This is a genomic window from Sphingomonas sp. NCPPB 2930, assembly GCF_042867205.1.
In the GTDB taxonomy this organism is placed as follows: Bacteria; Pseudomonadota; Alphaproteobacteria; order Sphingomonadales; family Sphingomonadaceae; genus Sphingomonas.
The window spans coordinates 54694-109334 of record NZ_JBHZQU010000008.1; the positions used below are offsets into that span (position 1 = coordinate 54694).

The 54641-nt window shown below is 68.6% G+C and carries 58 protein-coding genes (2 of these 58 only partly in view); 31 read left to right on the forward strand and 27 right to left on the reverse strand.

What is annotated here, in order from left to right:
- Both thrC and ACFX59_RS10950 read left to right on the forward strand, forming a co-directional pair.
- Positions 1-1014 carry the 3' portion of a threonine synthase gene (thrC, locus tag ACFX59_RS10945; protein WP_387432282.1) on the forward strand. The gene continues 375 nt to the left of window position 1, outside the view, so 1014 of the gene's 1389 nt are visible here — the last part of the coding sequence; its start codon lies beyond the left edge, outside the window; it ends in the stop codon at positions 1012-1014.
- Positions 1015-1024: 10 nt separating this feature from the next.
- Entirely contained in the window at positions 1025-1894 is an 870-nt protein-coding gene (locus ACFX59_RS10950; RefSeq protein WP_387432284.1) for a class I SAM-dependent methyltransferase, read from the forward strand.
- 79 nt (positions 1895-1973) lie between these two features.
- Here ACFX59_RS10950 and ACFX59_RS10955 read toward each other — a convergent pair whose 3' ends face one another.
- From ACFX59_RS10955 to ACFX59_RS10970, 4 genes are read right to left on the reverse strand one after another with little or no spacing between them, the layout of a single operon-like run.
- A complete protein-coding gene (locus ACFX59_RS10955) occupies positions 1974-2711 on the reverse strand; it encodes a methyltransferase (RefSeq protein ID WP_387432286.1) in 738 nt (245 codons plus the stop codon).
- A 4-nt stretch (positions 2712-2715) separates the two neighbouring features.
- On the reverse strand, positions 2716-3354 hold the full coding sequence (locus tag ACFX59_RS10960; protein WP_387432288.1) for a heme exporter protein CcmB: 639 nt from the start codon (positions 3352-3354) through the stop codon (positions 2716-2718).
- A complete protein-coding gene (ccmA, locus tag ACFX59_RS10965) occupies positions 3351-3941 on the reverse strand; it encodes a heme ABC exporter ATP-binding protein CcmA (RefSeq protein ID WP_387432290.1) in 591 nt (196 codons plus the stop codon). The genes ACFX59_RS10960 and ccmA overlap by 4 nt, the downstream gene beginning before the upstream one ends.
- The gene (locus ACFX59_RS10970) at positions 3938-4357 is read right to left on the reverse strand and encodes a metallopeptidase family protein (RefSeq protein WP_307101537.1); all 420 of its coding nucleotides are present in this window, start codon (positions 4355-4357) and stop codon (positions 3938-3940) included. The genes ccmA and ACFX59_RS10970 overlap by 4 nt, the downstream gene beginning before the upstream one ends.
- On the opposite strand from ACFX59_RS10970, the gene ACFX59_RS10975 reads away from it, so the two are divergent.
- Positions 4327-4704: a 4a-hydroxytetrahydrobiopterin dehydratase gene (locus ACFX59_RS10975; RefSeq protein ID WP_307101539.1), complete on the forward strand. Its 378-nt coding sequence runs from the start codon at positions 4327-4329 to the stop codon at positions 4702-4704. The genes ACFX59_RS10970 and ACFX59_RS10975 overlap by 31 nt on opposite strands.
- 121 nt (positions 4705-4825) lie before the next feature.
- On the opposite strand, the gene ACFX59_RS10980 is transcribed toward ACFX59_RS10975, so the two are convergent.
- Complete coding sequence (locus tag ACFX59_RS10980; protein ID WP_387432293.1) at positions 4826-5827, reverse strand: fumarylacetoacetate hydrolase family protein; 1002 nt, start codon at positions 5825-5827, stop codon at positions 4826-4828.
- A 278-nt stretch (positions 5828-6105) separates the two neighbouring features.
- Here ACFX59_RS10980 and ACFX59_RS10985 point away from each other — a divergent pair, with 278 nt between their 5' ends.
- Entirely contained in the window at positions 6106-7491 is a 1386-nt protein-coding gene (locus tag ACFX59_RS10985) for a DEAD/DEAH box helicase (RefSeq protein WP_387432294.1), read from the forward strand.
- 206 nt (positions 7492-7697) lie between these two features.
- Entirely contained in the window at positions 7698-7964 is a 267-nt protein-coding gene (locus ACFX59_RS10990) for a hypothetical protein (protein WP_387432295.1), read from the forward strand.
- Positions 7965-8004: 40 nt separating this feature from the next.
- On the opposite strand, the gene ACFX59_RS10995 is transcribed toward ACFX59_RS10990, so the two are convergent.
- The gene (locus tag ACFX59_RS10995) at positions 8005-9963 is read right to left on the reverse strand and encodes a potassium transporter Kup (RefSeq protein WP_387432394.1); all 1959 of its coding nucleotides are present in this window, start codon (positions 9961-9963) and stop codon (positions 8005-8007) included.
- A gap of 146 nt (positions 9964-10109) precedes the next feature.
- Here ACFX59_RS10995 and pdeM point away from each other — a divergent pair, with 146 nt between their 5' ends.
- The gene (pdeM, locus tag ACFX59_RS11000; RefSeq protein WP_309690988.1) at positions 10110-10772 is read left to right on the forward strand and encodes a ligase-associated DNA damage response endonuclease PdeM; all 663 of its coding nucleotides are present in this window, start codon (positions 10110-10112) and stop codon (positions 10770-10772) included.
- Positions 10773-10775: 3 nt separating this feature from the next.
- Here the strand turns inward: pdeM and msrA are convergent, their stop codons facing one another.
- The 4 genes from msrA to pabB all read right to left on the reverse strand — a co-directional run bounded on the left by msrA (position 10776) and on the right by pabB (position 14972).
- Positions 10776-11441, reverse strand: coding sequence for a peptide-methionine (S)-S-oxide reductase MsrA (gene msrA, locus ACFX59_RS11005; RefSeq protein WP_307101549.1), 666 nt, complete (start codon positions 11439-11441; stop codon positions 10776-10778).
- A 146-nt stretch (positions 11442-11587) separates the two neighbouring features.
- Complete coding sequence (locus ACFX59_RS11010; protein WP_307101551.1) at positions 11588-11725, reverse strand: hypothetical protein; 138 nt, start codon at positions 11723-11725, stop codon at positions 11588-11590.
- Between the two features lie 244 nt (positions 11726-11969).
- Complete coding sequence (locus ACFX59_RS11015) at positions 11970-13169, reverse strand: pyridoxal phosphate-dependent aminotransferase (RefSeq protein ID WP_307101553.1); 1200 nt, start codon at positions 13167-13169, stop codon at positions 11970-11972.
- A 54-nt stretch (positions 13170-13223) separates the two neighbouring features.
- On the reverse strand, positions 13224-14972 hold the full coding sequence (gene pabB, locus ACFX59_RS11020; protein ID WP_387432298.1) for an aminodeoxychorismate synthase component I: 1749 nt from the start codon (positions 14970-14972) through the stop codon (positions 13224-13226).
- Between the two features lie 81 nt (positions 14973-15053).
- On the opposite strand from pabB, the gene ACFX59_RS11025 reads away from it, so the two are divergent.
- Positions 15054-15725: an MBL fold metallo-hydrolase gene (locus tag ACFX59_RS11025; protein WP_307101557.1), complete on the forward strand. Its 672-nt coding sequence runs from the start codon at positions 15054-15056 to the stop codon at positions 15723-15725.
- Between the two features lie 223 nt (positions 15726-15948).
- Here ACFX59_RS11025 and ACFX59_RS11030 read toward each other — a convergent pair whose 3' ends face one another.
- Both ACFX59_RS11030 and ACFX59_RS11035 read right to left on the reverse strand, forming a co-directional pair.
- On the reverse strand, positions 15949-17580 hold the full coding sequence (locus ACFX59_RS11030) for a M28 family metallopeptidase (protein ID WP_387432300.1): 1632 nt from the start codon (positions 17578-17580) through the stop codon (positions 15949-15951).
- Positions 17577-18011: an MAPEG family protein gene (locus tag ACFX59_RS11035; protein WP_307104673.1), complete on the reverse strand. Its 435-nt coding sequence runs from the start codon at positions 18009-18011 to the stop codon at positions 17577-17579. The genes ACFX59_RS11030 and ACFX59_RS11035 overlap by 4 nt, the downstream gene beginning before the upstream one ends.
- Positions 18012-18216: 205 nt before the next feature.
- Between ACFX59_RS11035 and rpmF the strand changes: the two genes are divergently transcribed.
- The 5 genes from rpmF (at position 18217) to ACFX59_RS11060 (ending at position 21167) form a co-directional block, all read left to right on the forward strand.
- Positions 18217-18396 (forward strand): 50S ribosomal protein L32, encoded by a 180-nt coding sequence (gene rpmF, locus ACFX59_RS11040; RefSeq protein ID WP_230482852.1) that lies wholly within the window; start codon positions 18217-18219, stop codon positions 18394-18396.
- Positions 18397-18434: 38 nt separating this feature from the next.
- Positions 18435-19463: a phosphate acyltransferase PlsX gene (gene plsX / locus ACFX59_RS11045; RefSeq protein ID WP_387432302.1), complete on the forward strand. Its 1029-nt coding sequence runs from the start codon at positions 18435-18437 to the stop codon at positions 19461-19463.
- Positions 19460-20428 carry a beta-ketoacyl-ACP synthase III gene (locus ACFX59_RS11050; RefSeq protein WP_309691029.1) on the forward strand — a complete coding sequence of 323 codons (969 nt, stop codon included), beginning with the start codon at positions 19460-19462 and terminating at the stop codon, positions 20426-20428. Before plsX ends, ACFX59_RS11050 begins: the two co-directional genes overlap by 4 nt.
- Positions 20429-20518: 90 nt before the next feature.
- A complete protein-coding gene (locus ACFX59_RS11055) occupies positions 20519-20818 on the forward strand; it encodes an integration host factor subunit alpha (RefSeq protein WP_307101566.1) in 300 nt (99 codons plus the stop codon).
- Positions 20802-21167, forward strand: a complete 366-nt coding sequence (locus tag ACFX59_RS11060; protein WP_307101568.1) for a MerR family transcriptional regulator — start codon at positions 20802-20804, stop codon at positions 21165-21167. The genes ACFX59_RS11055 and ACFX59_RS11060 overlap by 17 nt, the downstream gene beginning before the upstream one ends.
- A 107-nt stretch (positions 21168-21274) precedes the next feature.
- Here ACFX59_RS11060 and ACFX59_RS11065 read toward each other — a convergent pair whose 3' ends face one another.
- The 5 genes from ACFX59_RS11065 to pheS form a co-directional block, all read right to left on the reverse strand.
- Positions 21275-21796 (reverse strand): hypothetical protein, encoded by a 522-nt coding sequence (locus tag ACFX59_RS11065; protein WP_387432305.1) that lies wholly within the window; start codon positions 21794-21796, stop codon positions 21275-21277.
- Positions 21797-21853: 57 nt separating this feature from the next.
- The gene (locus ACFX59_RS11070; protein ID WP_387432306.1) at positions 21854-23380 is read right to left on the reverse strand and encodes a peptide chain release factor 3; all 1527 of its coding nucleotides are present in this window, start codon (positions 23378-23380) and stop codon (positions 21854-21856) included.
- A 258-nt stretch (positions 23381-23638) separates the two neighbouring features.
- A complete protein-coding gene (locus tag ACFX59_RS11075; RefSeq protein WP_387432307.1) occupies positions 23639-24520 on the reverse strand; it encodes an aldose 1-epimerase family protein in 882 nt (293 codons plus the stop codon).
- Positions 24513-26876, reverse strand: a complete 2364-nt coding sequence (gene pheT, locus ACFX59_RS11080; RefSeq protein WP_387432309.1) for a phenylalanine--tRNA ligase subunit beta — start codon at positions 26874-26876, stop codon at positions 24513-24515. The genes ACFX59_RS11075 and pheT overlap by 8 nt, the downstream gene beginning before the upstream one ends.
- Positions 26873-27949: a phenylalanine--tRNA ligase subunit alpha gene (gene pheS / locus ACFX59_RS11085; RefSeq protein ID WP_387432311.1), complete on the reverse strand. Its 1077-nt coding sequence runs from the start codon at positions 27947-27949 to the stop codon at positions 26873-26875. Before pheS ends, pheT begins: the two co-directional genes overlap by 4 nt.
- Positions 27950-28226: 277 nt before the next feature.
- Between pheS and ACFX59_RS11090 the strand changes: the two genes are divergently transcribed.
- A complete protein-coding gene (locus tag ACFX59_RS11090) occupies positions 28227-29399 on the forward strand; it encodes a GGDEF domain-containing protein (RefSeq protein ID WP_387432313.1) in 1173 nt (390 codons plus the stop codon).
- A 21-nt stretch (positions 29400-29420) separates the two neighbouring features.
- On the opposite strand, the gene ACFX59_RS11095 is transcribed toward ACFX59_RS11090, so the two are convergent.
- Positions 29421-30632: an LL-diaminopimelate aminotransferase gene (locus ACFX59_RS11095; RefSeq protein ID WP_307101582.1), complete on the reverse strand. Its 1212-nt coding sequence runs from the start codon at positions 30630-30632 to the stop codon at positions 29421-29423.
- A 120-nt stretch (positions 30633-30752) separates the two neighbouring features.
- Between ACFX59_RS11095 and ACFX59_RS11100 the strand changes: the two genes are divergently transcribed.
- The 9 genes from ACFX59_RS11100 (at position 30753) to ACFX59_RS11140 (ending at position 38079) form a co-directional block, all read left to right on the forward strand.
- The gene (locus ACFX59_RS11100) at positions 30753-32468 is read left to right on the forward strand and encodes a PHA/PHB synthase family protein (protein WP_387432315.1); all 1716 of its coding nucleotides are present in this window, start codon (positions 30753-30755) and stop codon (positions 32466-32468) included.
- Positions 32469-32549: 81 nt separating this feature from the next.
- Positions 32550-33365: a phasin family protein gene (locus tag ACFX59_RS11105; RefSeq protein WP_387432317.1), complete on the forward strand. Its 816-nt coding sequence runs from the start codon at positions 32550-32552 to the stop codon at positions 33363-33365.
- Between the two features lie 279 nt (positions 33366-33644).
- A complete protein-coding gene (locus ACFX59_RS11110) occupies positions 33645-33992 on the forward strand; it encodes a hypothetical protein (RefSeq protein ID WP_307101588.1) in 348 nt (115 codons plus the stop codon).
- 14 nt (positions 33993-34006) lie between these two features.
- A complete protein-coding gene (gene ribD, locus ACFX59_RS11115) occupies positions 34007-34948 on the forward strand; it encodes a bifunctional diaminohydroxyphosphoribosylaminopyrimidine deaminase/5-amino-6-(5-phosphoribosylamino)uracil reductase RibD (RefSeq protein ID WP_387432396.1) in 942 nt (313 codons plus the stop codon).
- Between the two features lies 1 nt (position 34949).
- Positions 34950-35552, forward strand: a complete 603-nt coding sequence (locus ACFX59_RS11120; RefSeq protein ID WP_387432318.1) for a riboflavin synthase — start codon at positions 34950-34952, stop codon at positions 35550-35552.
- On the forward strand, positions 35542-36693 hold the full coding sequence (gene ribB / locus ACFX59_RS11125; RefSeq protein WP_309691063.1) for a 3,4-dihydroxy-2-butanone-4-phosphate synthase: 1152 nt from the start codon (positions 35542-35544) through the stop codon (positions 36691-36693). Before ACFX59_RS11120 ends, ribB begins: the two co-directional genes overlap by 11 nt.
- On the forward strand, positions 36693-37112 hold the full coding sequence (gene ribH / locus ACFX59_RS11130) for a 6,7-dimethyl-8-ribityllumazine synthase (RefSeq protein ID WP_387432321.1): 420 nt from the start codon (positions 36693-36695) through the stop codon (positions 37110-37112). Before ribB ends, ribH begins: the two co-directional genes overlap by 1 nt.
- Complete coding sequence (locus ACFX59_RS11135) at positions 37109-37657, forward strand: GNAT family N-acetyltransferase (RefSeq protein ID WP_387432322.1); 549 nt, start codon at positions 37109-37111, stop codon at positions 37655-37657. The genes ribH and ACFX59_RS11135 overlap by 4 nt, the downstream gene beginning before the upstream one ends.
- Positions 37654-38079: a hypothetical protein gene (locus ACFX59_RS11140; protein WP_387432324.1), complete on the forward strand. Its 426-nt coding sequence runs from the start codon at positions 37654-37656 to the stop codon at positions 38077-38079. The genes ACFX59_RS11135 and ACFX59_RS11140 overlap by 4 nt, the downstream gene beginning before the upstream one ends.
- 157 nt (positions 38080-38236) lie before the next feature.
- Here the strand turns inward: ACFX59_RS11140 and ACFX59_RS11145 are convergent, their stop codons facing one another.
- The gene (locus ACFX59_RS11145) at positions 38237-39331 is read right to left on the reverse strand and encodes an alkene reductase (RefSeq protein WP_387432325.1); all 1095 of its coding nucleotides are present in this window, start codon (positions 39329-39331) and stop codon (positions 38237-38239) included.
- Between the two features lie 65 nt (positions 39332-39396).
- On the opposite strand from ACFX59_RS11145, the gene ACFX59_RS11150 reads away from it, so the two are divergent.
- The 6 genes from ACFX59_RS11150 (at position 39397) to ACFX59_RS11175 (ending at position 45624) form a co-directional block, all read left to right on the forward strand.
- Positions 39397-40377: a DMT family transporter gene (locus tag ACFX59_RS11150; RefSeq protein ID WP_387432326.1), complete on the forward strand. Its 981-nt coding sequence runs from the start codon at positions 39397-39399 to the stop codon at positions 40375-40377.
- A complete protein-coding gene (locus ACFX59_RS11155) occupies positions 40374-41048 on the forward strand; it encodes a COQ9 family protein (protein WP_387432327.1) in 675 nt (224 codons plus the stop codon). The genes ACFX59_RS11150 and ACFX59_RS11155 overlap by 4 nt, the downstream gene beginning before the upstream one ends.
- Positions 41049-41257: 209 nt before the next feature.
- Complete coding sequence (locus tag ACFX59_RS11160) at positions 41258-41509, forward strand: ferrous iron transport protein A (protein WP_373424655.1); 252 nt, start codon at positions 41258-41260, stop codon at positions 41507-41509.
- 22 nt (positions 41510-41531) lie between these two features.
- Positions 41532-43391 carry a ferrous iron transporter B gene (locus ACFX59_RS11165; protein ID WP_387432329.1) on the forward strand — a complete coding sequence of 620 codons (1860 nt, stop codon included), beginning with the start codon at positions 41532-41534 and terminating at the stop codon, positions 43389-43391.
- 21 nt (positions 43392-43412) lie between these two features.
- A complete protein-coding gene (gene ssb / locus ACFX59_RS11170) occupies positions 43413-44009 on the forward strand; it encodes a single-stranded DNA-binding protein (RefSeq protein ID WP_387432330.1) in 597 nt (198 codons plus the stop codon).
- Between the two features lie 91 nt (positions 44010-44100).
- Positions 44101-45624: a sensor histidine kinase gene (locus tag ACFX59_RS11175; RefSeq protein WP_387432332.1), complete on the forward strand. Its 1524-nt coding sequence runs from the start codon at positions 44101-44103 to the stop codon at positions 45622-45624.
- Between the two features lie 80 nt (positions 45625-45704).
- Here the strand turns inward: ACFX59_RS11175 and ACFX59_RS11180 are convergent, their stop codons facing one another.
- The 3 genes from ACFX59_RS11180 to ACFX59_RS11190 all read right to left on the reverse strand — a co-directional run bounded on the left by ACFX59_RS11180 (position 45705) and on the right by ACFX59_RS11190 (position 47924).
- Positions 45705-46097: a response regulator gene (locus ACFX59_RS11180; protein WP_309691094.1), complete on the reverse strand. Its 393-nt coding sequence runs from the start codon at positions 46095-46097 to the stop codon at positions 45705-45707.
- A 73-nt stretch (positions 46098-46170) separates the two neighbouring features.
- A complete protein-coding gene (gene metW, locus ACFX59_RS11185) occupies positions 46171-46767 on the reverse strand; it encodes a methionine biosynthesis protein MetW (protein WP_387432333.1) in 597 nt (198 codons plus the stop codon).
- A complete protein-coding gene (locus ACFX59_RS11190) occupies positions 46764-47924 on the reverse strand; it encodes a homoserine O-acetyltransferase (RefSeq protein ID WP_307101615.1) in 1161 nt (386 codons plus the stop codon). The genes metW and ACFX59_RS11190 overlap by 4 nt, the downstream gene beginning before the upstream one ends.
- Positions 47925-47988: 64 nt before the next feature.
- Between ACFX59_RS11190 and hisC the strand changes: the two genes are divergently transcribed.
- Entirely contained in the window at positions 47989-49107 is a 1119-nt protein-coding gene (gene hisC, locus ACFX59_RS11195; RefSeq protein WP_387432335.1) for a histidinol-phosphate transaminase, read from the forward strand.
- On the forward strand, positions 49107-50018 hold the full coding sequence (locus tag ACFX59_RS11200) for a prephenate/arogenate dehydrogenase family protein (protein ID WP_307101619.1): 912 nt from the start codon (positions 49107-49109) through the stop codon (positions 50016-50018). Before hisC ends, ACFX59_RS11200 begins: the two co-directional genes overlap by 1 nt.
- 100 nt (positions 50019-50118) lie before the next feature.
- Here the strand turns inward: ACFX59_RS11200 and ACFX59_RS11205 are convergent, their stop codons facing one another.
- From ACFX59_RS11205 to ftsE, 4 genes are read right to left on the reverse strand one after another with little or no spacing between them, the layout of a single operon-like run.
- The gene (locus tag ACFX59_RS11205; RefSeq protein WP_387432337.1) at positions 50119-50829 is read right to left on the reverse strand and encodes a lysophospholipid acyltransferase family protein; all 711 of its coding nucleotides are present in this window, start codon (positions 50827-50829) and stop codon (positions 50119-50121) included.
- Complete coding sequence (locus tag ACFX59_RS11210) at positions 50826-51362, reverse strand: YdcF family protein (RefSeq protein ID WP_307101622.1); 537 nt, start codon at positions 51360-51362, stop codon at positions 50826-50828. The genes ACFX59_RS11205 and ACFX59_RS11210 overlap by 4 nt, the downstream gene beginning before the upstream one ends.
- The gene (locus ACFX59_RS11215) at positions 51359-52252 is read right to left on the reverse strand and encodes an FtsX-like permease family protein (protein WP_354295696.1); all 894 of its coding nucleotides are present in this window, start codon (positions 52250-52252) and stop codon (positions 51359-51361) included. Before ACFX59_RS11215 ends, ACFX59_RS11210 begins: the two co-directional genes overlap by 4 nt.
- Entirely contained in the window at positions 52249-52986 is a 738-nt protein-coding gene (gene ftsE, locus ACFX59_RS11220) for a cell division ATP-binding protein FtsE (protein ID WP_387432339.1), read from the reverse strand. The genes ACFX59_RS11215 and ftsE overlap by 4 nt, the downstream gene beginning before the upstream one ends.
- A 155-nt stretch (positions 52987-53141) precedes the next feature.
- Here ftsE and ACFX59_RS11225 point away from each other — a divergent pair, with 155 nt between their 5' ends.
- Positions 53142-53876: an MJ0042-type zinc finger domain-containing protein gene (locus ACFX59_RS11225; RefSeq protein ID WP_307101628.1), complete on the forward strand. Its 735-nt coding sequence runs from the start codon at positions 53142-53144 to the stop codon at positions 53874-53876.
- Positions 53877-53914: 38 nt separating this feature from the next.
- Here ACFX59_RS11225 and ACFX59_RS11230 read toward each other — a convergent pair whose 3' ends face one another.
- Positions 53915-54641: the 3' portion of an MATE family efflux transporter gene (locus ACFX59_RS11230; RefSeq protein WP_387432341.1), read on the reverse strand. 668 nt of this gene lie beyond the right edge of the window; the window shows 727 of its 1395 coding nt (coding positions 669-1395); the start codon falls outside the window, past its right edge; its stop codon occupies positions 53915-53917.

Below are 54641 nucleotides of genomic sequence, written 5' to 3' on the forward strand. Positions count from 1 at the left end.
TTCCTGCGCGGCACCGAGACGCGGCTGACCATCGTCGGCGCGACCAGCGGCGATACCGGGTCGGCGGCGATCGACGCGGTGGCGGGGCGCGCCAATATCGACATCTTCATGCTGCATCCGGCGGGGCGCGTGACCGAGATCCAGCGGCGCCAGATGACCACGGTGCTGGCCCCCAATGTCCACAATATCGCGATCGAGGGGAATTTCGACGACGCGCAGGCGCTGGTGAAGGCGATGTTCAACGACCGCGCCTTTGCCGATCGGCATACCCTGTCGGCGGTCAACTCGATCAACTGGGCGCGGTTGATGGCGCAGGTCGTCTATTATTTCTACGCCGCCGTCCGACTGGGCGCGCCAGGCAAGGCCGTCGCCTTTTCGGTGCCGACGGGCAATTTCGGCGACGTGTTCGCAGGCTATGTCGCGGCGCGCATGGGCCTGCCGGTCGAGCGGCTGATCGTCGCGACCAACGTCAACGACATCCTCCACCGCGCGCTGTCCTCGGGCGACTATTCCAAGGGGCAGGTGCAGGCGACCGCGACGCCGTCGATGGACATCCAGGTCAGCTCCAATTTCGAACGGCTGCTGTTCGATGCGAACGGCCGCGACGGCGCCGCGCTGGCGGCGCAGATGAAGGGCTTCGAATCGTCGGGCGCGATGCGGCTGACCAATGCGCAGAGCCAGAATATCGCCCCGCTCTTCACCAGCGCGCGGATCGATGCCGACGATATGAGCCGCGCGATGCGCTGGGCCGCCGAGTCGACCGGACAGATCCTCGACCCGCACACCGCCATCGCGCTGTCCGCCGCACGGGCCAGCGACGTCGCGGTGCCCGTGGTGACGCTGGCCACCGCGCATCCGGCCAAGTTCACCGACGCGGTCGAGCGCGCGACCGGGGTGCGGCCCCCGCTGCCCCCCCGCGTCGGCGACCTGTTCGAGCGCGAGGAACGCTTCACCACCCTGCCCGCCACCTTCGACGCGGTGACGGCCTTTATCGACGGGCATGGTTTGCGCTAACGCAGCGCGCATGAAACTCGAAACGATGATCGGCGAGCCCTGGGCGGATTACGGGCTGGTCGACTCCGGCCATGGTCGCAAGCTGGAACGCTATGGCCGGTTCCGCTTCATCCGCCCCGAACCCCAGGCGATGTGGGCCCCGGCGACCAGCGACTGGCGCGCGGCGGCCGAGTTCGTGCCCGGCTCGGACGAGGATGGCGGCGGCCGCTGGAACTTCAACGAGCCGGTCCCGCGCGAGGGATGGCCGCTGAAGTGGAACGAGGTGCGCTTCACCGCGCAGAACACGCCGTTCCGCCATCTGGGCTTCTTCCCCGACATGGCGCCCGTCTGGAGCTGGATGCGCGAGCAGGTCGATGGCCTGGCCGAACCCGAGTGCATGAACCTGTTCGGCTATACGGGCGTCGGCACGCTGGCGATGGCGAGCGCGGGCGCCAAGATGGTCCATGTCGATGCGTCGAAGAAATCGGTCGAGGCGGCGCGGAGCAATGCGATGCTGTCGGGCCTGGGCGATGCGCCGGTCCGCTGGATCATCGACGACGCCGCCAAGTTCGTCGCGCGCGAGGTGCGGCGTGGACGGCGCTATGACGGCATATTGCTCGACCCGCCCAAATATGGACGCGGGCCGGAGGGCGAGGTGTGGCGGCTGGAGGAAGACCTGCCCGGCCTGATCGCCAATTGCCGCCAGCTGCTCGATAGTGATTCGCGCTTCCTGTTCCTGACGGTGTACGCGGTGCGCATGTCGGCGATGGCGATCGGCGAGATGATGCGCCAGGTGATGGCCGACCTGCCCGGCAAGGTGGAGTGCGGCGAACTCGGCGTGCGCGAGGAAGCACGCGGGCTGACCCTGCCCACCGCCATCTGGGCGCGGTGGAGCCGGTAAAGACACACCCTCCGTTCAGCCTGAGCGAAGTCGAAGGCCACGCACGGTCATAGCGGCGGGGCGTGTGCTTCGACTTCGCTCAGCACGAACGGGAGTTGGGAATTTCGATCAACGCGACCTCATAGGTCGCCACCGCACCCCCAGCCTCGAACCGCTTCGCGATCCGCCGCATCGCGCCCGGCGGGATCGGTCGGTGCCCTTCGCGCGGCGTTCCCGCACCGATCGCCCGGAGCGCGCGCATGAACGCGGCCGCCGAGCCGTGCCGCTGCTCGAACCGCCGGGTCTCGACCGGCCAACCCAGCGACTCGACCGGCGGATAGACCGGACTCCCCGCCGCGAATCCCTCCGCCTGGTGCGCCTCGTGCCAGGCCGCGAACGTCCCCTCGACCAGCGTCGTCACCAGCATCCGCCCGCCCGGCGCCAGCAACGCCGCCAGCCGCTGCAACCCGCTGGCCAGATCGGCGAACCACTGCACCGCCAGGCTGCTGACGATCAGGTCGAACGGCGCTTCGTCGGGCAGGTCGGGATGCTCGCCGTCCATCACCCGCCCCCGCGCGCCCGGCTGCCCCGCCAGTCCGCGCGCCAGCATGGCGGGGGCGATGTCGGTCATCAGCCAGTCGGCCCCCTCCAGCCGGGGCCGCACCGCGCCGGTCAGGAAGCCGGTACCGCATCCCACCTCCAGCACGCGGGGACCGGACGGCGCGACCGTGACGATCCGCTCGGCCAGCCAGTCGGCGACCTGCCGCTGCACCACCGCATGCGCGTCATAGGCCGCCGCCGCGTCGAAGGCCCGCGCGATCACCTGGGCGTCTGCCATGATGTCAGTCCCGCACCGACCGGACCGCCGCCGCCGCCAGCCAGGGCGCTCCCGCCACCAGCAGCAGCGAACAGGCCGCCAAAAGCTTCATCGCCCCCATATCGCCGCCGCCCGCGCCGAAGATCAACAGCGGCAGCGCCAGCGGCAACAGCAGCAGCCCCGCCACGCCGCCCGCGCCGCGCAGCCCGGCGGTCAGCGCTCCCGTCGCCACCGCAAGCGCGGCCAGCCCCGGCGTGCCGAGCAGCAGCCCCGCCTCGACCCGGACCAGCGCCGCGCCGTCCAGCCCGAACAGCCCGACCGCGAGCAGCGCCGCGAGCATCAGCGGCGGCGCAAAGGCCAGCCAGTGCCCCATGATCCGCACCCCCATGACGAGCGGCAGCGACAGGCCGCGCACCGCGACCTGATCGAACCAACCCGATTCGCAATCGGGCGCGACCAGCCGCTCGACCGGCAACAGCGCCGCGAGCAGCGCCGCCACCCAGATCGCGCCCGCACCGATCCGCGCCAGCATCGCCCGGTCGGGTCCGATGGCGAAGGGAAAGAGGATGACCGCCAACAGGAAGAAGCCGCTGACCAGCCCCGCCCCGCCCCCGGCATAGCCGCGCCGCACATCGCGCGCGATCAGCGTGCCGATGATCGTCATGTCGGAACCCTCTCGGCCAGCAGGACCGGCTCGGCATCGGGCAGGGCGAGCGTCTGATGCGTGGCGAGCAGCACCGCCCCGCCCCCGGCGCGGTGGCGGGCGATGGCCTGTTCGAGCATCGCGACCCCGGCGGCATCCAGCCCGTTGCCCGGCTCGTCCAGCAGCCAGAGCGGCGCATCGGCCGCCAGCACCCGCGCCAGCGCCGCGCGCCGCCGCTGCCCGGTGGACAGCAGCCGCACCGGCACCTCGGCCAGTGTCGCCAGCCCGACCTCGGCCAGCGCCGCGGCCACCCGCGCGGATGCCTGGTCGCCGCCATCCAGCTTCGCCCAGAAGGACAGCGCATCGACGAGGCGCCTGTCCAGGTCGAGCGCCAGATCCTCGGCCATCAGCGCCACCCGCCCGCTTCGCACGACATGTCCCTCGAACGGGGCGATCAGCCCGGCGGCGAGGCGCAGCAGGCTGGACTTGCCGATGCCGTTGGGACCGGTGACGAGCGCCGCCCCGCCGGGGCCCAGCGCCAGCGACAGCCCGGCGAACAACAGCCGCCCGCCGCGCGCGCAGGCGACCTGGGACAGCTGCAATATCACGCGGCCGGACCGTCCATCGCCTCTTCGAGCGCGTGCATATCCTCGTCCGACAGGCCGAAATGATGGCCGATCTCATGGATCGTCACATGCACGACCAGATCGTCCAGCCGCACCCCGGTCTCGACCCATTCGTCCAGGATCGCGCGGCGATAGAGATGGATGCGGTCGGGCAGCGCGCCCGAATCCATGCTGCTCTTCTCGCCCACCGGCCGCCCGTGATACAGGCCGGTCAGGTCGAGCGGATGGTCGAGCCCCAGCGCGGCCAGCGTCTCGTCATCGGCGAATTCCTCGACGATCAGCACCACATCGCCCAGATGCGCCGCGAACGCCGCGGGAAGGCGCGCGATGGCGTCGCGCGCGATCGCCTCGATCACATCGGCCCCCGGTGCCGCGCCGATCCCGTCTTGCCCGCTCATGCGCGTCGTCATACCGCTGTGCCGGTCAAAAGAACAAGAGAAGCAAGGGGACGGCAATGGTGGAGCGGCTGAGCGAGCTGGACCGGGACGAGGCGCTGGACGGCCTGCCCGACTGGGACTGGGACGAGGGACGCGACGCGATCAGCCGCCGTTTCGTCTTCGCCGATTTCAACGAGGCGTTCGGCTTCATGACCCGCGTGGCGCTGCTGGCGGAGAAGGCGGACCATCATCCCGAATGGTCGAACGTGTGGAACCGGGTCGACATCGTGCTGACCACCCATGACGCGGGCGGCCTGTCGGCGCGCGACATCGACATGGCCGAGGCGATCGACGCGCTGGTGGAGTGACCCCGGTCCTCCCCATCTCCGATGGGGAGGGGGACCGCCGGGCGATAGCCCGGTGGTGGAGGGGCAATGCCGGACGGTTGCGGTCTGCCCCTCCCCAAGCAAGGCCTGGGGAGGTATGGGATCAGCCCACCGTCTGCTCGATCGCGCCGAAGATCGGATGGTGGCGGTCGTCCTCCATCCAGATGCGGACGGTATCGCCCTTCTTCAGAAACGGCGTGACGGGCTCGCCGCCCCGGATCGTCTCGATCATGCGCAGCTCGGCCAGGCAGCTATAGCCGACGCCGCCCTCGGCGACGGGCTTGCCCGGCCCGCCATCGGCGTCGCGGTTGGACACGGTGCCCGAACCGATGATCGTCCCCGCCCCCAGCGCGCGCGTCTTGGCGGCATGGGCGACCAGCGTGCCGAAGTCGAAGGTCATGTCCTGCCCCGCATCCGCACGGCCGAAGGGCTGGCCGTTGAGATCGACCTTCAGCACCCGGTGCAGCTTGCCGTCGCGCCACCAGTCACCCAGCGACTCGGGCGTCACGAAGACCGGCGAGAAGGCCGAGGCGGGCTTGGACTGGAAAAACCCGAACCCCTTGGCCAGTTCGCCGGGGATCAGCCCGCGCAGCGACACGTCGTTGGTCAGCCCGACCAGCCGGATCGCCGCCAATGCCTCCTCACGGCTCGCCCCCATGGGCACGTCGCCGGTGACGACGACGACCTCGCCCTCCAGGTCGCAGCCCCAGCTTTCGTCGGCCAGCGGAATCGCGTCGCGCGGGGCCAGGAATCCGTCCGACCCGCCCTGATACATCAGCGGATCGTGCCAGAAGCTGTCGGGCAGTTCCGCCCCGCGCGCCTGGCGGACGAGCGCGACGTGATTCACATAGGCCGATCCGTCCGCCCATTGATAGGCGCGCGGCAGGGGCGAGGCGGCGTCATGCTCGTGGAATCGCTCGCGCGGGATCACCTCATGGTCGAGGTCGGTCGCCAGATTGGCCAGCGCGGGGGCGACGGCATTCCAGTCGTCGAGGGCGGCCTGCAAGGTCGGGGCGATATGGCCCGCATCGGCATACCAGGCGAGATCGCTCGACACGACGACCAGCTTGCCGTCGCGACCACCCTTGAGACTGGCGAGTTTCATGCAGGACTCCTCTTCGCTAACTGGTATCGGATGTAACCATCCGCCCGCGGTTGTCACGCACCGCGACAATGATCCTGCCCGAAACTTGACTTTTCGCAAGGCGGGGCGCACATGCCCACCCGTCGAAGGCGTCCACTTGCAGCGTGAACGGACTCTCCAGTCCCGGCTCCGCCCCGACCCTGTCTCCAGGCTTCCCTTGTCACGCGGGGTGTCATCAACCCCGGCGCCGCCTCTCGCGGCCCTTCGTGACTCGCGCGCCCATGTCAGAAAGTCATTTCATGTCGTTTTCCGAACTCGGCCTTGCCGAGCCGCTCGTCCGCGCGCTCGAGGCCAAGGGCTATTCCGAACCCACCCCGATCCAGCGCGACTCGATCCCGACGCTGCTGGAAGGCCGCGACCTGCTGGGCATCGCACAGACCGGCACCGGCAAGACCGCCGCGTTCGTGCTGCCGTCGATCCAGCGCCTGGTCGAGGCGAACAAGCGCGTCCTGCCGACCCATTGCCGGATGCTGGTCCTGGCCCCCACCCGCGAACTGGCCAGCCAGATCGCCGAGAATGCGAAGGGCTATGCCAAGTTTTCCAAGCTGGCGGTCGCGACCGTCTTCGGCGGCACCAGCCTGAACAAGAACCGTCAGGACCTGTCGCGCGGCGTCGACATCCTGGTCGCGACGCCGGGCCGCCTGATCGATCTCGTCGAGCAGGGCTTCCTGAACCTGTCGATGATCGAGATCCTGGTGCTGGACGAGGCCGACCAGATGCTCGACCTGGGCTTCATCCACGCGCTGCGCCGCATCGTGAAGATGATCCCGCGCAAGCGCCAGACGCTGTTCTTCTCGGCCACCATGCCCGCCGCGATCCGTGACCTGGCCGACAAGTTCCTCGACAATCCCGCGACCGTTACCGTGACCCCGGTGTCGACCACCGCCGAGCGTGTCGACCAGTCGGTGACGTTCGTGACGCAGCAGGAAAAGCAGGCGCTGCTGACCATCCTGCTCGCCGATCCCGCGATCGAGCTGGCGCTGGTCTTCACCCGCACCAAGCATGGCGCCGACCGCGTCGTGAAGCTGCTGGCGGGCAACGGCATCGCCGCCAACGCGATCCATGGCAACAAGAGCCAGGGCCAGCGCGAGCGCGCGCTGGGCGAGTTCCGCTCGGGCCAGACCCGCGTGCTGGTGGCGACCGACATCGCGGCGCGCGGCATCGACATTCCGGGCGTCAGCCACGTCTTCAACTTCGAGCTGCCCAATGTCGCCGAGCAATATGTCCACCGCATCGGCCGCACCGCGCGCGCCGGCCGTTCGGGCATGGCCATCGCCTTCTGCGCCGAGGATGAGCGTCCGTATCTGAAGGACATCGAGAAGCTGACGCGGCAGAAGATCACCGTCGTCCCGCTGCCCGCCGACTTCGTGAAGCGCGCCGAGACGATCAAGTCGCAGCGGGTCAAGGCGATCGGCGCCGATCCCGCGCCGCGCGTCGACCGCCCGCGTGATCCGGCGCGGCCGCGCGCCACGCATTCCCCGCGCGCGACCGACTCGCGCGCGCCCCAGGGTCGCCAGCCGCGCCGTCGTGGCGGCGGTGGCGGAGCTGGTGGTCCGGGCGGCGGCGGTGGCCGCGGTCGTGGCGGCCGCTCCGGCGGCGGTGCGGGGCGCGGCGCCCAGGGCTGAAAATAGAGGCCTGCCCTCTCCAACAGCACGCCCCTCCCGCAAGCGGGAGGGGATAGGGGAGGGCGGGGTCTCACGGAGACCATCCCCTGGGTCTCTTTCCCCTCCCCAACCCCTCCCCCTGCCGGGAGAGGGGCTATGCAAGGGCACCATTCCCACCTCTCCCGCGTTGATCGCGTAACGATTTCCACGCGTCAGGAGAGATTGCCATGGATATTGCCCACACCCCCGCCGCCGAACGCATCGCACGCGTGCTGTGCGGCCAGCGGCTCAGCGCCAATGCGGGGGGCGATGCCGAGTCCGCCGGGCGTCTCGTCGACGATCACTGGCGCGAGCATATGACCGATGCGCTGGCGGTGCTGCGCACGCTGCGCGAACCCGATCAGGCGATGGCCGATGCAGGCGATCCCGCCATCTGGGAAAAGATGATCCTCGTGGCGGTCGAGGCCGCCAAGCCGCCCAAGGTCACGCTGTAACCGCTGTTTCTCCCCAGGCGAGTCTGGGGAGGGCCAGTCCCTAGACCGTGACCTGCTCGCCTAGTTCGAGGACCTTGCCCGGCGGAATCCGCAGGAAGTCGGTCGGGTCGCTGGCGTTGCGCTGCAGGAACATGAACACCCGGTCCTGCCAGGGCGGCATGCCCTTTTCCGCTTCGGGCTTGAGCGTGTTGCGGCCGATGAAATAGCTGGTCTTCATCGGGTCCAGCCCCGAATGCCGGGTCTCGACGCCCAGGTCCTTCAGGTCGCGCGGCACGTCGGGCGTTTCCATGAAGCCATAGGTCAGCGTGACGGTCGCGAAATTATCGTCCAGCCGCTCGACATGCGCGCGCCGCTCGGGCGGGACCACCGGACGGTCGGCGGTGCGGATGGTCACCACCAGATTCTGCGCGTGCAGGATCTTGTTGTGCTTCAGATTGTGGAGCAGCGCGCCGGGGGCCGAGGCGGGGTTGGCGGTCAGGAATACGGCGGTCCCCGCCACCCGCTCGGGCGGCCGCTTGGCGAGCGCGGCGGCAAGGTCGGCGAGCGGGATCGCCTGCCGCTTCTCGAAGGCCGAGACGATGCCCCGCCCGCGCACCCAGGTATGGATGATCAGGCCGACGCCCGCACCGACCAACAGCGGCACCCAGCCCCCCTCGATCACCCGCAGGATGTTCGCGCCGAAGAAGACGAGGTCGAGCGCCAGGAAGGGCAGCAGCGCCGCCACCGCAACGCCGCGCGACCAGCCCCAGCGATGCCGCACCACCAGATAGGCCAGGCAGGTGGTCACGACCATCGTGCCCGTCACCGCGATGCCATAGGCCGCCGCCATCGCCGAGGAGGTCTTGAACTGGATCACCAGCACCAGCACCCCGAACAACAGCATCCAGTTGATCGCGGGCAGATAGATCTGCCCCCGGAAATCGGCCGAGGTCTGGCGGACGCGCAGGCGCGGCAACAGCCCCAGCTGGATCGCCTGCTGGGTCAGCGAGAAGGCACCGGTGATCACCGCCTGCGCCGCGATCACGGTGGCAAGGCCCGCCAGCACGATCAGCGCGGGGCGCAACGGCTCGGGCGCCATCAGGAAGAACCAGTCTTGGTTGGCGAAGGGCTGGCCGCTCGCCACCGCCTGTTCCAGCGTCGACAGCGCGAACGCCCCCTGCCCCAGATAGTTGAGCGCCAGCGCGGGCAGGACGAGCGAGAACCAGCCGATGCGGATGGGCAGCCGCCCGAAATGGCCCATATCGGCGGTCAGCGCCTCGGCCCCGGTCACGGTCAGGAACACCGCGCCCAGCACGAACAGCCCGACCAGCCCGTGGCTCGCCAGGAAGCTGACGCCATAGCCCGGCCAGACGACCCGTGCGATCGAGGGTTCGTCGGCGATATGCCAGACGCCCAGCCCGCCGATGACCAGGAACCACAGGATACAGATCGGGCCGAACAGCTTCGACACCTGCGCGGTCCCGCGCGACTGGATACAGAAGAGCACGACCAGGATGACGATGGTGCACAGCCGGATGATATTCTCGTCGAAGATCGTCGCGGCGGCGGGAATGGTGCGCAACCCCTCCATCGCCGACAGCACCGACAGCGCGGGCGTGATGATCGCATCGCCATAAAAGAGCGAGGCGCCCGCCGCGCCCAGCACCAGCGCGACGCGCGACCGCACGCCGGTCGCCCGCCGGGCGAGCGCGGCCAGCGCCAGCACCCCGCCCTCGCCCTGATTGTCGGCGCGCATCAGGAAGACGACATATTTGATCGTCACGACCAGGATCAGCGACCAGAGCGCCAGGCTGAGCACGCCCAGAATCTCGCTGGGGTCGATGCCGTCCCCCGCCGACTGGCCCAGCGCCTCGCGAAAGGCGTAGAGCGGGCTGGTGCCGATATCGCCGAAGACGACGCCGATCGCGCCGATGGTCAGCGCGACCAGCGCGGGGTGGGGCGCATGCGACGATGCGCCGCTCTCCGCCGACTCCACGGATGCGGTCTGGATGCCCGTCATATCGGTCGCCGTCCCCGTCATGTCCGCCGGAACCCCCTGTGCCAAAAGGACGGCGCGCTTTACGCTTCTGCGCGCCTGACGCAAGGGCTTTCCCATAGCCTCTGCAATCGCTTGATCTTGCCAGGCGTCAAGCGCATGGACAGGAAATGGTTCCCTTTTCGTTCGGCGGCCAGGCGTTCAAGGCCCTGGCCGATGGCGCGCTGTTCTGGCCCGCGCGGGGCGCGCTGCTGGTCGCCGATCTCCATCTGGAGAAGGCGAGCTGGTATGCCGGGGGCGGGCAGATGCTGCCGCCCTATGATTCGCTCGCCACGCTGACCGAGCTGACCGCGCTGGTCCGCCAGACCGGCGCGCGCGAGGTCTGGTGCCTGGGCGACAGCTTTCACGATGCGGAGGGGTGCGACCGCCTGCTGCCCGAGGCGCGCGCGATGCTGCTGGCGCTGACCGGCGCGACGCGGTGGATGTGGATCACCGGCAATCACGATCCCGTCCTGCGCGATCGCTGCGGCGGCGCGGTGATGGACGAAGCGGCGGTCGACGGGCTGATCCTGCGCCACGAGGCCGATCCCGCCGAGACGCGGCCCGAATTGTCGGGCCATTTCCATCCCAAGCTGCGCCTGCGCGTCCGGGGCAAGATGGTCGCGCGCCGCTGTTTCGTGGGCACCGCGCGCAAGCTGGTCCTGCCCGCCTTCGGGGCGCTGACCGGGGGGCTGGACGTCGACCATCCCGCGCTGGTTCAGGCGGTCGGTCGCCCGGCCGAGGCGCTGGTGCCCGTGCGCGACCGGATGCTGCGCTTTCCGGTCGCGGCCTGAAGCCTATCCCGCGCGCGCCAAATCGGGGAAGCCCGCGCGGAAGCCCGCCACCTTGGGCTTGTCCCAGCGGACGATATAGGGATGGCCGGGATTGCGGTCGTAGAAATTCTGGTGATCCGCCTCGGCGGGGAAGAAACGCCCCTGCTCGATCCGCGTGGTGATCGGCCGGGCAAAGGCATGGGCCTGGCTCAGCTGCGCGATATAGGCGCGTGCCACCCGCGCCTGTTCGGGCGACTGGGCGAAGATCGCCGAGCGATAGCTGGGACCGCGATCGGGCCCCTGTCCGCCGACCTGGGTCGGGTCGTGCGCGATCGAGAAATAGACGCGCAGCAGCGTGGCATAGGAGACCTGCGCGGGGTCGTAGGTGATCCGGATCGCCTCGGCATGGCGGGTCCGCTCGGTCGAGACGGCGGCATAATTGGCATCGGCCGCCCCGCCCCCGGCATAGCCCGCGGTGACGCCGCGCACGCCCTTCACCCGCTCGAACACCGCCTCCATGCCCCAGAAACAGCCGCCCGCCAGGACCGCCACCTGCGGACGCCGTGCGGCGGGCAGGTCGAGCGTCGCCTTGGGCAACGGCACGGCACGCTCGGCGTGCGCGGGAAGCGAGGACAAGGCGACCGCTCCGAATGCGGTCGCGGCCAGGGCGATGCAGAGGCTATTGCGCATCGCCGGGATATGGGGTGTTTTTGGGGTTCGGCCAGGGGCTGGCGTTGTAGCGTGGGCTTTGACTTCGCTCAGCCTGAACGGCTGATTGCGTCATGCTTTCCCGGCCTCCGTTCCGCCTGCGCGAAGTCGAAGGCCAGGCCCGTCGCTTAGCGAACCGCCTCGACCGGGGCCGAACCGTAACGGCTGGGCGCCTCGGCGGGGTGAAGCACGATGAGGCCCAGAGCACCCAGCGCAAATCCGCCGGCGAACTGCCACACGAAGCTGGACTTGAGGAGGGCACGCATTCGTCTTCACCTGTCTAAAACGGGTCGCCCCCGAATGGGCGGCGATCTTCCGGGCGCCATCTGGTCGATCCGCGTCCTTCCGACAATGGCATTTATAGAAACACAGCATTAACGGCACGTGGACGTGTCGTTCATGCCACAGTTAGGCCTTATTGCTGCGGCGCACATGGGGATAGGAAAAAGCCCGCAGGTACAGCCTTTTGGTCATACCCACGGGCTTTCGCACCGCCGCAAGGGCGGGAAATTATTTCAGCGCGGCGCAGGCCGTCTGGATGCGGGTGCACGCTTCCTTGAGCAGTGCGTCCGAGGTCGCATAGCTGATTCGCATCGCGGGCGAGAGGCCGAACGCCGCGCCCTGCACCGCCGCGACCTTCGCATCGTCGAGCAGATAGCCGACAAACGCCTCGTCGCTGTCGATCAACCGGCCCGAGGGCGTGGTCTTGCCGATCAGCGGCGCGAAGGACGGATAGACGTAGAAGGCCCCCTCAGGCGTTGGGCAGGTCATGCCGTCGATTGCGTTGAGCATCGACACGACCATGTCGCGCCGCGCCTGGAACGCCAGATTGCGCTCGGCCAGGAAGCTCTGGTCGCCGGTCAGCGCCGCCGTCGCCGCCGCCTGCGCGATCGAGCAGGGGTTGGAGGTCGACTGCGACTGGAGCTTGGCGATGGCCTTGATCAGCCAGGGCGCGCCGCCCGCATAGCCGATTCGCCAGCCGGTCATCGCATAGGCCTTGGAACAGCCGTTGACGGTCAGCGTGCGCTCGTACAGCTCGGGGCAGACCTGCGCGATGGTGGCGAAGCGGAAGCCGTCATAGACGATATGCTCGTACATATCGTCGGCGAAGACCCAGACATGCGGATGGCGCAGGATCACCTCGCCCAGCGCCTTCAGCTCGTCGGCGGTATAGCCCGCGCCCGTTGGATTGGACGGCGAGTTGAGGATGACCCACTTGGTCCTGGGCGTGATCGCGGCGTCGAGCGCCTCGGGGGTCAGCTTGTAACCCTGCTCCGGCCCCGCCTTCACGATCACCGGCACGCCGCCTGCGAACTGGACGACGTCCGGATAGCTGACCCAATAGGGCGCAGGGATCACCACCTCGTCGCCCGCATCGATCGTCGCGACCATCGCGTTGAACAGCGTGTGCTTGCCGCCGACATTCACGCTGATCTGGTCGGCCTTGTAGGTCAGGCCGTTGTCGCGCGCGAACTTCTGCGCGATCGCGGCCTTCAGCTCGGGCGTGCCGTCGACGTTGGTATATTTGGTCTTGCCGTCGCGAATCGCCTGGATCGCGGCTTCTTTCACGAAGTCGGGCGTGTCGAAATCGGGCTCGCCCGCGCCCAGCCCGATCACGTCGACGCCGGCGCGCTTCAGCTCCATCACGCGGCTGGTGATGGCGAGCGTGGGGGACGGGCTGATACGGCCGAGCGCGGCGGAGGGCTGCATGGAACGGAACCTTTGCGACAGGAGAGTGCGGGCGCGCTTTAGCGCCCTCCTGCCTCAATCCGCAACCATCTGTGCACGAAACAATCCGCGAAGCGCGTTGCCAAGCAAGAATCCGTCTTGCAGATCGGCACGGGTCAACGGCCCCTCGACCGCGCGACCGCTCTCGATCAAATGGCCGCGCAGCACGCCGGGCAGCAGCCCCTGCGCCAGCGGCGGCGTCACCAGCTTGTCGCCGCGCGCGACGAACAGCGAGGTATAGCTGCCCTCGGTCAGATAGCCGTCGGGCGTCTCGAACACGACCTCGGCCGTGCCCGCCGCCACCCGCGCCGAGTCGTAGAAGCCGCGCGCGCTGGTCTTGTGGCGCAGCCGCAGGTCGGACGCGGCGACGGGCAGCGGCACGATCCGCACCGGCACCACCCCGTCGAACGGCGCCGGACGCGGCGCGACCTCGACCACCACCGCGCCGCTACGCGCCAGCAACAGCCGGATGCGCCGGGTATCGCGCAGGCGGAAGGTCGCCGCCTGCAACTCGTTGCGTGCGTCATGCCGGTCGAAGGTGAAGCCCAGCGCCGCCGCGCTCGCCTTCATCCGGGCGAGATGCTCCTCCAGATGCTGGATGCCGTCGACGGGATCGAAGGCCATGGTCTCGATCAGATCGACATCGCTGCGCCCGCCGTCCAGGAAGGCGGCCTTGGCGAGGCATTCGTCCCACTCGTCCGCCGCCACCGAGTCGGCGACCACCCCCGATCCCAGCCCCAGCGTCGCATGGTCGGCGCCGTGCGGCCAGGTCAGGGTGCGGATCGCAACGTTGAACATCGCATCGCCATCCGCATCGAGTCGCCCGATCGCGCCGGTATAGAGGCCGCGGGGCGAATCCTCGATCTCCGCGATCGCCTGCATCGCGCGGATCTTGGGCGCGCCGGTGATCGAACCGCAGGGGAAAAGCGCGGACAGCACGTCCAGCGCGTCCTGCCCTTCGGCCAGATCGGCGGTGACAGTCGACACCATCTGGTGGACGGTCGGATAGGGTTCGACCGCAAAAAGCGCGGGCACCGCGACGCTGCCCGGCCGCGCGACTCGCGACAGGTCGTTACGCATCAGGTCGACGATCATCAGATTCTCGGCGCGCTGCTTGGGGTCGTCGCGCAGTTCCTGCGCCGCGCGCGCATCGGCGGCGGGGTCGTCGTCGCGCCGTGCGGTCCCCTTCATCGGCCGCGCAGTCAGGCGGCCATCCTCCAGCGCGAAGAACAGCTCGGGCGACAGCGACAGGATGGTCGCCTCCTCCGTCGCCACCACCGCGCCCCAGCCCGCGCGCGACCGGGCGCGCAGCCCCGCATAGAGCGCCAGCGGATCGCCCGCGACCGGCACCTGCGCGCGAAAAGTCAGATTGACCTGATAGAGATCGCCCGCCGCGATCAGCGCCTGCACCTCGGCGAATTGCCGGGCATGGCGCTGCGCATCGCCCTCGGGAACCAGATCGCCCGCCCAGGCACCGGCGGGGTCGGGCAGCAGCGCCGCGACATCGACCGTCGCATGATCGCGGAACAGCCCGAACCACAGCAGCGGCCCCTCGACCGCGCGGGCCGTCACCCCCGGCTCGAACGCCGCCCCCGCCTCATAGGCCAGATAGCCAGCGGCATGCAGCCCCTGTCGCTGCGCGCGGCGTAGCGCGGCCAGCGCGGGGGCGACCTGTTCGGGGCGATGCGCGGTCACGATGTCGACCGGCGCGGTATAGAGACGCGCGGCCGCTCCCCCGTGGCGGGCATCGTCCAGCAGGACGAACGGAGGGGGGTTCACGATCATGAAGGGCCATGCATGCACGGCCCGCCCCCGCACATGCAAGTATCGATTGGCCGATCCTGTGCCATTGCCTATCTCGGGGGGATGACCGACCCCTTGCAAAATCCGCCGCTGCGCGCCGCGATCGTCCCCGTCACCCCGCTTCAGCAGAATTGCTCGATCGTCTGGTGCACCGCGACGATGAAGGCGGCGGTGGTCGATCCCGGCGGCGATCTGCCGCGCATCCGGGATGCCATCGCCAAGACCGGCGTGACGGTGGAAAAAATCCTGCTGACCCATGGCCATATCGACCATGCGGGCGGCGCCAAGGCGCTGTCCGATATGCTGGGCGTGCCCGTGGAGGGTCCGCAGGAGGAGGATCGATTCTGGCTGGCGCGGCTGGACGAGGACGGCCAGGCTTATGGCATCCCCGCCCAGGTGCTGGAGCCGACCCGCTGGCTGTCGGAGGGCGACACGGTGACGATCGGCGACCTGACGCTCGATGTGTACGAGACGCCGGGGCATACGCGCGGCCATGTGATCTTCCACCATGCGCCGTCGCATTTCGCGCTGGTCGGCGACGTGCTGTTCCAGGGCTCGGTCGGGCGCTCGGACCTGCCCGGCGGGGATCACGACACGCTGATCCGCTCGATCGTCGAGAAGCTCTGGCCGCTGGGCAACGAGACCGCCTTCATCCCCGGCCATGGCCAGCCCAGCACCTTCGGGCATGAGCGGCAGAGCAATGCCTTCGTGGCGGACCGGGTCTTGGGGCTTTGACCCGTCGCCCCAGCGCAGGCTGGGGCCTTTGTCATCTGGGGTCAGGTGGGGCGTGGGCTTCGACTTCGCTCAGCCTGAACGGAGGTTGAGAAGAGAACCCACTCCCTACACCCCGTTCAGCCCGAGCCCTACCCCCGTTCAGCCTGAGCCCTTGGGCTGGCTGGCAAGCCAGCCGCTCAGGATAAACTTCGGCGCTTTGCGCCGAAGTCGAAGGCCAAGGGAATCACTTCCGCTCCGCAGCACTCTCCGCCCGAATCGCCTTGAACTCGGACCCCGCGCGCCATTCCGGCCAGTCCCGCCCATCCGCCAGATCGCGCCCGATCCGGTAGAACAGCCCGACATCCGCCGCCGCCCCGCGCAAATCCCACTTCGCGTCCCAGGCGTCGCAGGTCTGGTGGTAGCAGCGCATATAGGCGTCGAGCCATGCCTGCCCCGCCGGGCGTCCCCCGGCCACCAGATCGGGCGCGCCGCTGATCGCCATCAGCAGCAGCGTCGGCACGCCGCGCCGCGCGACCGAGAAGTGATCGGCGCGGTAGAACAGCCCGCGCTCGGGCAGCGCCTCGGGGGTCACCGTGCGCCCTTGCGCGGCGGCGGCGACCTTCAGCCGGTCCTCCAGATCGTTCTGCCCGTCTCCGACCAGCATCACGTCCCGCGACGGTCCCGCCGTCTGGAGGATGTCGAGCGTCAGGTTCGCGACCGTCTTGGCCAACGGCGTGACCGGGTTCACCGCATAGGTCTCGGACCCCAGCAGGCCGCGCTCCTCGCCGGTCCACAGCGCGAAGACGAGGCTGCGGTCGGTGCGTGGCGCCGCCTTGAACGCGCGCGCCAGTTCCAGCACGCCCGCCACGCCCAGCGCATCGTCATTGGCGCCCGGCCGGATCACCCGGCCCTGCGCGTCCGGCGCACCCTTGCCATAGGCGTCCCAATGCGCGCCGAACATCACCACCTCGTCGGGGTGCGTCCTGCCGGGCAGCCTGGCCAGCACGTTGCGGCTTTCCGCGCGCACCGTCTTGACCGGCAGATCGGCGGAGAATCGCTGCCCCTCCAGCGTGACGGGGCGGAAATCGGCCCGCCGCGCACGGGCACGCTGCTGCGCCAGGTCGAGCCCGGCGGCGGCGAACAGCTTCGTTGCCGCCTCGCCCGACAGCCAGCCCTGAAGCAGCACGCGCGAGGTCGGATCGGCGCGGACGATATCGTAATTCTCGCCCGCCGGGGCCGTCACCGTCGCCCAGCCATAGCCCGCGCCCGGCGTGTCATGGACGATCAGCGCGCCGATCGCGCCCTGTCGCGCGGCTTCCTCATATTTATAGGTCCAGCGGCCATAATAGGTCATCCGCCGGTCGCCGAACTTCCCCTTGGCGTCGTCGCCCGGAGCGGCCTCGAAATCGGGATCGTTGACCAGGAAGACCGCGATCTTGCCCTTCAGGTCGACGCCCTTGAAATCGTCCCAGCCGCGCTCGGGCGCATGGACGCCGTACCCGACGAACACCATCGGCGCGTTCGCAATCGCCACCCGGTCGACGGGCCGCACGGTCGAGACATAGACGCCCTGCCCCTGGACGAGCGGCATCGCGCCCGCGCGCATCGTCCCCTGCCCGATCTGGGTACGGATCAGCGGCACCGGCTGGGTCCATTGTCCGTTCGGACCGCCGGGTTGCAGCCCCATTGCCTTGAACTGCGCGACCAGCCAGTCGACGGTCTTCGCCTCGCCCGGGGTGCCCGGCGCGCGCCCCTCAAAGGCGTCGGAGGCGAGCGTCTTCACATCCGCCGACAGCCGCGCGGGCGAGATGGGGTCGGGTGCGGCAGCGGTCAGCGCGACGGCGGCCAGGCCGATCAGGGGAAGGCGAATCATCATCGGTCGATCCTCACGACGGTGGTGGTCGCGACAGGCACGGCCTGCGCGGTATAGACGATCCCGATCGCCCAGCCGGCCAACAAGGCCAGGATCGCCCAGGTTCCGATCGCCCCGCCCGCGCGACCGACATTGGGCGCGGGCCGGGTCATGCCCCAGCCATGGCCGATCCGCGCGACGATGAACGCACCGCCCAGCACCCACAGCCAGAAGCGCGCGCCACCCGCCAGTTCGATCAGCCCCATCAGGATCAGGACGAAGGGCGCATATTCGACGAAATTGGCCTGGGCCCGCATCCCCGCCACGAGTCGCGAATCGCCCCCGTCGCCGATCAGGATCTTGCCGCGAAACCGCCCGACGACGATTCGCAGCGCGAGCCACAGATTGACCAGCGCGGCGGCCGCCGCGATGCTGAGCGTGACCGGCAGGACCATAAGCGCCATATTCTCCGTAGATTGAACCCGAACACCGCGTGCCATTCTGCGGCGATGCTTGCAACATCGGCAAAACTCGCTATAGGCGCGGGGCTTCGCGATGCGTCCGGCTGGGTGCTCACGCGGCCGGGTCTTCGATCCGGGCGCGCAATGGGTGCTGACCGTGGCGTATTCCACCCATTGTTCGAATTGATAAGGTGCCGCAATGGCCGTCCCCAAGAGAAAGACTTCGCCCTCCAAGCGCGGCATGCGCCGTGGCCACGACTCGCTGTCGATCGCCGCGTTCCAAGAATGCCCGAACTGCGGCGAGCTGAAGCGTCCGCACAATCTGTGCACCGCTTGCGGCCACTATAACGGCCGTGAGGTCGTGTCGGTCGAGGGCTGATCCCCTCTTCCTGGCAATAACGACCGTTAGAGGAACGCATGGCCGATAACGCCTGGATCGCCGTCGATGCGATGGGCGGCGACGACGGGCTGGCCGTGATGCTGGCCGGTGTCGCCAGAGCGCGACGCCGCTTCGAAGGCATGCGCTTCCTGCTGGTCGGGGACGAGGCGCAGATTGCGGAGGGGTTGAAGACCCATCCCAATCTGTCCGCCGCGTCCGAAATCGTGCACGCGCCCGAAGTGGTCGGCTCGAGCGAGAAGCCGAGCCAGGCGATTCGGCGTGCGCGCACGACATCGATGGGTATCGCCATCGATTTGGTGAAGCGTGGCCGCGCCGCCGCCGCCGTGTCGTCGGGCAATACCGGCGCGTTGATGGCGATGGCCAAGTTGTCGCTGCGCACCCTGCCCGGCATCGACCGGCCCGCGCTCGCGGCACCGTTGCCCACGCTGGGCGACAATGACGTCGTCATGCTCGACCTCGGCGCGAATACCGAGTGCGATGCACGCAACCTCGTCCAGTTCGCAGTGATGGGCGCGGCCTATGCCCGCATCCTGCTCGAACTCGACAATCCGCGCGTCGCCTTGCTCAATATCGGGTCCGAGGATCAGAAGGGCACCGACGAGATTCGCGACGCGGCCGCCGTGCTGCGCGGGCAGAGCCATCTGCCCCTGAACTTCACCGGCTTCATCGAGGGCAACCAGCTCGCCCGCGGTGAGGTCGACGTCATCGTGTGCGACGGATTTGCCGGAAACATCGCGCTCAAGACCGCCGAGGGAACCGCGCGTTTCGTCGGCGATCTGCTGAAGCGCGCCTTCCGCTCCTCGACCCGGTCGAAGATCGGCTTCCTGATCTCGCGCCCCGCAACCGAATTGCTGCGCGACCACCTCGACCCCAACAATCATAATGGCGCGGTCTTTCTGGGCCTGAACGGCGTGGTGGTGAAGAGCCATGGCGGCGCGACCGAACTGGGCGTCGCCACCGCGATCGGCAATGCGGCCAAGATGGTGCGCGCCGACCTGACCCGGCGGATCGCCGAGGATCTCCTGAACTTCGAGGCTGCGGCATGATACGCTCGATCGTCACCGGCACGGGCTCGGCGCTTCCCACCCGGCGGGTGTCGAACGCGGAACTGGCGCAGGAGGTCGACACTTCCGACGAGTGGATCGTCGAGCGGACGGGCATCCGCTTCCGCCATATCGCAGGCCCCGAGGAGACGACCGCGACACTGGCCGCCGACGCCGCCAAGGCCGCGATCGCCGCCGCCGGCCTGTCGGCGCAGGACATCGACCTGATCGTCCTGGCCACCGCCACCCCCGACCAGACCTTCCCCGCCACCGCGACCAAGGTCCAGGCGATGCTGGGCATCAACGACTGCGTCGCGTTCGACGTCGCCGCGGTCTGCTCGGGCTTTCTCTATGCGGTGCAGGTCGCCGACGCGATGCTGCGCAGCGGCGTGCAGCGTCGCGCGCTGGTGATCGGCGCGGAAACCTTCAGCCGCATCCTCGACTGGGAGGATCGCACCACCTGCGTCCTGTTCGGCGACGGCGCGGGCGCGATGGTGCTGGAGGCGCGCGAGAGCGACGACGCCCAGGGCCGCGGCATCCTGGCGACCCGGCTGCATGCCGACGGCCGCCACAACGGCCTGCTCTATGTCGATGGCGGTCCCTCGACCACCGGCACGGTCGGCAAGTTGCGGATGAAGGGTCGCGAAGTCTTTCGCCACGCCGTCGTCAATCTGGCGCAAGTCATGGAAGAAGCACTGGGTCTTGCCGGTCTGTCGTCGTCCGATGTCGACTGGGTCGTGCCGCACCAGGCCAATGCCCGCATCCTCGACGCGACCGCGCGCAAATTGGACCTTCCCGCCGGAAAGGTTGTCGTTACGGTCGACCAACATGCCAACACCTCCGCCGCCTCGGTTCCGCTGGCGCTGGATACGGCGGTCCGGGACGGACGAATCAAGGAAAATGATCTGATCGTTCTGGAGGCAATGGGCGGCGGCTTTACCTGGGGGGCAGCGGTAATCCGCTTCTGAACAATCGATTTTGCTTAACCGAGATAAATCCCTTTCGGTCGCATATTGCGCTGTGTTAGGCGCAATCTGAGACACCATTGGGGGATGGACATGACTAAAACCGGAACTTTGACCCGCGCCGATCTTGCCGAGTCGCTTCATCAGGAAGTGGGGCTCTCGCGCTCCGATTCCGCCGAAGTGGTCGAACAGATCCTCGTCGAGATGTGCGATGCCCTGTCGCGCGGCGAGAATGTCAAGATTTCCGGTTTTGGCACCTTCGTGCTGCGTGACAAGGGAGAGCGGATCGGCCGCAATCCCAAGACCGGGATCGAGGTGCCGATCGCACCCCGCCGCGTCCTGACCTTCCGCGCCAGCCAAATGATGCGCGATCGCATTGTCGCGGCGGGATAGACCCGAGCGTCCTTCCGACGGCGGAAAGGCCGATGGTGCCCTGCGCACCATCGGTGAGGCGTCGCGCGAGACCGGCGTGGCGCAGCATGTCCTGCGCTATTGGGAAGGCCGCTTCCCACAGCTCAAGCCGGTGCAGCGGGCGGGCAATCGCCGCTATTATCGCCCTGACGACCTGACGCTGATCCGCCGGATCGACCGGCTGCTCAACCAGCAGGGCTATACCGTGCGCGGCGTCCAGCAGCTGTTCGAGGGCGAGGCCAAGGCGAAAGACGATCCCGCGACGATGCTGCGTGCGATTCGCGACTCGCTGGCCGAGGGATTGGCCTGGGACGACCGGGCGGAGCGCTAGGCGTCGGGGCGTGGCCTTCGACTTCGCTCAGGCTGAACGGATAATCGTACCTTATCCCAAACCCCGTTCAGGCTGAGCGAAGTCGAAGCCCACGCCCTGCCCTAAACTCAAGCGGAGGCGACCACCCCGCCCTGCTCGCCCAGCAGCAGATCCCGGCATGCCCGGTTATAGGCGTGCGCCCGCCACCAGAACCATCCGCCATTGCCCACGCCCCAGGCCGCGACGCCCAGCGCCGCCCAAGGCACCGCGCGCGCCACGCGGCCGCCGCGCGCCGCGACCCGGCCCGCCGCCAGCCCGCCCTGGCCGATCCGGCGGGCGGTCTTGGCCAGCCGTCCCGCCGCTCGCGCCTGTGACAACAGCCCCGAACCGCCGCGCAGGTCACTCAGGATCGCGGCCGGGCCGACAAAGCCCTTGAGCTTGCCGACGATCTCCTGCGCCTCGATCGCCATGCCGGGTTCCAGCTGACGCCGCTGCGCGCCGGTCAGGCCATAGGCGTCGGCGATCTGGTCGATCGTCTCGGCCAGGCTTTCGGTGCCGATGGTCAGCGCCTTGGCCCCCGCCTTCAACGCGCGGCGGCGGATCAGCTTCTCATTGGCCTCGAAGGTCGCTTCGATCGCGGTACGGTCCATGATGGGTCCCTGTTCGTGCATGGACCGTTGAAGCCGCGAAACGGCCCGCCGGTTCCCTTATCGTTCGCGCGTGGCGAGGAAACGGACCTTGGGATAGCGATCGGCGACATAGCCGACCTCCCAGGCGCTCTTGGCGAGGAAGACGGGGTTGTCGTCGCGATCCTTGGCCATGGCCGAGCGGTTCAGGTCCATGAACGCCTTCAGGTCGGCGGGGTCATCCGCCGTGATCCAGCGCGCGGTGTCGAACGGCGCGGGCTCCAGCCCGGCCGCAACCTTATATTCCGCATCCAGCCGCGACAGCAGCACGTCGAGCTGGAGCTGCCCGACCACGCCGATGATCCAGTTCGACCCGATCTCCGGATAGAAGACCTGGGTCACCCCCTCCTCGGCCATGTCGTCCAGCGCCTTGCGGAGCTGCTTGGTCTTGGTCGGGTCCTTCAGCGCGACGCGGCGCAGGATTTCGGGCGCGAAATTGGGCAGGCCGGTGAAGCGGACATCCGCCCGCTCCGACAGCGTGTCCCCGACACGGAGCGTGCCGTGATTGGGGATGCCGATGATGTCGCCCGGAAACGCCTCGTCCGCGACTTCGCGATTCTGCGCAAAGAACAGGATCGGCGAATGGACCGCGATCGGCTTGCCATGGCCCGTGGGGGTCAGCTTCATGCCGCGCTTGAAGGTGCCCGAGCAGAGTCGCATGAACGCGATCCGGTCGCGATGCTGCGGGTCCATGTTCGCCTGCACCTTGAAGACGAAGCCGGTGACTTCCTTATTCTCCGGCGCGACGGGGGCGGGCTCGGCGGGCTGCGGGCGGGGCGGCGGCGCGTGGCGGCTGAGCGCGTCGATCAGCTCGGCGACCCCGAAATCCTTCAGCGCGGAGCCGAAATAGACCGGCGTCAGGTCGCCGTTGCGATAGGCCTCGCCATCGAACGCGGCATAGCCCGCCTGGGCCAGCTCGACCTCCTCGGCGATCTCGGCGGGCAGCGTCGGCGCGTCGTCGACCTTGCCCAGGAACGCGCGGCTGTCGCCCTCGGGACGGCTGACCTTGCCGGTGGTCAGATCGAGAATGCCCTCGAACAGCCCGCCCATGCCGACCGGCCAGCTCATCGGCGCGACGTCGAGCGCCAATATGTCGGCGATCTCGTCGAGCAGCTCGAAGGGCGGACGGCCCTCGCGATCGACCTTGTTGACGAAGGTGATGATCGGCACCGAGCGCAGGCGGCACACCTCGAAGAGTTTCCGCGTCTGCGCCTCGATACCGCGCGCGGCGTCGATGACCATCACGGCCGAGTCGACCGCGGTCAGGGTGCGATAGGTGTCCTCTGAGAAATCCTCGTGGCCCGGCGTGTCGAGCAGGTTGAAGGTCACGCCGTCCTTCTCGAACGTCATGACCGAGGAGGTGACCGAGATGCCGCGCTGCTGCTCGATCTTCATCCAGTCCGACCGTGCCCGCCGGTTCTGGCCGCGCGCCTTGACCTCACCCGCCAAGTGGATCGCGCCGCCGAAATAGAGCAGCTTTTCGGTCAGCGTCGTCTTACCGGCGTCAGGGTGCGAGATGATCGCGAAGGTACGGCGGGGGGAAGTCATGGGCGGCTCTGTCGAATAGGGAATTGGCGCATCCGAGCGCCCGAGATGATCCGCCTGTTACAGCAAATTGTGGCACAAGACAGGCCCCGGATTTTGGGGGCCTTTGATTCCGAAGATCATATATGCACCCCACCCCGGCGGAGGCCGGGGTCCAGTTGCTGCGACCTTTACGGTGGAGACCTATGCGCGCGCCACGAGCCTACTGGCAACTGGACCCCGGCCTCCGCCGGGGTGGGGGCCAAGCGGTTGAGCGAGCCCTTACCCCGCCAACGTCACCGTCATCTGCATGACCTTCTCGCCACCCACGGGCACGACGAAGACGCCGGGCTTGTCGACGAACTCGCCATCGAATCCTTCCGGGTCGGCAATGCCGTGCCAGGGCTCGACGCAGACATAGGCGGCGCCCGGCTTGGTCCAGATGCCGAGCTTGTCGGTGTCGGGGAAGGCGATGCGCAGCTGCGGCGCGCCGTCCGCGCCATAGGTCACCGAATCGCTCTCGACCGGGTCCCAGACCAGCGCATCGTTGGCGAACAGGTCATCGGCCAGATGCAGCACGCGCCCGTCGAGCGGGCTGTCGCGGAGCGGCTTGGCGATCAGGCCGTCGGGTGCGATTTCCCGCAGCCGGGCGGGCTCTTCCTTCTCGAAGACGATCCGGTGCTCGGCACGTGCCTGGCCATAGGGCAGCGGCCAGGCAAAGGCGGGGTGGAAGCCAAAGCTGGCGGGCATCGCCACCTCGCCCCGGTTGAGGACGCGGACCTCCATCACCAGCGTCGCCCCCTCCAGCCGGAACTCCGCCTCCAGCCGGAAGGCGAAGGGATAGGAGGCGCGGGTTTCCTCGCTGTCGCCCAGCGAGAAGACCGCGCGGGTCGGCTCGTGCGTCACCAGTTCGAACATCGAGTGGCGGGCGAAACCGTGCTTGGCCATCGGGTAGTGCCGCCCGTTCAGGCGGATGCCGTCGCGGGTCACGCCGATCACCGGGAACAGCAGCGGCGCGCGGCCGGTCCAGAAGGCCGGGTCCGCATTGGTCATCAGCTCGCGGCCCGCTGCGTCCTTCAGCGAGGACAGCTCCGCGCCGAACGGATTGATCGCCGCCGACAGATGGTCGTTGCCGATACGGATCCAGTTTTCCTCATTAGCCACGGAGTTGCGCTCCCTGCTTGGCGGCCGCCGCGACGATCTTGTCGGCGATGGCCTTCAGTTCCTCGTCGGTGAAGCTCTTCTGCGAGGGTTGCAGAAGCACCTCGACCGCGACCGACTTGTGCCCCTCGGGCACGCCAGCCCCCGCGAACACGTCGAAGACGCGCGCGGCGGTGATCGCCGCCTTGTCCGCGCCGCGCACCGCGCGGATCAGTTGGTCGGCCGGAAGGTCGGCGGGCACCAGGAAGGCGAAGTCTCGCTTCACAGACTGCAACGCCGGGGGAGTGTAGGCCGGGCGCATGAAGCCAGTGGCCCGCTTGGGCGGAATGGCGTCGAGATACAGCTCCACCGCCGCCACCGCGCCGTCGAGGTCGAACGCCTTGAGCACCGAGGGGTGGACCATGCCGAACGCCGCCAGCACCGTCTTCGGCCCCAGCCGCAGCGTGCCCGACTGGCCGGGATGCCAGGCCTCGCCCGCTTCGCCCATCACCTGGAGATTGTCGACCGGCGCCCCTGCCTGCGCCAGCAGCGCGATCGCCTCGGCCTTGGCGTCGTAGGCGTCAAAGCCCTGCGCCTTGCCCGAGCGCCAGTTGCGGGGCGCCTTGTCGCCCGCCAGCACGACGCCGAGCGTCGGCCGCTCGGCCTCTTCCAGATAGCGGCGGCCGATCTCGAACAGCCGCACGCTGGTCGCGCCGCGCTTGATATTACGCTCGGTCGCGGCGAGCAGGCCGGGGAGGAGCGAGGGCCGCATGACCTTCAGATCCTCGCTGATCGGGTTGGCGAGCGTGAAGGCGCCGCCGCCGAAGGGCGCGGCCTGCGCCTCGCTGATGAAGCTCCACGTCACCGCTTCGTCGAGCCCACGCGCGGCGGCGGCGCGGCGGGCGCGACGCTCCAGCTTCTGCTGCGGCGTGGCGGTGGGACGCGCGACGCCGGGGGCGCGGGGGAGTGCCACAGGGGGCACATGGTCGATCCCCTCGATGCGGATGACTTCCTCGACCAGATCGGCGGGGCCGTCCACATCGCGCCGCCAGCTGGGCGCCGTGACCTGCCAGTCGGCGGTGACGGTGAAGCCCAGCGACTCGAGGATCGCCTTTTGCCGGTCGGGCGCGATGGCAAGGCCGCCCAGCGTCTCGGCGAGATTGGGGTCATAGGCAATGGTCTTCGCCACGACCGGCGGCTGGCCCGCGCGGGTCACGCCGCTGGCCGTGCCGCCGCAATATTCCAGGACCAGGAAGGTCGCGATGGCGAGACCGTCGTCCAGGAAGGCCGGGTCCACCCCGCGCTCGAACCGGGTGCGCGCGTCGGAGGTCAGGCCAAGCTTCTGGCCCGTCCGTGCGATCGCCTCGGGCGCGAAGTACGCGCATTCGATGACGATGTCGGTGGTCGTCTCCGACACGCCCGAATGCGCGCCGCCCATGATGCCGCCGATGTCGTGGACACCCGTGTCGTCGGCGATGACGGTCATGCCTTCCGACAGGGTATAGGTCTTGCCGTTGAGCGCCTCGACCGTCTCGCCGTCACGCGCCTTGCGGGCGACCAGAGCGCCCGACAGCTTGGCCTTGTCATAGACGTGCAGCGGGCGACCGAGATCGACCGTCATATAGTTGGTGATGTCGACCAGCGCCGAGATCGGCTTCTGCCCGATCGCGGTCAGGCGCTGGCGCATCCATTCGGGGGCCTCGCCATTGGTCAGGCCCGACACGCCCTGCGCATAGAAGGCCGGGCAGCCTTCGACATCCTCGATCCGCACATCGGGACCAGCGCCTTCGCCCGCGACCGACGGCACCGTCGGCGCAATCAGCGTGCCGAGACCGGCGGCGGCGAGGTCTCGCGCGATGCCGTGCACGCCCATGCAATCCTGCCGGTTGGGCGTGACCGACACGTCGATGACCGGATCGTTGAGGCCCGCATAATCCGGGAAGGACGTGCCGATGGCTGCATCCTCGGGCAGTTCGATGATGCCGTCATGGCCCTCGCCGATCTGCAACTCGCGTGCCGAGCACATCATGCCGTTCGACTCGACGCCGCGGATCGCCGCGACCTTCAGCGTGACGTCGAGGCCGGGCACATAAGCCCCCGGCGCACCGAACACGCCGACCAGCCCTGCGCGCGCATTGGGCGCGCCGCACACGACCTGCATCGGGCCGTCACCGGCATCAACCGACAGCACCTGCAGCTTGTCCGCCTGCGGATGTCGCTCCGCCGACAGGATGCGCGCGACGCGGAAAGGCTCAAGCGCCTCGCCCGGATTGTGCACGCCCTCGACCTCCAGGCCGATACGGGTCAGCCCCTCGACGATGGCGTCGAGCGAGGCGTCGGTGTCCAGATGGCTCTTCAGCCAGCCCAGGGTGAACTTCATGCGCCGACTCCTCCCGACAGCGTGGGTACGTCGAGGCTCGCGAACCCGTAATGCTTCAACCAGCGGATATCGCCGTCGAAAAAGGCGCGCAGATCGTCCATGCCGTATTTCAGCATGGCGAGGCGATCGATGCCGCAGCCAAAGGCGAAGCCCTGCCACTCGTTCGGATCAAGCCCGCACGCCTCGATGACCTTGGGGTGGACCATGCCGCTGCCCAGCACTTCCATCCAGCCGCCACCGGACCCGCCGATGACGCGCTTGCCCTTCTCGATGGTGTAGCCGACATCGACCTCGGCCGAGGGTTCGGTGAAGGGGAAATAGCTGGGGCGCAGGCGCAGGACGATGTCGTCGCGCTCGAAGAACGCCTTGAGGAAGGTTTCCAGCGTCCATTTCAGATGGCCGAGCGTGATGCCCTTGTCGATCACCAGCCCCTCGACCTGGTGGAACATCGGCGTGTGCGTCGCATCCGAGTCGGAGCGATAGGTGCGGCCCGGCGCGATGATGCGGATCGGCGGCTTCTGGTCCAGCATGGTGCGGATCTGCACCGGCGAGGTATGGGTGCGCAGCACGCGGCGGACCGTCCGCTCGTCGCCGCCCGGCTCGACACCCGCCAGATAGAAGGTGTCGTGCATCGCGCGCGCCGGATGCGTCTCCGGAATGTTGAGCGCGGTGAAATTGTGCCAGTCGGTCTCGACCTCCGGACCCGTCGCGACCGCGAAGCCCAGATCGGCGAAGATCTCCGCCAGTTCGTCCATCACCTGGCTGACCGGGTGGACGGTGCCGAAGCCGCTTCCCTCGACCGGCAGGGTCATGTCCAGCCGTTCCGAGGCGAGGCGCGCGTCGAGCGCCGCCTGTTCCAGCGCCGCCTTGCGGGTGCCGAGCGCCTCGGTCACGGCCTCGCGCAGGCCATGGATCTTCGGCCCTTCGACCTGGCGTTCCTCGGGGCTCATCTTGCCCAGCGTCTTCAACAGCTGGGTGATGCGACCCTGCTTGCCCAGCGCGTCGACGCGGATCGCCTCCAGCGCGTCGAGCGCGGGCGCATCGGCGATAGCGGCGAGCAGGGGCTCACGCATTTGTTCGAGTTCGTTGCTCACTCTTCACTCCGTCGGCCCCATCGGCCGCGCTGACGGGGCATCATCCGCCCCTTTGCGATATCGCGCCCGCCGTAGCGGCTGGGGGCGGCCGGGATCAATCCTTCGTGACGAATCGCGTGCGATCGGATCGTCCACGGCCCAAAAAATCCGATTCGGCCCCAATGGACCGAGAAGCGAAATGATTTTCTAAGCTCTGTCGTGCTAGGCCCCGGTCGCAACGGCCCGACATGTCGATCGCGCCAGCCATGAGATGGGAATGCTCGCGCTCGATATCGCCAGTCTGCAGGTCGTGGGGGCGTTCAGCAATCTGCTGTCCGGGGCGATCCATCTGATTCCCGGCGTGACCGGGTCCGAACGCCGGAAATGGGCGCTGTACTGGGGCAGCGGCAAGCTGCTGATCGGGGCGTCCAACGTGCTGATCCTGGCGATCGGCAACGGCAATACCGCGTTCTTCGAGCGGCTTCTCAACATCATGATGATGATCGGCCTGTGCCTGAGCCTGCACAGCGTCGCGGTGTTCGGCGAACGCGCCGTACCCCGCCTGCTGGTCGCGATACTCGCCGCGCTGATGCTGGCGGCGATCGCGCTGACGATCGGCGATGCCCAGGAATTCCGCTGGACCTTCGTCACGCTCGGGCTGACGCGCGGCCTGAGCTATCTGGGGATCATGGCGCTGGCGATCGGCATCGCGCGGCGCGAGCGGTTGCGGACCGGATGGATCATGGCCACCCTGTTCGCCGCGGTCGCGCCGGTCTTCCTGCTGCGTGCGGGCACGTTGATGGTCACGCTGATCGTGCCGTCCTGGTCGATCGAGGGCCAGTTGGTCGAGGAATGGATGATCGGCGTCGGGCTGATCCTGCTGACGCTTACCCATTTCTCGCTGCTGCTGATGGAATCGGAACGGACGCAGGCCCTGTTGCGTGAGCAGGCCAGCCGCGACAGCCTGACCGGCGCGCGCAACCGGTTCGCATTGGGGCGGATCGAGGCGGGGTTGCAGGGCCCCTGCGCGCTGGCGCTGATCGACATCGATCATTTCAAGGCGCTCAACGACGGCCAGGGGCATGCCACGGGCGACGCGGTGCTGCGGCTGCTCGCCGATCTGGCGCAGCGCGAACTGGGCGAGCGGGGCATGGTGATCCGGCTCGGCGGGGACGAGTTCGCCTGTATCCTGCCGGGGGCTTCGCAGGCGGCGGCGCAATCCGTCGCCGCGCGGCTGTCGGCCCGGTTCGACCGGGCGGTGGCGGCGACGGTCGACGGGCCGCTCTACCCCTCGCTCAGCATCGGGGTGGTCGCAGGCATGGTCGACCGCGACCTGGACCGGCTGATGGCCGAAGCGGACCGCGCGATGTACGCCGTCAAGCGCGCCCGCCATCCTGCCCACCATTCCGGCCGCCAGCCCGAAGGCCGGCGGATGGCGGCGGCGGGCTGATCGACCCGTCGCCGCCAGGCATCACACCGCCTTGGCCGAACCCGGCGTGTTGACGCCCATGGATTGCAGATAGCGCTTGATGTTGCGCGCCGCCTGGCGAAGCCGCTGCTCGTTCTCGACCATGGCGATGCGCACGAAGCCCTCGCCATTCTCGCCATAACCGACGCCCGGTGCGACCGCGACCTTGGCCTCGGTCAGCAGCTGCTTGGAAAATTCCAGGCTGCCCAGATGCGCGAGTGCCGGGGGCAGCGGGGCCCAGGCGAACATCGAGGCGCGGGGAGAAGGAATGTCCCACCCCGCACGGCCGAAGCTCTCGACCATCACGTCGCGGCGCTTGTGATAGAGCTGGCGGTTCTTCTCGACGATGTCCTGCGGCCCGTTTAGCGCGGCACACGCCGCCGCCTGGATCGGCGTGAAGGCGCCGTAGTCGAGATAGGACTTCACCCGCGTCATCGCCGCGATCAGCTTGCGGTTGCCGACCGCGAAACCGATTCGCCAGCCCGCCATCGAATAGGTCTTGGACAGCGAGGTGAACTCGACCGCCACGTCCTTGCCGCCCTTGACCTGCAGGATCGACGGCGTCGGATTCCCGTCATAGTAAAGCTCCGAATAGGCCAGGTCGCTCAGCACCCACAGCTCGTGCTTCTTCGCGAACGCCACGAGGCGCTCGTAAAAGGCCAGGTCGACCGTCTCGGCGGTCGGGTTGGACGGGTAGTTGACCACCAGCACCGAGGGACGCGGCACGGTAAAGTGCATCGCGCGCTCGAGGCTCTCGAAATAGGCTTCGTCGGGCGTGGTCGGCACCGCGCGGATCGTCGCGCCCGCGATGATGAAGCCGAAGGTGTGGATCGGATAGGAGGGGTTGGGCGCCAGGATCACGTCGCCCGGCGCGGTGATCGCGGTCGCCAGCGACGCGAGGCCCTCCTTCGAGCCCATGGTCACGACCACCTCGGTCTCGGGGTCGAGATCGACGCCGAATCGACGGCCATAATAATTCGCCTGGGCACGGCGCAGGCCCGGAATCCCCTTGGACTGGGAATAGCCGTGCGCGTCGGGCTTCTTGGCGACCTCGACCAGCTTGTCGAGGACATGGTCGGGCGGCGGCAGGTCGGGATTGCCCATGCCCAGGTCGATAATGTCCTCACCGCCCGCGCGCGCCGCGGCCCGCATCGCGTTGACTTCGGCGATGACATAGGGCGGCAGGCGCTTGATGCGGTAGAACTCTTCGGACATGGGTCCCTCTGTGTAACGATTTGGGACCCGGACCTTAGCGTCTTTCGTTTCCCGACGCGACCCGACATGATGGCGCAATATCCTGACGCCAATAGGGCGCATGACGAACAAGAGGATGCGATGACGGCCCGCCCCGCGACAGCCCCTACCCTGCCCACATTGGAAGAGTTGCAACACTGGACCTGGGTGATGGGCCGCGCGCAGCAGATGATGATGGAGGCCGCGCTGTCACCGCCGCCGCAGGGGGTGCCGGTGGTGCCCGGCTTCAACGACCCCGCGACGATCGACCGGGTGCGCGACTTCTGGTCCGATTCGATGAAGCTGTGGCAGCGATTCGTCGACCCCGCCGCCGAGCCGAGTACCGCCCCCAGGCCCGACCGCCGGTTCAAGGCCGAGCAGTGGCAGTCGCCGCTCTTCGACTGGATCCGGCAAAGCTATCAGGTCATCTCCGACCATATGCTGCGCGGCGTCGATGCGATCGAGGGCGTCGAGCCGAAGCAGAAGGAGCAGATCCGCTTCGCCGCGCAAGGGTTCATCGACGCGATGAGCCCGACCAACTTTCCGGCGACCAATCCGGAGGTGCTGGACAAGATCGTCGAGACGCGCGGCGAGAATCTGCTGAAGGGCCTGCAGAACATGCTCGCCGATCTGGGGCGCGGCCAGCTGACCCATAGCGACGCGCGTGCGTTCGAGGTCGGGCGCAACCTCGCCGCGACGCCGGGCAAGGTGGTGAAGCGGACCGACCTGTACGAACTGATCCACTATACCCCGACCACCGACCGGGTGGCGGCGGTGCCGATCCTGATCTTCCCCCCCTGGATCAACCGCTTCTACATCCTCGACCTCGCGCCCGAGAAAAGCCTGATCAAATGGCTGGTCGACCAGGGTTTCAGCGTCTTCATGGTGTCGTGGAAATCGGCCGACGCGACGATGAAGGACGTGATCTGGGACGATTACGTCACCGCGCAGGTCGAGGCGGTCGACACGGTGCGCGACCTGCTGTCGGTCGAGTCGGTCCACACGGTCGGCTATTGCGTGGCGGGCACGACGCTGGCCGCGACGCTCGCCTGGCTCGCCGCGCAGGGGCAGGCGGAGAAGGTCGCCAGCGCCACCTTCTTCACCGCGCAGGTCGATTTCTCGAAGGCGGGCGAGCTGCTCCACTTCGTCGATGACGAGCAGCTGAAGCTGATCGGCACGCTGTCGCCCGAGGGGTATCTGGACGGGCGCTATCTGGCGATGACGTTCAACCTGCTGCGCGGGCGCGACCTGATCTGGAACTACGTCACCAACAATTATCTGCTGGGGCGCGATTATGTGCCGTTCGACCTGCTCCACTGGAATGGCGACGTCACCAACCTGCCCGCCAAATGGCATCTCAGCTATCTGACCGACCTGTACCGCGACAATCTGCTGGTGAAGCCCGGCGCGATGGCGGTGGCGGGGGTGCCGCTCGACCTGAGCCGGGTCACGACCCCCGCTTATGTCCAGGCGGGGCGCGAGGACCATATCGCTCCGCCCGAAAGCGTGTGGAAGATCACCGACGCCTTTACCGGCCCCTTGCGCTTCGTGCTCGCCGGGTCGGGGCATATCGCGGGCGTGGTCAACCCGCCGGCGGCGGGCAAATATCAATATTGGACCAACGACCAGCCCGCCGCGACGCTCGCCGACTTCATGGCGGGGGCCCGCGAGACGAAGGGCAGCTGGTGGCCGGATTGGGCCGGATGGCTGCGCGAGCGCGACTCGGCGACGATCGATGCCACCGGCGCGCGCATACCCGGCCAAGGCCCCCTGCCCGCGCTGGACGACGCACCGGGACGCTACGTCCGACAGCGCTAAAATCGATTGCTGCACTGCACAAAGGCTGTTGATAACTTCGGCCGAAGCCATTATTGTGCAGCGCAGCAAATCGGGAGAGTGGTGTTGGATAAGAGCAAGCCGACCGTTCCCGCCGCCAAGGCGGCGGCAAAGCCGCGTCGCACGGCCAAGCCGGTCGCGGCCAAGACACTGCCCGGCCTTCCCTCCGACATCGCCGTCGACGCCCCCGCCGCCAAGCCGGTGGCCGCCGCCCCCAAGGTCGCGGTTCGGGCGCCCAAGGCTCCGACGGTCGCCCAAGCGCCCAAGCCCGTTCCAGTGACGCCCGAGCCGGCGCCCGCGGCGGTCGCACCCGAGGCTCCGGCCGAAGCGCCCGCGCCCGCCCCGGCGGAGCCCGCGCCCGACGCCGCGCCGACCGCTTCTGTTTCTTCCCCGACCGCCGCGGTTTCGGCGGACTCAAAGCCCAAGGAAATCATCATGGACGCCACGAGCACCATCGAAAACGCGACTGCCAAGACCCAGGCGATGTTCGGCGACGCCCAGGCCCGCACCCAGGCCACCGTGGAGAAGAGCGCCAAGCTGTTCGAGGACATGGTCGCCTTCAACAAGGGCAATCTGGAAGCGGTCGTCGAATCGTCGAAGATCGCCGCCAAGGGCGCCGAGACGCTGGGCCAGGGCGCGGCCGACTATGCCAAGCGCGCGTTCGAGACCGCGACCCAGACGCTGCAGACGCTGTCGTCGGTCAAGTCGCCGACCGAGTTCATGAAGCTCCAGTCGGACTTCGCCCGCTCGTCCTTCGACTCGCTGGTCGCCGAGACCTCGCGCTCGACCGAGCACATGATCAAGCTGGCCGGCGAGATCGCCCAGCCGCTGAGCAACCGCTTCGCGGTCGCCGCCGAGAAGATGAAGACCGTCGCGTAAACGCTGCGGTTTCCTTTGCGGAATGGAAGGGGGCGGTCGCTGCGGTGGCCGCCCTTTTTCGTGCTGTTCGAGGCGGCATGGCCCGGGCCTTCCCTCCCCCACCCCCCTCCCGCCTGCGGGAGGGGAGCGGCAAGATCAGACGGTGCGGCCAATCCGCGAACGCCGTCCTTGGCACGCCCCTCCCGCAGGCGGGAGGGGATGGGGGAGGGCCAAGGGGTCTCACCGAGACCAACCCGTCCCCACTGGCGTCCCAGGCCTGCAACGCCTATCTTGCCCCGCATGTCGTTCTTCGGCCGCTTCTCGCCCGTCCGCGCCATTCGCGACCTGCGCCTGTTCCTGTCGCAACGGCATCCCTATGAACTCGTCTTCCTGATGATCGCGGTCGGTATCACCGGCTTCTTCATCTATGCCTTTGCGCGCGACGATTATGTGCCGGTGCCGTACAAGCCCGACATCATTTATGTCGAACAATGGCCCGCCGACCGCACCGATGTGCAGATCAAGGCGCAGCAGAAGATCGACTATGTGAAGAAGAAACAGCGGATCGCCGAGGAAAAGGCCGCCAGGGATCAGCGCCAGGCCGAGTTCAAGAAGGTCGACGACGCGCTGAACAAGTGGGGCATCTGACCGATCATCGCTGGATGGGGGCGGCGCTGGCACTGGCGGATCGCGGTGTCGGACGGACCGCGCCCAATCCCAATGTCGGCTGCGTGCTGGTTCGCGACGGGCAGGTCGTCGGGCGCGGCTGGACCCAGCCGGGCGGCCGCCCTCATGCCGAGGCGATGGCGCTGGCACAGGCGGGCGAGGCCGCACGGGGCGCGACGGCCTATGTCACGCTGGAGCCCTGCGCGCATGTCTCGACCCGTGGTCCCGCCTGCACCGACCTGCTGATCGCCGCCGGAGTCGCGCGGATCGTGGCGGCGATGGGCGATCCCGATCCGCGCACCGACGGCATCGGCTTTGCCCGCGCCCGCGCCGCCGGGATCGCCGTCACGACGGGCGTGCGCGAGGCGGAGGCGCGGGGCATGATCGCGGGCTTCCTGACCCGCCGCGCGAAACGCCGCCCCTTCGTCACGCTCAAGCTCGCCACCTCGCTCGACGGCCGGATCGCCCGCCCCGATGGCGAGAGCCGCTGGATTACCGGGCCGCAGGCGCGTGCGCATACCCATTTGGAGCGCAGCCGCCACGAGGCGATCCTGGTCGGGCGCGGCACGCTGGAGGCCGATTCGCCCCGGCTCGACGTCCGCCTGCCCGGCCTGGAGTCGCGCAGCCCGCGCCGCATCCTGTTGTCGCGCACGCCCGCGCCGGGCTGGGAGACCATCCCCTCGCCCCATGGCATCGCCGATCTGGCGGGTGTCGACCGGCTGATGGTCGAGGGGGGCGCGCAGACCGCATCCGCTTTCCTCGCCGCCGATCTGGTCGACCGGCTGCTCCTGTACCGCGCACCGATCCTGATCGGCGAGGGCCGCGCGGCGATCGGCGCGATCGGGCTGGCCCGGCTGGCCGATGCGCATGGCCGCTGGCGCATGGCCGACTCGCGGATGCTTGGCAGCGACCGGTTGGAGGTCTACGAGCGCGACTGATATGTTTACCGGGATCGTCACCGACATCGGCTCCGTCACCGCCGTCGAGGCGCGCGGCGACACGCGAGTCGTCATCGCCACCGCCTATGATACGGGCACCATCGACCTGGGTGCGTCGATCGCCTGTTCGGGCGTCTGCCTGACCGTGGTCGAGAAGGGCCCCGACTGGTTCGCGGTCGACGTCTCGGCCGAGACGATCGGGCGCACCGCCGACCAGTGGACGCGCGGCCGGCGGCTGAACCTGGAACGCGCGATGAAGCTGGGCGACGAGCTGGGCGGCCATATCGTCACCGGCCATGTCGACGGCGTCGGCACGGTGGTATCGGTGGCGGAGGAAGGCGGATCGCACCGCGTCTTCGTGACCGTTCCGTCCGACCTCGCCCCCTTCATGGCGACCAAGGGATCGGTGACGGTCGACGGCGTATCGCTGACCGTCAACAGCGTCGAGGACGGCTCCGACGGCACGGTCATCGGCCTGAACATCATCCCGCACACCGCCGCCGTCACCACCCTGGGCGGCATCGCCGAGGGCCAGCGCGTCAATATCGAGATCGACGTGCTCGCCCGTTACCTGCAGCGCATGGAGCATTATCGTGGCCGCTGATCCCGACGCCTTGGCCGGTCTGCGGCGTGGGTTCCTCTCCAGCCCCGAAGAGATCATCGACGAGGCGCGCAACGGCCGGATGTTCATCCTGGTCGATGACGAGGACCGCGAGAATGAAGGTGACCTGGTCATCCCCGCGCAGATGGCGACGCCCGAGAAGGTCAACTTCATGGCGCGGCACGGGCGCGGGCTGATCTGCCTGGCGATGACGCGCGAGCGGGTCGACACGCTCGGCCTGCCGCTGATGAGCCCGAAGAACGGGACGCGGCACGAAACCGCCTTCACCATCTCGATCGAGGCGAAGGAAGGCGTCACCACCGGCATCTCCGCCGCCGACCGTGCGCGGACCATCGCGGTGGCGATCGACGCCAGCCAAGGCCCCGAGTCGCTGGTGACGCCGGGCCATGTCTTCCCGCTGGTCGCGCGCGACGGCGGCGTGCTGGTGCGCGCCGGGCATACCGAGGCGGCGGTCGATGTCGCGCGCCTCGCCGGGCTGAACCCCTCGGGCGTGATCTGCGAGATCATGAACGAGGACGGGACGATGGCGCGGATGGACGACCTCGTCTCCTTCGCGCAGCTCCATAACCTGAAGATCGGCACGATCCGCGACCTGATCGCCTATCGCCGCCGCTACGACCATCTGGTCGAATTGCAGTCGGAAGCGACCTTCGAGAGCGAATGGGGCGGCACCTGGACCGCGCGCGCCTATCGCAACAAGGCGACGGGCACCGAGCAGGTGGCGCTGGTCAAGGGCAAGCTCGACACCGCCCAACCCGTGCTGGTGCGGATGCACGCGCTGTCCCCCTTTGCCGATGTGTTCGGCGAAGCCGGATCGCGCGGCGCCTTGCTCGCCAAGTCGATGCGGATGATCGCCGAGGAAGGCTCGGGCGTGATCGTCGTCATCAACCGCCCGCGCACCGACGCCTTCACCACCGCCGTCCGGCTGAAGGCGGGCGAGGAGGTGCAGATCGACATGGAGGAACTGCGCGATTACGGCGTCGGCGCGATGATCCTGGCCGAAATGGGCGTGCAGGACATGGTGCTGCTGACCAACACCCATCACACGCTGATCGGGCTCGACGGCTATGGCCTGTCGATCGTCGGCGAACGTCGCATCGCAAATTTTGAGGGAGACGCCTGATGGCGCATGTGTTGATCGTCGAGGCGCGCTTCTACGAGCATCTGAACGACCTGCTCCTGTCGGGGACGCGCGCCGCGATCGAGGAGGCGGGCCATAGCCATGAGACGATCACCGTCCCCGGCGCGCTGGAGATTCCCGGCGCGGTGGCGATGGCGGCGGACACGGGCCGCTACGACGCCTTCGTCGCGATCGGCGTGGTGATCCGCGGCGAGACCTATCATTTCGAGATCGTGTCGAACGAGAGCGCGCGCGGCCTGATGGCGCTGACCATGGACGGGCTGCCCATCGGCAACGGCATCATCACCACCGAGAACGAGGCGCAGGCGCTGACCCGCGCCAGGCCGACCGAGAAGAACAAGGGCGGCGAGGCGGCCAAGGCGGCGCTCGCCATGCTGGCGCTGAAGGGCCGGTTCGGGTGACGTCGCCCGTCCTCCAGACCGAGCGGCTGACCCTGCGGCTCCCCTCGGCGGAGGATTTCGAGGCCTGGGCGGCCTTTCATGCCGAGGCGGACACGATGCGCTTCCTGGGCGGCGTGCAGGCGCGCGGCGCGGCGTGGCGAAGCCTGTGCACCATGGTCGGCGCGTGGAGCGTGCGCGGCTTCGCGATGTTCTCGGTGATCGAGCGCGACACTGGCCGCTGGGTCGGGCGGATCGGGCCATGGCAGCCCGAGGGCTGGCCGGGGCGCGAAGTGGCCTGGGGCGTGGCGCGGGAATTCGCCGGGCGCGGCTATGCCCATGAGGCGGCGGTCGCGGCGATCGACTATGCGGTCGACGTGCTGGGCTGGGACCATGTGATCCACACCATCGACCCGGAGAATAGGGGCTCGATCAGGCTGGCGCAGCGACTGGGCGCGGTGAATGAGGGACCGGTCCGCCTGCCCGCACCGCTGGAGAGTTTCCGGGTGGACGCCTGGGGCCAGAGCGCCGACCAGTGGCGCGCCCGGCGGGGTACAGCCACCGCATGACCGACATGCCGCCCACCCGCTTTCGCGTCGTCGAGCGGGGCCGGCGGCTGGAGGTGATCGACACGCAAGGCGGCAAGCCGCCGCCGGTGCGCAGAACCGGAACGCCACGTCCGGCCACCATAGCAGGGAAACCGCGCTTCCGGCTGCCGCAGAAGTTGCGCTTCGATGGCGGGGGAAGCTGGGCGACCGATAGCTTCTATGACGCCAAGGGACCGCGCACGCTGACCCTGGATTCGGGTGCCATGCAGAAGCTGCGCTATGCCGGGGCCGGGTTGGTGGCGCTGGTGGTCATCTGGGTGGTGCTGGCATTCGCCATCCCCATCGTCTGGGGAGCACCGCTGCTGCTGTTCAATCCCAAGACCCGCGAGACGGTGCGCGATCAGGTGACCGCCTTTCTCGACGGGCTGGATTCGACCGAATAACCCCCACCTCCGTTCGCGCTGAGCGAAGTCGAAGCGTACGCTTTGGGCTCGCGGCTTCGGACTCCCTTGGCCTTCGACTTCGCTCAGGCTGAGCGGAGCAGGGAGTATAGGTCAGGTGAGATGCTGCGGGGGCGGGAAAAACCCCGCCCCCCATCACTCACGCCGCGCGGGCCTGCTCGTCGAGCGTGGGGTAATCGATATACCCCTCCGGCCCCTGACTGTACCAGGTCTTCATGTCGCTCTCGTTCAGCGGCGCATCGGTGCGCAGCCTCTCGGGCAGGTCGGGATTGGCCAGGAAGGTGCGGCCGAACGCGATCCCGTCCGCCACGCCCGAATCGAGCGCGGCTTGCGCCTTTTCCCGGCTGTCGAAGTCGCTGTTGAGGATCAGCGGACCGGTAAAGACCTCGCGGATCTTCGGCGACAGCTTAGGCACGTCGGTGCTGCCATAGGTGCCGTCCGGGCCGATCTCACGCAGTTCGAGAAAGGCGATGCCGAGGTCCGATAGCATCTTCGCGGCGGGCACGAAGACTGAGGCCGGATCGCTGTCGTCCACGCCCTGGCTGTCGCCATTGGGCGACAGGCGGACGCCGACGCGCTCCTTGCCAGCAACCGCGATCACCCGCTCGGTGATCTCGCGGAGCAGGCGGATGCGGTTCTCCGGACTGCCGCCATATTCGTCCTCGCGATGGTTCGCACCGTCGCGCAGGAATTCGTCGATCAGATAGCCGTTGGCGGCATGGATCTGCACCCCGTCGAATCCGGCGGCCAGCGCGTTGCGGGTCGCATGTTCATAATCCTCGAGCAGACGCGGGATCTCGGACAGTTCGAGCGGCCGGGCGGTCTCGAAATCCTGCTTGCCCTCGAAGGTATGCGCCTGCCCCTCGGTCCGGGTCGCGGAGGACGAGACCGGCTGCATCCCCGTCACCGAGCTGTGCACCTGGCGGCCCATATGCCAGAGCTGCGCGACGATCCGGCCGCCCGCCTTGTGCACCGCCTCGGTCACCGGCTTCCAGGCCGCGACCTGCTCGTCGGTCCACAGGCCCGGCGCATAGGGCCAGCCCAGGCCTTCGCGGCTGATACCGGTCGCTTCGGAGATAATCAGGCCCGCGCTCGCGCGCTGGGCGTAATATTGCGCCATGATCGGCGTCGGCACCGCCTGGCGGGTGGCACGGGCGCGGGTGAGCGGTGCCATCAAGATACGGTTGGGGGCGTGGATCGCCCCGAGATCGATGGGATCGAACAGCGTTGGCATCAAAATGCAATCCTTCTGCGGCCTTTCCGGCCTGACGCAACGCAGATAGGGCGTTAAGGGAGCCCATGCCCGTGTCCGCCCCCGCAAGAAAAAGTGAACAGACTGAAAGCGATCGTCTGTCGGACCGGTCCGGAACCAATGCGCCCGCGCCGCTGGCCTTCGCCGCCGTCATCCTGGCCAATGTCGCGCTCGCCTTCGGCCCGCTGCTGGTGCGGATGGCCGATACCGGGCCGGTCGCCTCCGCCTTCTGGCGCATCACCCTGGCCGCGCCGGTGCTGGCGCTGGTCGCGCTGATCGGCCCTTCCCGCCCCCGTATGCCGGGCAAGGCGCAGGCGGGGCTTTGGGGGCTGCTGCTGATCGGCGGCATCGCCTTTGCGGGCGATCTGGGCGCCTGGCATATCGGCATCCGCCAGACGACGATGGCCAACGCCACGCTGTTCGGCAATTCGGCGACCTTCATCTTCCCGCTCTACGGCTTTCTGGTCGCGCGCGCCTGGCCGTCGCGGAGCCAGGGGATCGCGCTGATCCTGGCGGCGGCGGGGGCGGGATTGCTGATGGGGCGCAGCTATCAGGTCGACCCGCGCCATCTGGTCGGCGATCTGCTGTGCGTGCTCGCGGGGGTGCTCTATGCGGTCTATTTCATCCTGATGTCGCGGGTGCGGGTCGCGATGCCGCCGATGCCCGCGCTCGCCTGGTCGACCATGGCCAGCATCGTGCCGCTGTTCGTCTTCGCGGTCCTGCTGGGCGAGCGGGTATGGCCCGATCATTGGAGCCCGCTGATCCTGCTGGCGCTGGGGAGCCAGATCATCGGCCAGGGGTTGATGATCTATGCGCTGGGGCTGCTGAGCCCGCTGGTCGTCGGCCTGGCGCTGCTGGTCCAGCCGATGGTGGCGACGGCGATCGGCTGGATCGTCTATGGCGAGACGCTGGCGCTGCCCGATCTGGCGGGTGTGGCGATGGTGGCGGCCGCTCTGGTATTGGTGCGGCGTGGATCGGCCAGGGCGGTGGCCCGGCCGGACGATAGGAACGACGGGAAACGCATATGACCGAGGCTGCCATGACCGATGTTCAGGACCTGACTCTCGACGAGGTGCGCGTCGCTCTGGCGGAGGGCATCGCGTCCAATGCCGCGTTCGACGGATGGGGCGACGAGGCGCGCGACATGGCGGCGGATGCGGCGGGTATCGACCGCGACATCGCGCGACTCGCCTTCAAGGACGGCGCGGTCGCGATGATCGACGCCTGGTTCGCCCGGATCGACCTGGCGATGGTCGAGGCCGTCCCCGCCGAACAGGCCGCCGCGATGAAGATCCGCCAGCGCATCACCGCGCTGGTCGAGGCGCGGCTGGCGGCGGTCGCCCCGAATCGCGAGGCGCTGCGCCGCGCGCTGACGATCCTCGCCATGCCGCAAAACGCCGCGAGCGGGGCGCGACTCGGCTGGCGGACGGTGGATGCCATCTGGGCGCAGGCGGGCGACACCGCCACCGACTATAACCACTATACCAAGCGCGCGACGCTGTTCGCGGTCTATGGATCGACCATCGCGGTGTTCCTGAACGACGATAGCGAGGGTCATGCCGACACCCGCGCCTTCCTGGCCCGCCGGATCGAGGGGATCATGCGGTTCGAGAAATGGAAGGCGGGCGTCGCCAAGCGGGGCGAGAATATGCCCAGCCTGTCGCGCTTTATCGGGCGGCTGCGCTATCCGGCGGTGTGATTTGGGTTTGGGGCTGACGGGTTCCCTTGGCCTTCGACTTCGCTCAGGCCGAACGGAGGTGGAGGGGTGCCAAGCTTCCAAACCTCCGTTCACACTGAGCGAAGTCGAAGTGCACGCCCCGACCCCCGCCTCAAGCCTGCCCCCCAACCAAACACCCATTTCATCAACGGGTAATTGATAATCAATCGCATGGCGGTTATGTATCGTCCATGGCGATGCTCAGCAGTCTCGAAACCCTTCCCCGGCGGCAACCGGCGACCGTGGCCGCGATCGACTGGACCCAGCTGGCGCTGCCCGAGGCGCGCCGCCTGCGCGAACTGGGCTTTGACGAAGGCGTGGGGGTCGAGGTGCTGCACCGCGCCTCGCTGGGTGGTGGTCCCATCGCCTGCCGGATCGGCCGGATGACGGTGGCGCTGCGTCGCCGGGTCGCCGCCTCGATCCGCGTCGCGACCGGCGCCTGAATTTTGAGGTTCGCCTGATCTGATGAACGCCGCACCGCTGGTCGCGCTCGTCGGCAATCCCAATGCCGGCAAAAGCGCCTTGTTCAACGCGCTCACCGGCGCGCGGCAAAAGGTCGGCAATTATCCCGGCGTCACCGTCGAGCGGCATTCGGGCCGCCTCGTCCTGGACGATGGCCGCCCGGTCGAACTGGTCGACCTGCCCGGCGCCTATAGCCTGGACCCCGGCAGCCTGGACGAACAGGTCACGCGCAACGTCGTGATGGGATCGCAGGCGGGCGAGCGGCGGCCCGATGCGCTGGTCGTGGTGGTCGATGCCGCCAATCTCGACAATCACCTGCGCTTCGCATTGCAGTTGATCGCGCTGGGCCTGCCGGTGGTGGTCGCGCTCAACATGGTCGATCTGGCCGAGCGCGATGGCCTGACGCTGGATGCCGACATACTGGCGCGCGAGCTGGGCGTGACGGTGATCCCGACCGTGGCGGTGCGCCGCCGTGGGCTCGATACGCTGAAGGCCGAGATCGACCGACTGGTAACGCAGGAACGCGCGCACGCCGTCGCCGCCCCCGACCGGATCGACGACATCGTCACCCTGCAACGCCGCGCGCGCCAGATCGCCGCGGCCGCGACCGTCGCGGAAACGCCGGTCCGCCGCTGGACGAACATACTCGACTCGGTCGCGCTGCATCCCATTATCGGACCGATCCTGCTGGTCGGCCTGCTCTTCATCATGTTCCAGGCGGTCTTCGCCTGGTCCGAGACGCCGGTCAGTTGGATCGAGCAGGGCTTCGTCTGGCTGGAGGCGCAGGTCGGCGCATTGCTGCCCGAGGGGTGGTTCCGCAGCCTCATCACCGACGGCCTGATCGCCGGTGTCGGCGCGGTCATCGTCTTCCTGCCGCTGATCCTGATCCTGTTCCTGTTCATCCTGGTGCTGGAGGCGAGCGGCTATATGGTCCGCGCCGCCTTCCTGATGGACCGGCTGATGGCGCAGGTGGGGCTGTCGGGCCGTGCCTTCATCCCGCTGCTGTCCTCCTTCGCCTGTGCGGTGCCGGGCATCATGGCGACGCGGACGATCGATGACGAGAAGGACCGGCTGACCACCATCCTGATCGCGCCGCTGATGACCTGCTCGGCGCGTCTGCCGGTCTATACCATCATTATCGGCGCGTTCATCCCGGACCGGCAGGTGCTGCCCTTTGTCGGGCTACAGGGGCTGGTGCTGCTGGGCCTGTATCTGATGGGCATCGTCGGCGCGTTCGTCGCCGCGCTGCTGCTGCGCCGCACGGTCACCAAGGGCGCCTCCTCGGGCTTCATGATGGAGATGCCCAAATATCAGTGGCCGCATATCCGCGACGTGCTGCTGGGGCTGTGGAGCCGTGCGCTGATCTTCCTGAAGCGGGCGGGCACCACCATCGCGCTGACCACCGTGATCCTGTGGGCGCTGCTCTCCTTCCCCAAGCCGCCCGAGGGGTCGGGCATCTCGCCGGTCGATTATTCGATCGCGGGCCGCATCGCCAACGGCATCGAGGTGGCGGTCCGCCCGATCGGCTTCAACCGCGACATCGCGCTGGCCCTCGTCCCCGCCATGGCGGCGCGCGAGGTGGCGGTGGCCGCCATCGGCACCGTCTATGCCATCGACGATACCGAGCATGAGGGCGGGCAGAAGGCGATGACCGAGAAGCTGAAGCGCAACTGGTCGCTGCCCACCGCGCTCGCCTTCCTGATGTGGTTCGTCTTCGCGCCCCAGTGTATCTCGACCATCGCGGTGACGCGACGCGAAACCAATGGCTGGAAGTGGCCCGCCTTCATGGTGGCGTACTTGTTCATCACCGCCTATGTGATGGCAGGCATCACATATTGGCTGGCCGTTTTCGTCGGCCTCTGAACCAAGCACGGGACTGAATACATGGCGGGCAGCGTCAACAAGGTGATTCTCGTCGGCAATCTGGGACGCGATCCCGAGAGCCGCTCCTTCCAGAATGGCGGCAAGGTGGTCGAACTGCGCATCGCCACGTCCGAATCGTGGAAGGACCGCAACAGCGGCGAGCGCAAGGAAAAGACCGAGTGGCACACGGTCAAGATCTTCAATGAAGGTCTCGCCAACGTCGCCGAGCGTTTCCTGCGCAAGGGTTCCAAGGTCTATATCGAAGGCGCGCTGACCACCCGTAAGTGGCAGGACCAGCAGGGGAACGACCGTTATTCGACCGAGGTGACGCTGCAGGGCTTCAACTCGGTGCTGACCATGCTCGACGGCCCCGGCGGCGGTCAGGGCGGCGGCGGCGGCCGGGGCGGCAGCGACTTCGGCGGTGGCGACGATTTCGGCGGCGGCGACTTCGGTGGCGGGTCGAGCGGCTTTGGCGGCGGTTCGTCGGGCGGCGGCTATGGCGGCGGTTCGCGCGGCGGCGGCTCGGGCAATCAGGGCGGCGGGAACGGCGGCAATCGTGGTGGGTTCGGACAGGGCGGCGGCTTTGCCGACGATCTGGATGACGACGTGCCGTTCTGATCGGTCGCGTCCATGAGCCACGGTGCGAGGGATGGACGAACAGGAGTTTAGGACCAGCGCGTTCACGGCCCAGGAGGATGGCGAGACCCGAATGCTCCATCCCCTGGCCTGTACGGAGACGCAGCGCACCGAAGTGATCGGGGCCTATGACCTTGCCGGCTATCGCGAAAGCGGCGGGCTGGACGATCTGGCCGCCTTCGCCGCCGAGCTGTGCGATACCCCCGTGGCGCTGGTCAGCCTGGTCGAAGCCGACCACCAGCAGTTTCTGGCGGCGGTCGGCTTCGACCAGCCGCAAACGGGCCGCGACACGTCCTTTTGCGCCCAGGCGATGATGGCCGCCGATCCGGTGACGGTGGTCCCCGACGCGCGCGAGGATGCGCGGTTCGCCGGTTTCTCGCTGGTCGTCGGCGCCCCCCATATCCGTTTCTATGCCGGTGCGCGGCTGCTGTCGCACGAAGGCGTGCCGCTGGGCGCGATCTGCGTCATCTCGCCCGAGCCGCGTCCGCAGGGCCTGACCGATTTCCAGCGGCGCGGGCTGGAAATCCTGGCGACCGCCGTGATGGGCCGGTTGCAGGATCGCCGGGCACAGCGCGAACATCTCCAGACGGTCGAGGAATCGGACGCACGCATCGCCGACAGCGAGCGGCGCTTCCGAACCCTGGCCGACACCATGCCGCAAATGGTGTGGTCGACGCTGCCCGACGGCTATCACGATTATTACAATGCCCGCTGGTACGACTTCACCGGCATGCCCGACGGATCGACCGATGGCGCGGCATGGAGCGGCGTGTTCCATCCCGAGGATCAGGACCGGGCGCGGGCGCGGTGGCAGCATAGCCTGGCCACCGGCGAGCCCTATCAGATCGAATATCGGCTCCGGCACCGGGACGGCATCTATCGCTGGGTGCTGGGTCGCGCATTGCCGATCCGCGACGCCCAGGGGCAGATCACCCGCTGGTTCGGCACCTGCACCGATATTCACGAACAGAAGCTGGCGCTCGAGGAACGCGAGATCGTCAGCCAGGAACTCAGCCACCGGATCAAGAACATCTTCGCGGTGATCTCCGGCCTGATCGGTTTCGCCGCGCGCAGCCATCCGGGCTTTGCGGGCATCGCCAGCGACCTGCGCGACCGGATCACGGCACTGGGCCGCGCGCACGACTTCGTCCGGCCGCACAGCGAACAGTCGCGCCCCCGGTCGCGGCAGGATTCGCTCCACGGCCTGCTGGACGATCTGTTCGAGCCCTATCGCGGCCGGAGCGAGACGCGCATCCGCGTGTCGGGCGACGATGTGCTGGTCGACGACCGGTCGGCAACGCCGCTGGCGCTGCTGTTCCACGAACTGGCGACCAACGCCGCCAAATATGGCGCGCTGTCGGTGATGGCGGGCATGGTCGACCTTCAGGTCCAGCGGCAGGGCGACATGGTGCAGCTCTGCTGGATCGAGCGCGACGGCCCGGTGCTGGAGGCCGCGCCGGTCCATGCGGGCTTCGGGTCGCAGTTGGTCGAGCTGTCGGCCGTGCGCCAGTTGGGTGGCGAGGTCGAACGCGACTGGAACCCGACCGGGCTGGTCGTCACGATCCGGGTGCCGCTGGCCTCCTTTCGCCGTCCGTAGGGGACGGGGCCGTGCCGTTTACGGCAAAAGGGCTGCCCGACCCTGGTCGCGGCAGCCCCCTGATCGTCAGACCGGCCTGGTCAGCCGACCATCCCCAGCGGAATGACCTCCTCGCGCGCCTCGGCCTGTCCGCCGGTCGCCATGGCCGCCGCCGCCAGGATCGCGCGTTCGCTGAACGGCTTGCGGATATAGCCCAGCGCCTCGACACCGGCATCGATCTGCGAAGGGTTGGCGGTGACGAAGACGACCTTCACCCCGTAATCGGCGGCGATCCGGCGCGCGATCTCGGGGCCGGTCGCGCCGTCGCGCAGATTCACGTCGACAAAGGCGAAGGCGCAGCCGGGTGCGGTCTCCATGGCGGTGCGGCTATCTGCCGCTATGCCAGCCACCTGGTAACCGGCGTCGGTCAGGATGCGCTCCAGATCAAGAGCCACGAATATCTCGTCTTCCACGATCAGCGCGGTTCGGCTCATGTCAAAATCCCGTCACTTTCCCGCACAACATCCTTGATCCAGATAAAGTTCCGAAATGGATACGATATTGTCGTCAGCGCCGTAACAGAAATACGGCATGCTCGGCCCGGAAGTTCGCCGCCGCCGCGCTGGTCGGACGGCCGCCCGAGAGGAACCAGCTGCCCTCCACGGTGATCCGCCGTTCGCGGACGAAGGCGCGGAAATCGTCGATCGTCACATGGTGGATGTTGGGGGTGTCATACCATTGTTCGGGCAACAGCCCCGTCACCGGCATCCGCCCGCCCCACAGCAGCGACAGCCGCACCCGCCAATGCGCGAAATTGGGAAAGGAGACGAAGGCGCGCTTGCCGATCCGCAACAGATGGTCGAGCACCTGGTCGGGCGCGCGCGCGGTCTGGAGCGTCTGGCTGAGGATCGCATAGTCGAACCCCTTGTCGGGATAGCCCGCCAGATCGATATCGGCGTCGCCCTGCACCACCGCCAGCCCGCGCGCGACGGCGGCGGCGACATTGGCGGGATCGATCTCCAGCCCGCGCCCGTCGACCGCCGCCCGGTCGCGCAGCGCCGCCATCAGCTGCCCGTCGCCGCATCCGACATCCAGCACGCGCGCACCGCGCGCGACATGGTTCGCGATGATCGCCAGATCGGGGCGCAACGCCGTGTCGGTCATGGCTCGGCCCGCAGGAAGCCGTCGATCACCCGGTTCATCTCGGGCGCTTCGAGCAGGAAGGCGTCATGGCCATAGGGGCTGGACAGCTCGACGAAGCTCGCCGCCGCGCCCGCCGCGTTCAGCGCCTGGACCACGGCGCGCGACTCGGCGGTGGGATAGAGCCAGTCGGTGTCGAAGCTGACGATGCAGAAGCGCGTCCTCGTCCCCCGGAAAGCGTTGGCGAGCAGCCCGCCATGCTCCTCGGCCAGATCGAAATAGTCGAGCGCGCGGGTGATGTAGAGATAGGAATTGGCATCGAACCGGTCGACGAACGCCAGCCCCTGGTGCCGCAAATAGCTTTCGACCTGGAAATCGGCGTCGAAGCCGAAGCTCTTGGCCCCGTCGGGCCGGTCGGGCCGCGCCTGGAGCCGCCGCCCGAACTTCTCGGTCAGCCCCGCCTCGGACAGATAGGTGATGTGCGCCGCCATTCGCGCCACCGCCAGGCCCGCCGCGGGGGGATCATTGGCCTCGTAATAAGCGCCGCCGCGCCATTTCGGGTCGGCCATGATCGCCTGGCGCCCGACCTCGTGGAACGCGATATTCTGCGCCGAATGCCTGGCGGTCGAGGCGACCATGACGCAGGCGCGGACGCGGTCGGGGCAGGTCGCGGCCCAGCTGATCGCCTGCATCCCGCCCATCGACCCGCCGACCACCGCCTTCAGCTGTCCGACGCCCAGATGGTCGAGCAACATGGCCTGCGCGCGCACCATGTCGCGGATGGTGAGGACCGGGAAACGCATTCCCCAGGGCTCGGCGGTGGAGGGGTCGATCGTCGCGGGGCCCGACGACCCCATGCAGCTGCCGATGACGTTGGAACAGATGATGAAGTGCCGCGCCGGGTCGATCGGCTTGCCCTCGCCCACCAGGCGCGTCCACCAGCCGGGCTTGCCGGTGCGGGGATGGGGCGAAGCGACATGCTGGTCGCCGGTCAGCGCATGGCAGATCAGGATCGCGTTCGACCCCTCGGCATTCAGCGTGCCATAGGTTTCATAGCCGATCTCGACCGGCGACAAGAGGCCGCCGCCGTCGAGCCGCAGCGGCCCCGGCAGCACGACATGGCGCGACAGACCGAAACGCCGGTCGTCGCTGGGGGGAGAAGCGGAAACGGAAGCGGCCATGGAGCCCTCTCCGCTAGGCCGCGATGCTTGGCAACGCAAGGCCATGGCCGCTATGGCGTTCGCCATGACCGAGCTTACCGCCCCCGAACCGATCTCCTGGGTCAAGGCGATCGCGCCTTACGTCCCCGGCCGCGCGACGACCGATGACGGTCGCAAGGTCGTCAAACTCTCGTCCAACGAGAATCCGCTGGGCACCAGCGAAAAGGCGCGCGCCGCCTTCGCCGCCGCCGCCAACCATCTGGAGCGTTACCCGGACGCGGGCGCGACCGCGCTGCGCCAAGCGATCGGCGAGGTTCATGGGCTGGATCCGGCGCGAATCATCTATGGCACCGGCTCGGACGAGATCCTGCATTTGGCGGCGGGCGCGTTTGCCGGACCGGGGGACGAGGTCATCCATGTCCGCTACGGCTTTGCGGTCTATGAGATCGCGACCCGGCGGGTGGGCGCGGAGCCGGTGGTGGTCGCCGACCATGACTATGCCACCGATGTCGACGCGATCCTGGCGGCGGTGACCGAAAAGACCAAGGTCGTCTTCGTCGCCAATCCCAACAATCCGACCGGCACCTATGCGGGCGCGAACGAGATCGCGCGGCTCCATGCCGGGCTGCCCCCGCATGTCCTGCTGGTCCTCGACCAGGCCTATGCCGAATATCTGGCCGAGGGCGAGGACGATGGTGGGCTGGCGCTGGCCGAGCGCGCGCCGAACGTGCTGGTCTCCCGCACCTTTTCCAAGATCCACGGCCTGGCCGCCGAGCGGATCGGCTGGGGCTATGCCGCCGCCCCGATCATCGATGCGCTGCACCGCATCCGCGCGCCGTTCAACGTGACGATCGCCGGACAGAATGCCGCGATCGAGGCGATCCGCGACCGCGCCTTCGTCGAGTCGTCGCGCGCGCACAATGCGAAGTGGCTGGCCTGGTTCGAGGCGCAGATCGCGGCGCTGGGCAATGCGGGGCTGCGCTGCGTGCCGTCGCGGGCCAATTTCTCGCTAGTGCTGTTCGAAGGGCCGCTGACCGCCGAGCGCGCCTATCACGGGCTGATGGACGCCGGGTACATCGTCCGCTGGCTGCCGGGCCAGGGGCTGGGCCAGGCCCTGCGCATCACCATCGGCACCGAGGACGAGGTGAAGGGCGTCGTCGCCGCGCTGCGCCGGATGGTCGAGTCCGAGGCAAAGGGAGCCTGATGCTGCCCTTTGCGCGGATCACCATCATCGGGCTCGGCCTGATCGGCTCCTCGGTCGCGCGCGCGGTGCGCAAGGCGATGCCGACCGCGCGGATCACCGCCTATGATGCCGACCCGCAGGTGCGCGAGACGGTGCGCGCGCTCGACCTGGCCGATGACGTCGCCGACACGGCGGGCGCGAGCGTGATCGACGCCGATCTGGTGATCCTGTGCGTGCCGGTCGGCGCGATGGGCGCGGTGGCGGCCGAGTTCGCCGACGACCTGCCCGCCGAGGCGATCGTCTCCGACGTGGGCAGCTGCAAGGCTTCGGTGCTAGCCGCGCTGAGCGAGGCGCTGCCCGGTGCCACCATCATCCCGGCGCACCCGGTCGCGGGCACCGAGCGCAGCGGGCCGGAGGCGGGCTTCGCCACCCTGTTCCAGAAACGCTGGTGCATCGTCACCCCGCCCGAGGGCGCGGACGCGCTGGCGGTCGAGCGGGTGGCCGAATTCTGGCGAAGGCTGGGCGCCGATGTCGAGCAGATGGCGCCCGACCATCACGACCGGGTGCTGGCCGTCACCAGCCATTTGCCGCACCTGATCGCCTATACGATCGTCGGCACCGCCAGCGACCTAGAGGAGGTGACCCAGTCCGAGGTCATCAAATATTCGGCCGGTGGCTTCCGCGACTTCACCCGCATCGCCGCATCGGACCCGACCATGTGGCGCGACGTGTTCCTGACCAATCGCGAAGCGGTGCTGGAGATGCTCCAGCGCTTTTCGGAGGATTTGAGCCAGCTTCAGCGCGCGATCCGCTGGGGCAAGGGCGACGAGCTGTTCGACCTGTTCAGCCGCACCCGCGCCATCCGCCGCTCGATCATCGACCAGGGCCAGGACGATGCGCGCGAGGATTTCGGGCGGAGCCACGAAGGCTGACGATCCTCCCCGGCACGGGGAGGGGGACCATGGCGACAGCCATGGTGGAGGGGGATCGCCACAGAGGAATCACCTTGCGGAAGCCCCCCTCCGTCAGGGCTTACGCCCTGCCTCCTCCCCGTGCCGGGGAGGATTCCAGCGCATTCATCGCCGCATGGACCCGCGCCTCCGCCTCGGCGCGCGGCAGGCCCGGCGGGATCACCTCGCCGAAGCGCAGCGTCACCACCCCCGGCCGCTTCAGGCCCTTGCGCGGCCAGACCAGCCCCGAATCGGTCGCCACCGGCACCACCGGCAGGCCCAACATCCGGTAGAGCCCCGCGAAACCGGGCTTGAGCGGCGGCATCTCGCCGGGCTTCACCCGCGTGCCTTCGGGAAAGATCATGATCGCGCGGCCCTGCTCCACCGCCACCTTGGCGTCGCGCATCATGCCGCGCATCGCCCTGGCCGAAGCATTGCGGTCGACCACGATCGCGCCGTACTTGCGCACCGCCCAGCCCCAGATGGGGATATTGGCCAGTTCGCGCTTCAGGACCATCGCGGGCGCGCCCAGGATGCGTTGCAGCTCCATCGTCTCGAACATCGCCTGATGCTTGGCGGGATAGAGCGCCGGCGTCGTCGGCCGCGTCCCCTCCACCACCACGCGGATGCCCAGCAGATAGCGGGTGCAGACCCGGTGGAGCCGGGTCCAGCTCGTCGCCCAGTGGATCACCGCGCGCCGCCCGCTCAGCGCGATGACCGGCGACAGCAGCGCCATCACCGCCGACAGCGGATAGAAGATCGCCACGAACACGATGTTGCGAAGAAGAATCACGCGCCAATCCCCGTCCAAAGCGCGATCCGTCGCAGGATCAGCTTGTTATATTCATTGACCAGCGTGCCCAGCCGCGGCTCCGACGGCACGCCGTCGCCCAGCACCAGCACCTGTTTGCCCAGCGCCGCGGTCAGCTCCATCCGGGCGCGCGGCAGATGCCAGTCGGAGGTGACGAGCCGCACCGTGCGATAGCCATGGGCGCGCACCCAGTTCGCCGTTTCCTCGGCATTGGACCGCGTGTCGACCGCCTCGCCCCCCAGATCGATGCAGCAGGCAAAGAGCGCGGGCGAGGTGCGATAGGTGCGCGCCAGGTCGATCGGCCGCACGCCGGGCGCGACCCCGGTGACCAGCATCCGCTTGGCCTGGTGCGCCTGGAGCAGCGCGATGCCGCGATCGATGCGCCCCGGCCCGCCGGTCGGCACCACGATCGCATCGGTGGTGTTGTGCGCCAGCGGGTGCGGCAGGGTCAGCATGAAGGCCGCGAAACCCAGGCACCAGCTCAGCGCCGCCAGACCGATCAGTCGCACCATCACAGCATCCGCCGCATCTGCGCCAGCACCGCCGCGCGCGCCGCCACCACCGCCAGCAGGACGAAGGCGAAGGGCAGCAGGACCAGCATCCCCATATCCCCCGCCCCCAACCGCAAATTGCCGAGCAATTCGGATTCGAGCGCGCCGACCTGTCGCGCGATCAGCAGGATCGCCCCCGCCGCCGCGATGCCGCCCACGGCCGCGCCGATCCCCGCGTCCAGCGCGATCCGCCGCTGGAACAGCCGCGCGACCTGCCGATCGGTCGCGCCCAGCATATGGATGACCTCGATCGTGCCGCGATGCGCCTCCAGCCCTGCGCGCGCCGCCAGCATGACGACCGCCGTGGTCGCCCCCAGCATCAGCAGGATGATCGCCCCCGCCAGCCAGGCGGCGGTGTCGAGCAGCCGCCCGACCGGCCCCAGCCAGGTCGCATGCGCATCGACCCGCGCCGCCGGGCTGGCCCGCGTCACCGCCGCCCCGACGCGGGCGATCGCGCCCGAATCGTCGCTGGTCAGGTCGACATCGATCAGCGCGGGCACGGGCAGCCCCGCCGCCTCGGCATCGGTGCCCAGCCAGGGTTGCAGCATCCGCGCGAGTTCGGCCTGCGGCACCGGCGTCGCGCGCGCGACATCGGGCAGCCGGCGCAGCACCGCCAGCACGCGTGCGGCGGCGGCATCGCGGCGTCCGGCCTCGCCCTCGACGATCTGCACGGTCAGCCGCCCCGCCATCTGGCGGTCGAGCGAACCCGCCGCGCGCGCCGTCGCTAGCCCCGCCGCGCCCGCCAGCAAGGTCAGGAACAACATGATCGCGATGACCCAGCTCATGACATGCGCCCCGCCGACATCGTCCAGCGCCCGCGCCTCCGCGCCGCCGCGCCCCCGCGCCCGCGTCACAGCCCGCTCCGCACGATCGTCGAGCGGCGCGGCTCGGGCGGCGGGGGGGCGGGCTCGGGCGGAACGGTCGGGTCGACCAGCCGCCCGCGCTCCAGATGCATATGCTGCGCATCCGCCACCCGGTCCATCAGATGCCAGTCATGCGTCGCCATCACCACCGTCGTCCCCAGCCGGTGGAGCGAGTGGAAAAGATGGAGCAGCCGCTCGGCCATGACCGGATCGACATTGCCCGTGGGCTCGTCGGCGACCAGCAATTCGGGGCGCGCGATCACCGCGCGGGCGATCGCCACCCGCTGCTGCTCGCCGCCCGACAGCGTGGCGGGGCGGGCCCCCGCGCGCTCGGACAGCCCGATCCAGGCCAGCATCTCGCGCACCGCGCGCGCAATCTCCGATTCGGCCATGCCCGCGACACGCAGCGGCAGCGCGATATTGTCGGCGGCGCTGAGATGCGCGATCAGCCGGAAGTCCTGGAACACCACCCCGATCCGCCGCCGAAAGCCCGGCAGCCGGTCGCGCGGCAGGATCACCGCATCCTCGCCGAACAGCCGGATGATGCCCCGGCTGGGCCGCTGCGACAGATAGAGAAGGCGCAGCAGCGAGGTCTTGCCCGCGCCGCTCGCGCCGGTCAGGAAATAGAATTGCCCCGGTCGCAACGCGAAGCTGACGTCGCACAGGGTTTCCTCCCCGGCGCCGTAGCGCAAGCCGACATTCTCGAACTGGACGATGTTCGCCATGCCCGCATGGCCTTGGCATGGCCCGCCGCGCGCTTCAAGTTCCACGCTTCAAGCTTGCCACGGCCATGGGCGGCGTGCTTACTGGCCTTTCATGGGGACCTGAACCGGATGGTCCCGTCCACCGACCCTTTCCATCCGTTGAAGTGCCGTTCCGCATGATCCTCGAATGCCCTGAATGCCGCACCCGCTATCTGGTGCCCGACAGCGCGATCGGGCTGGAGGGGCGCACCGTGCGCTGCGCCAATTGCCGGCACAGCTGGTTCCAGTCGCCGCCCGATCCCGACGAGGTCGCCGCGCCGGAACCGGACGTCGCGGTGGAACGCGACAGGGCCGAGGAGCCGGTCGCCGAACCGCCGCCCCCGCCGCCGCCCGTCATCGCTCCCCCGCCCGCGCCGCCGATCCTGAAGGCGGACGAGCCCGAATTCGACGCCTTCGCGCACCGCCCGCCCTTTCGCGCGCGGCGCAATCCGGTGCGTCGCTGGACGATCGGCGCGGTCGCCGCGTGCCTGGCGCTGCTGGCGGCGACGGCGGCGATCCTGTGGACCGGCATGCCGGGCATCGGCGGCTGGCTGGGGTTCGGCACCACCGAATCGCCGCTGGAGCTGCGTTCCAACCCGATCGAGCGGCGCGAGTTGGAGAACGGGTCCGAACTGTTCGCCATTTCGGGACAGATCATCAACCCGTCCTCGGGCGCGCAGCGGGTTCCCGACCTGCGCGCCGAGCTGAAGGATGCGCAGGGCCGCGTCGTCTTTTCCTGGGCGATCGCGCCGCAGCAGCGGACGCTGGGCCCCGGCGCGTCGATGGACTTCAACTCGGCCAAGCTCGACGTGCCGCCCAGTTCCAAGCGGCTGGACCTGAGCTTTGCGGGTGAGGCCAACCCGGCGAACTGATTGCCGACGTGTCGGCGTGGCCTTCGGCTTGGCTCCGTTCAGCCTGAGCGAAGTCGAAGGCCATGCGAAGCCCGCAACCGCCGCGCGACGATCGCGAAGCGCGATCCGTGCAGGACGGCGGCGATCAGCATCCCCGCGCCCGACGCCCAGGCGAGCGCCGGGGCGCCCCATCCGGCGGCGACCAGCCACCAGCCGACCCCGCCGGTGACGATGAAATAGGCGATGATGCTGTTGATCCCCGCCGCCACCTGGTCCCCCAGCGAACGCAGCGCATAGACCAGCACCACCTGCATCCCGTCGAACAGGATGAAGGGCGCCCAGATCACCAGCATCGCCACCGCCACCGCTTTCGCCTCGGGCAAGGCCGGGAACAGCCCGACGACCGCGCCGGGCCAGAGCGACAGCGCCAGGCCGCACGCCCCCATGGCCAGCGCCGCCAGCCCGACCGCGACCAGCGTGCGCGGGACCGCGGCCCAGGCCGCCCCCTCGCCCACCGCATTGCCCGCGCGGACCCCCGCCGCCGATCCCAGCCCGAGCGCCAGCGCGAAGGTGACATTGTGGAGCGAGAAGACGATCTGGAAGCCATGCGCGGTCGCATCGCCCAGCCGGGTCGACAGCGCGATCAGGATGGCGAACCCCGCCAGCTCCAACCCCGAGGCGATGGCGGGGACGAAACCGAATCGCGCCAGTTCCACCGCCCCGGCCAGCGTGGGGGCCCAGGCCGCGCGGTCCAGCCGCCGCACGCCGCGGGCCGCACCGCGCGGC

Bases quoted from the DNA above. Each gene is read 5' to 3' on its own strand.
- ACFX59_RS10950 (WP_387432284.1), top strand. From the start codon at position 1,025: ATGAAACTCGAAACGATGATCGGCGAGCCCTGGGCGGATTACGGGCTG.
- ACFX59_RS10955 (WP_387432286.1), bottom strand. From the start codon at position 2,711: ATGGCAGACGCCCAGGTGATCGCGCGGGCCTTCGACGCGGCGGCGGCC.
- ACFX59_RS10960 (WP_387432288.1), bottom strand. From the start codon at position 3,354: ATGACGATCATCGGCACGCTGATCGCGCGCGATGTGCGGCGCGGCTAT.
- ACFX59_RS10970 (WP_307101537.1), bottom strand. From the start codon at position 4,357: ATGAGCGGGCAAGACGGGATCGGCGCGGCACCGGGGGCCGATGTGATC.
- ACFX59_RS10980 (WP_387432293.1), bottom strand. From the start codon at position 5,827: ATGAAACTCGCCAGTCTCAAGGGTGGTCGCGACGGCAAGCTGGTCGTC.
- ACFX59_RS10985 (WP_387432294.1), top strand. From the start codon at position 6,106: ATGTCGTTTTCCGAACTCGGCCTTGCCGAGCCGCTCGTCCGCGCGCTC.
- ACFX59_RS10990 (WP_387432295.1), top strand. From the start codon at position 7,698: ATGGATATTGCCCACACCCCCGCCGCCGAACGCATCGCACGCGTGCTG.
- ACFX59_RS10995 (WP_387432394.1), bottom strand. From the start codon at position 9,963: ATGACGGGCATCCAGACCGCATCCGTGGAGTCGGCGGAGAGCGGCGCA.
- pdeM (WP_309690988.1), top strand. From the start codon at position 10,110: ATGGTTCCCTTTTCGTTCGGCGGCCAGGCGTTCAAGGCCCTGGCCGAT.
- msrA (WP_307101549.1), bottom strand. From the start codon at position 11,441: ATGCGCAATAGCCTCTGCATCGCCCTGGCCGCGACCGCATTCGGAGCG.
- ACFX59_RS11010 (WP_307101551.1), bottom strand. From the start codon at position 11,725: ATGCGTGCCCTCCTCAAGTCCAGCTTCGTGTGGCAGTTCGCCGGCGGA.
- ACFX59_RS11015 (WP_307101553.1), bottom strand. From the start codon at position 13,169: ATGCAGCCCTCCGCCGCGCTCGGCCGTATCAGCCCGTCCCCCACGCTC.
- pabB (WP_387432298.1), bottom strand. From the start codon at position 14,972: ATGATCGTGAACCCCCCTCCGTTCGTCCTGCTGGACGATGCCCGCCAC.
- ACFX59_RS11025 (WP_307101557.1), top strand. From the start codon at position 15,054: ATGACCGACCCCTTGCAAAATCCGCCGCTGCGCGCCGCGATCGTCCCC.
- ACFX59_RS11030 (WP_387432300.1), bottom strand. From the start codon at position 17,580: ATGATGATTCGCCTTCCCCTGATCGGCCTGGCCGCCGTCGCGCTGACC.
- ACFX59_RS11035 (WP_307104673.1), bottom strand. From the start codon at position 18,011: ATGGTCCTGCCGGTCACGCTCAGCATCGCGGCGGCCGCCGCGCTGGTC.
- rpmF (WP_230482852.1), top strand. From the start codon at position 18,217: ATGGCCGTCCCCAAGAGAAAGACTTCGCCCTCCAAGCGCGGCATGCGC.
- plsX (WP_387432302.1), top strand. From the start codon at position 18,435: ATGGCCGATAACGCCTGGATCGCCGTCGATGCGATGGGCGGCGACGAC.
- ACFX59_RS11050 (WP_309691029.1), top strand. From the start codon at position 19,460: ATGATACGCTCGATCGTCACCGGCACGGGCTCGGCGCTTCCCACCCGG.
- ACFX59_RS11055 (WP_307101566.1), top strand. From the start codon at position 20,519: ATGACTAAAACCGGAACTTTGACCCGCGCCGATCTTGCCGAGTCGCTT.
- ACFX59_RS11065 (WP_387432305.1), bottom strand. From the start codon at position 21,796: ATGGACCGTACCGCGATCGAAGCGACCTTCGAGGCCAATGAGAAGCTG.
- ACFX59_RS11070 (WP_387432306.1), bottom strand. From the start codon at position 23,380: ATGACTTCCCCCCGCCGTACCTTCGCGATCATCTCGCACCCTGACGCC.
- pheT (WP_387432309.1), bottom strand. From the start codon at position 26,876: ATGAAGTTCACCCTGGGCTGGCTGAAGAGCCATCTGGACACCGACGCC.
- pheS (WP_387432311.1), bottom strand. From the start codon at position 27,949: ATGCGTGAGCCCCTGCTCGCCGCTATCGCCGATGCGCCCGCGCTCGAC.
- ACFX59_RS11090 (WP_387432313.1), top strand. From the start codon at position 28,227: ATGCTCGCGCTCGATATCGCCAGTCTGCAGGTCGTGGGGGCGTTCAGC.
- ACFX59_RS11095 (WP_307101582.1), bottom strand. From the start codon at position 30,632: ATGTCCGAAGAGTTCTACCGCATCAAGCGCCTGCCGCCCTATGTCATC.
- ACFX59_RS11100 (WP_387432315.1), top strand. From the start codon at position 30,753: ATGACGGCCCGCCCCGCGACAGCCCCTACCCTGCCCACATTGGAAGAG.
- ACFX59_RS11110 (WP_307101588.1), top strand. From the start codon at position 33,645: ATGTCGTTCTTCGGCCGCTTCTCGCCCGTCCGCGCCATTCGCGACCTG.
- ribD (WP_387432396.1), top strand. From the start codon at position 34,007: ATGGGGGCGGCGCTGGCACTGGCGGATCGCGGTGTCGGACGGACCGCG.
- ACFX59_RS11120 (WP_387432318.1), top strand. From the start codon at position 34,950: ATGTTTACCGGGATCGTCACCGACATCGGCTCCGTCACCGCCGTCGAG.
- ribH (WP_387432321.1), top strand. From the start codon at position 36,693: ATGGCGCATGTGTTGATCGTCGAGGCGCGCTTCTACGAGCATCTGAAC.
- ACFX59_RS11140 (WP_387432324.1), top strand. From the start codon at position 37,654: ATGACCGACATGCCGCCCACCCGCTTTCGCGTCGTCGAGCGGGGCCGG.
- ACFX59_RS11145 (WP_387432325.1), bottom strand. From the start codon at position 39,331: ATGCCAACGCTGTTCGATCCCATCGATCTCGGGGCGATCCACGCCCCC.
- ACFX59_RS11150 (WP_387432326.1), top strand. From the start codon at position 39,397: ATGCCCGTGTCCGCCCCCGCAAGAAAAAGTGAACAGACTGAAAGCGAT.
- ACFX59_RS11155 (WP_387432327.1), top strand. From the start codon at position 40,374: ATGACCGAGGCTGCCATGACCGATGTTCAGGACCTGACTCTCGACGAG.
- ACFX59_RS11160 (WP_373424655.1), top strand. From the start codon at position 41,258: ATGGCGATGCTCAGCAGTCTCGAAACCCTTCCCCGGCGGCAACCGGCG.
- ACFX59_RS11165 (WP_387432329.1), top strand. From the start codon at position 41,532: ATGAACGCCGCACCGCTGGTCGCGCTCGTCGGCAATCCCAATGCCGGC.
- ssb (WP_387432330.1), top strand. From the start codon at position 43,413: ATGGCGGGCAGCGTCAACAAGGTGATTCTCGTCGGCAATCTGGGACGC.
- ACFX59_RS11175 (WP_387432332.1), top strand. From the start codon at position 44,101: ATGCTCCATCCCCTGGCCTGTACGGAGACGCAGCGCACCGAAGTGATC.
- ACFX59_RS11180 (WP_309691094.1), bottom strand. From the start codon at position 46,097: ATGAGCCGAACCGCGCTGATCGTGGAAGACGAGATATTCGTGGCTCTT.
- metW (WP_387432333.1), bottom strand. From the start codon at position 46,767: ATGACCGACACGGCGTTGCGCCCCGATCTGGCGATCATCGCGAACCAT.
- ACFX59_RS11190 (WP_307101615.1), bottom strand. From the start codon at position 47,924: ATGGCCGCTTCCGTTTCCGCTTCTCCCCCCAGCGACGACCGGCGTTTC.
- hisC (WP_387432335.1), top strand. From the start codon at position 47,989: ATGACCGAGCTTACCGCCCCCGAACCGATCTCCTGGGTCAAGGCGATC.
- ACFX59_RS11200 (WP_307101619.1), top strand. From the start codon at position 49,107: ATGCTGCCCTTTGCGCGGATCACCATCATCGGGCTCGGCCTGATCGGC.
- ftsE (WP_387432339.1), bottom strand. From the start codon at position 52,986: ATGGCGAACATCGTCCAGTTCGAGAATGTCGGCTTGCGCTACGGCGCC.
- ACFX59_RS11225 (WP_307101628.1), top strand. From the start codon at position 53,142: ATGATCCTCGAATGCCCTGAATGCCGCACCCGCTATCTGGTGCCCGAC.